Origin of the sequence: Peribacillus sp. Bi134 (assembly GCF_918698065.1) — a bacterium.
GTDB lineage: Bacteria > Bacillota > Bacilli > Bacillales > DSM-1321 > Peribacillus.
On record NZ_CAKKLN010000007.1, the window covers coordinates 230,687 to 288,357 of the forward strand.

At 40.6% G+C, this 57,671-nt stretch carries 61 protein-coding genes, 1 pseudogene and 2 other annotated features (2 of these 64 running past the window's edge); of the genes and pseudogenes, 18 read left to right on the top strand and 44 right to left on the bottom strand.

Annotated elements, in window-relative coordinates; translation table 11 throughout:
* Positions 1-186 carry the 3' portion of a hypothetical protein gene (locus LQ188_RS17290; RefSeq protein ID WP_101224564.1) on the top strand. Its footprint begins 138 nt before the window's first position, so only the last 186 of its 324 coding nucleotides appear in the window; the start codon falls outside the window, past its left edge; the stop codon is at positions 184-186.
* A 180-nt stretch (positions 187-366) separates the two neighbouring features.
* On the opposite strand, the gene LQ188_RS17295 is transcribed toward LQ188_RS17290, so the two are convergent.
* The 4 genes from LQ188_RS17295 to LQ188_RS17310 are packed head-to-tail and all read right to left on the bottom strand — an operon-like array spanning position 367 to position 2,049.
* The gene (locus LQ188_RS17295) at positions 367-816 is read right to left on the bottom strand and encodes a YlbF family regulator (RefSeq protein WP_063232132.1); all 450 of its coding nucleotides are present in this window, start codon (positions 814-816) and stop codon (positions 367-369) included.
* 60 nt (positions 817-876) lie between these two features.
* Complete coding sequence (locus LQ188_RS17300; RefSeq protein WP_101224563.1) at positions 877-1,302, bottom strand: hypothetical protein; 426 nt, start codon at positions 1,300-1,302, stop codon at positions 877-879.
* Between the two features lie 60 nt (positions 1,303-1,362).
* Positions 1,363-1,605, bottom strand: a complete 243-nt coding sequence (locus tag LQ188_RS17305) for a YlbE-like family protein (RefSeq protein WP_101224562.1) — start codon at positions 1,603-1,605, stop codon at positions 1,363-1,365.
* 12 nt (positions 1,606-1,617) lie between these two features.
* On the bottom strand, positions 1,618-2,049 hold the full coding sequence (locus LQ188_RS17310; protein WP_230177569.1) for a YlbD family protein: 432 nt from the start codon (positions 2,047-2,049) through the stop codon (positions 1,618-1,620).
* 110 nt (positions 2,050-2,159) lie between these two features.
* Between LQ188_RS17310 and LQ188_RS17315 the strand changes: the two genes are divergently transcribed.
* A complete protein-coding gene (locus LQ188_RS17315; RefSeq protein WP_230177571.1) occupies positions 2,160-2,387 on the top strand; it encodes a hypothetical protein in 228 nt (75 codons plus the stop codon).
* Between the two features lie 205 nt (positions 2,388-2,592).
* Here LQ188_RS17315 and LQ188_RS17320 read toward each other — a convergent pair whose 3' ends face one another.
* Positions 2,593-3,627 carry a CAP domain-containing protein gene (locus tag LQ188_RS17320; RefSeq protein WP_230177573.1) on the bottom strand — a complete coding sequence of 345 codons (1,035 nt, stop codon included), beginning with the start codon at positions 3,625-3,627 and terminating at the stop codon, positions 2,593-2,595.
* A gap of 346 nt (positions 3,628-3,973) precedes the next feature.
* Between LQ188_RS17320 and LQ188_RS17325 the strand changes: the two genes are divergently transcribed.
* On the top strand, positions 3,974-4,336 hold the full coding sequence (locus LQ188_RS17325; RefSeq protein ID WP_101224559.1) for a YugN family protein: 363 nt from the start codon (positions 3,974-3,976) through the stop codon (positions 4,334-4,336).
* Positions 4,337-4,449: 113 nt separating this feature from the next.
* On the opposite strand, the gene LQ188_RS17330 is transcribed toward LQ188_RS17325, so the two are convergent.
* The 7 genes from LQ188_RS17330 to cyoE all read right to left on the bottom strand — a co-directional run bounded on the left by LQ188_RS17330 (position 4,450) and on the right by cyoE (position 11,309).
* The gene (locus LQ188_RS17330) at positions 4,450-4,911 is read right to left on the bottom strand and encodes a DUF420 domain-containing protein (RefSeq protein WP_057278459.1); all 462 of its coding nucleotides are present in this window, start codon (positions 4,909-4,911) and stop codon (positions 4,450-4,452) included.
* Between the two features lie 206 nt (positions 4,912-5,117).
* Positions 5,118-6,029, bottom strand: a complete 912-nt coding sequence (ctaG, locus tag LQ188_RS17335) for a cytochrome c oxidase assembly factor CtaG (RefSeq protein WP_353616236.1) — start codon at positions 6,027-6,029, stop codon at positions 5,118-5,120.
* A 141-nt stretch (positions 6,030-6,170) separates the two neighbouring features.
* Entirely contained in the window at positions 6,171-6,506 is a 336-nt protein-coding gene (gene ctaF, locus LQ188_RS17340) for a cytochrome c oxidase subunit IVB (RefSeq protein WP_048684534.1), read from the bottom strand.
* Between the two features lie 3 nt (positions 6,507-6,509).
* Positions 6,510-7,139 carry a cytochrome (ubi)quinol oxidase subunit III gene (locus LQ188_RS17345; protein ID WP_101224556.1) on the bottom strand — a complete coding sequence of 210 codons (630 nt, stop codon included), beginning with the start codon at positions 7,137-7,139 and terminating at the stop codon, positions 6,510-6,512.
* Complete coding sequence (gene ctaD, locus LQ188_RS17350; protein ID WP_101224555.1) at positions 7,139-9,010, bottom strand: cytochrome c oxidase subunit I; 1,872 nt, start codon at positions 9,008-9,010, stop codon at positions 7,139-7,141. Before ctaD ends, LQ188_RS17345 begins: the two co-directional genes overlap by 1 nt.
* Positions 9,011-9,034: 24 nt before the next feature.
* Positions 9,035-10,117, bottom strand: coding sequence for a cytochrome c oxidase subunit II (gene coxB / locus LQ188_RS17355; protein WP_101224554.1), 1,083 nt, complete (start codon positions 10,115-10,117; stop codon positions 9,035-9,037).
* Positions 10,118-10,370: 253 nt separating this feature from the next.
* Positions 10,371-11,309, bottom strand: coding sequence for a heme o synthase (gene cyoE, locus LQ188_RS17360; protein WP_101224553.1), 939 nt, complete (start codon positions 11,307-11,309; stop codon positions 10,371-10,373).
* A 600-nt stretch (positions 11,310-11,909) separates the two neighbouring features.
* Here cyoE and LQ188_RS17365 point away from each other — a divergent pair.
* Positions 11,910-12,896, top strand: a complete 987-nt coding sequence (locus tag LQ188_RS17365; protein ID WP_101224733.1) for a heme A synthase — start codon at positions 11,910-11,912, stop codon at positions 12,894-12,896.
* A 178-nt stretch (positions 12,897-13,074) separates the two neighbouring features.
* Here the strand turns inward: LQ188_RS17365 and pyc are convergent, their stop codons facing one another.
* Positions 13,075-16,512 carry a pyruvate carboxylase gene (gene pyc / locus LQ188_RS17370; RefSeq protein ID WP_101224552.1) on the bottom strand — a complete coding sequence of 1,146 codons (3,438 nt, stop codon included), beginning with the start codon at positions 16,510-16,512 and terminating at the stop codon, positions 13,075-13,077.
* A gap of 571 nt (positions 16,513-17,083) precedes the next feature.
* Positions 17,084-17,365 (bottom strand): YlaN family protein, encoded by a 282-nt coding sequence (locus LQ188_RS17375; RefSeq protein WP_034313996.1) that lies wholly within the window; start codon positions 17,363-17,365, stop codon positions 17,084-17,086.
* A gap of 221 nt (positions 17,366-17,586) precedes the next feature.
* On the opposite strand from LQ188_RS17375, the gene LQ188_RS17380 reads away from it, so the two are divergent.
* Entirely contained in the window at positions 17,587-18,090 is a 504-nt protein-coding gene (locus LQ188_RS17380; protein ID WP_101224551.1) for a hypothetical protein, read from the top strand.
* Positions 18,091-18,154: 64 nt separating this feature from the next.
* Here LQ188_RS17380 and LQ188_RS17385 read toward each other — a convergent pair whose 3' ends face one another.
* On the bottom strand, positions 18,155-19,486 hold the full coding sequence (locus LQ188_RS17385; RefSeq protein ID WP_230177575.1) for a PhoH family protein: 1,332 nt from the start codon (positions 19,484-19,486) through the stop codon (positions 18,155-18,157).
* Positions 19,487-19,752: 266 nt separating this feature from the next.
* Between LQ188_RS17385 and LQ188_RS17390 the strand changes: the two genes are divergently transcribed.
* The 3 genes from LQ188_RS17390 to LQ188_RS17400 all read left to right on the top strand — a co-directional run bounded on the left by LQ188_RS17390 (position 19,753) and on the right by LQ188_RS17400 (position 21,128).
* A complete protein-coding gene (locus LQ188_RS17390) occupies positions 19,753-20,352 on the top strand; it encodes a YhcN/YlaJ family sporulation lipoprotein (protein ID WP_230177577.1) in 600 nt (199 codons plus the stop codon).
* Between the two features lie 160 nt (positions 20,353-20,512).
* The gene (locus tag LQ188_RS17395) at positions 20,513-20,713 is read left to right on the top strand and encodes a YlaI family protein (RefSeq protein ID WP_072272690.1); all 201 of its coding nucleotides are present in this window, start codon (positions 20,513-20,515) and stop codon (positions 20,711-20,713) included.
* The gene (locus tag LQ188_RS17400) at positions 20,697-21,128 is read left to right on the top strand and encodes a hypothetical protein (protein WP_230177578.1); all 432 of its coding nucleotides are present in this window, start codon (positions 20,697-20,699) and stop codon (positions 21,126-21,128) included. Before LQ188_RS17395 ends, LQ188_RS17400 begins: the two co-directional genes overlap by 17 nt.
* A gap of 39 nt (positions 21,129-21,167) precedes the next feature.
* Here LQ188_RS17400 and LQ188_RS17405 read toward each other — a convergent pair whose 3' ends face one another.
* From LQ188_RS17405 to typA, 3 genes are read right to left on the bottom strand one after another with little or no spacing between them, the layout of a single operon-like run.
* On the bottom strand, positions 21,168-21,452 hold the full coding sequence (locus LQ188_RS17405) for a hypothetical protein (protein ID WP_101224732.1): 285 nt from the start codon (positions 21,450-21,452) through the stop codon (positions 21,168-21,170).
* Positions 21,453-21,456: 4 nt separating this feature from the next.
* Entirely contained in the window at positions 21,457-21,765 is a 309-nt protein-coding gene (locus LQ188_RS17410) for a YlaH-like family protein (RefSeq protein ID WP_034314008.1), read from the bottom strand.
* 22 nt (positions 21,766-21,787) lie between these two features.
* A complete protein-coding gene (typA, locus tag LQ188_RS17415; protein WP_048684521.1) occupies positions 21,788-23,635 on the bottom strand; it encodes a translational GTPase TypA in 1,848 nt (615 codons plus the stop codon).
* A 124-nt stretch (positions 23,636-23,759) separates the two neighbouring features.
* On the opposite strand from typA, the gene LQ188_RS17420 reads away from it, so the two are divergent.
* On the top strand, positions 23,760-23,942 hold the full coding sequence (locus tag LQ188_RS17420; protein WP_034314013.1) for a YlaF family protein: 183 nt from the start codon (positions 23,760-23,762) through the stop codon (positions 23,940-23,942).
* Between the two features lie 112 nt (positions 23,943-24,054).
* Here LQ188_RS17420 and LQ188_RS17425 read toward each other — a convergent pair whose 3' ends face one another.
* Complete coding sequence (locus tag LQ188_RS17425) at positions 24,055-24,858, bottom strand: inositol monophosphatase family protein (protein ID WP_230177579.1); 804 nt, start codon at positions 24,856-24,858, stop codon at positions 24,055-24,057.
* A 410-nt stretch (positions 24,859-25,268) separates the two neighbouring features.
* Entirely contained in the window at positions 25,269-25,466 is a 198-nt protein-coding gene (locus LQ188_RS17430) for a hypothetical protein (protein WP_034314018.1), read from the bottom strand.
* Between the two features lie 194 nt (positions 25,467-25,660).
* Between LQ188_RS17430 and LQ188_RS17435 the strand changes: the two genes are divergently transcribed.
* Entirely contained in the window at positions 25,661-26,281 is a 621-nt protein-coding gene (locus LQ188_RS17435) for a DUF1054 domain-containing protein (protein ID WP_230177580.1), read from the top strand.
* Between the two features lie 191 nt (positions 26,282-26,472).
* On the opposite strand, the gene trpA is transcribed toward LQ188_RS17435, so the two are convergent.
* The 9 genes from trpA to LQ188_RS17480 form a co-directional block, all read right to left on the bottom strand.
* Complete coding sequence (gene trpA, locus LQ188_RS17440) at positions 26,473-27,252, bottom strand: tryptophan synthase subunit alpha (RefSeq protein WP_230177581.1); 780 nt, start codon at positions 27,250-27,252, stop codon at positions 26,473-26,475.
* Positions 27,245-28,450 (bottom strand): tryptophan synthase subunit beta, encoded by a 1,206-nt coding sequence (trpB, locus tag LQ188_RS17445; protein ID WP_230177582.1) that lies wholly within the window; start codon positions 28,448-28,450, stop codon positions 27,245-27,247. Before trpB ends, trpA begins: the two co-directional genes overlap by 8 nt.
* 4 nt (positions 28,451-28,454) lie before the next feature.
* Positions 28,455-29,069 (bottom strand): phosphoribosylanthranilate isomerase, encoded by a 615-nt coding sequence (locus LQ188_RS17450; RefSeq protein ID WP_202190636.1) that lies wholly within the window; start codon positions 29,067-29,069, stop codon positions 28,455-28,457.
* A gap of 10 nt (positions 29,070-29,079) precedes the next feature.
* Entirely contained in the window at positions 29,080-29,856 is a 777-nt protein-coding gene (gene trpC / locus LQ188_RS17455) for an indole-3-glycerol phosphate synthase TrpC (RefSeq protein WP_230177583.1), read from the bottom strand.
* Positions 29,856-30,878, bottom strand: a complete 1,023-nt coding sequence (trpD, locus tag LQ188_RS17460) for an anthranilate phosphoribosyltransferase (protein ID WP_230177585.1) — start codon at positions 30,876-30,878, stop codon at positions 29,856-29,858. Before trpD ends, trpC begins: the two co-directional genes overlap by 1 nt.
* 27 nt (positions 30,879-30,905) lie before the next feature.
* Positions 30,906-31,511 (bottom strand): aminodeoxychorismate/anthranilate synthase component II, encoded by a 606-nt coding sequence (locus tag LQ188_RS17465; protein ID WP_230177587.1) that lies wholly within the window; start codon positions 31,509-31,511, stop codon positions 30,906-30,908.
* Positions 31,508-32,902 carry an anthranilate synthase component I gene (trpE, locus tag LQ188_RS17470; protein ID WP_101224541.1) on the bottom strand — a complete coding sequence of 465 codons (1,395 nt, stop codon included), beginning with the start codon at positions 32,900-32,902 and terminating at the stop codon, positions 31,508-31,510. The genes LQ188_RS17465 and trpE overlap by 4 nt, the downstream gene beginning before the upstream one ends.
* A gap of 170 nt (positions 32,903-33,072) precedes the next feature.
* Positions 33,073-33,309 (bottom strand) — a binding site (T-box leader).
* A 35-nt stretch (positions 33,310-33,344) separates the two neighbouring features.
* Positions 33,345-33,575, bottom strand: a binding site (T-box leader).
* A 69-nt stretch (positions 33,576-33,644) separates the two neighbouring features.
* Positions 33,645-33,920, bottom strand: coding sequence for a UPF0223 family protein (locus tag LQ188_RS17475; RefSeq protein ID WP_063596342.1), 276 nt, complete (start codon positions 33,918-33,920; stop codon positions 33,645-33,647).
* Positions 33,921-33,976: 56 nt separating this feature from the next.
* A complete protein-coding gene (locus tag LQ188_RS17480; RefSeq protein ID WP_101224540.1) occupies positions 33,977-34,936 on the bottom strand; it encodes a nitronate monooxygenase family protein in 960 nt (319 codons plus the stop codon).
* 412 nt (positions 34,937-35,348) lie between these two features.
* On the opposite strand from LQ188_RS17480, the gene LQ188_RS17485 reads away from it, so the two are divergent.
* Positions 35,349-36,806: an aminotransferase class I/II-fold pyridoxal phosphate-dependent enzyme gene (locus tag LQ188_RS17485; RefSeq protein ID WP_101224539.1), complete on the top strand. Its 1,458-nt coding sequence runs from the start codon at positions 35,349-35,351 to the stop codon at positions 36,804-36,806.
* Positions 36,807-36,951: 145 nt separating this feature from the next.
* Here the strand turns inward: LQ188_RS17485 and LQ188_RS17490 are convergent, their stop codons facing one another.
* A complete protein-coding gene (locus LQ188_RS17490; protein WP_072272684.1) occupies positions 36,952-37,077 on the bottom strand; it encodes a GapA-binding peptide SR1P in 126 nt (41 codons plus the stop codon).
* 376 nt (positions 37,078-37,453) lie between these two features.
* Between LQ188_RS17490 and LQ188_RS17495 the strand changes: the two genes are divergently transcribed.
* Positions 37,454-37,888 (top strand): DUF1885 family protein, encoded by a 435-nt coding sequence (locus LQ188_RS17495; RefSeq protein WP_230177589.1) that lies wholly within the window; start codon positions 37,454-37,456, stop codon positions 37,886-37,888.
* Positions 37,889-37,915: 27 nt separating this feature from the next.
* On the opposite strand, the gene LQ188_RS17500 is transcribed toward LQ188_RS17495, so the two are convergent.
* From LQ188_RS17500 to LQ188_RS17530, 7 genes are all read right to left on the bottom strand, one after another.
* Positions 37,916-38,743 carry a polysaccharide deacetylase family protein gene (locus LQ188_RS17500; RefSeq protein WP_101224537.1) on the bottom strand — a complete coding sequence of 276 codons (828 nt, stop codon included), beginning with the start codon at positions 38,741-38,743 and terminating at the stop codon, positions 37,916-37,918.
* Positions 38,744-38,787: 44 nt separating this feature from the next.
* Positions 38,788-39,045 (bottom strand): hypothetical protein, encoded by a 258-nt coding sequence (locus LQ188_RS17505; RefSeq protein WP_363320596.1) that lies wholly within the window; start codon positions 39,043-39,045, stop codon positions 38,788-38,790.
* Between the two features lie 274 nt (positions 39,046-39,319).
* Positions 39,320-40,732 carry a dihydrolipoyl dehydrogenase gene (gene lpdA / locus LQ188_RS17510; protein WP_101224536.1) on the bottom strand — a complete coding sequence of 471 codons (1,413 nt, stop codon included), beginning with the start codon at positions 40,730-40,732 and terminating at the stop codon, positions 39,320-39,322.
* A gap of 3 nt (positions 40,733-40,735) precedes the next feature.
* Positions 40,736-42,094 carry a dihydrolipoamide acetyltransferase family protein gene (locus tag LQ188_RS17515; RefSeq protein WP_101224535.1) on the bottom strand — a complete coding sequence of 453 codons (1,359 nt, stop codon included), beginning with the start codon at positions 42,092-42,094 and terminating at the stop codon, positions 40,736-40,738.
* 120 nt (positions 42,095-42,214) lie between these two features.
* Complete coding sequence (locus LQ188_RS17520) at positions 42,215-43,192, bottom strand: alpha-ketoacid dehydrogenase subunit beta (RefSeq protein ID WP_034314063.1); 978 nt, start codon at positions 43,190-43,192, stop codon at positions 42,215-42,217.
* A gap of 3 nt (positions 43,193-43,195) precedes the next feature.
* A complete protein-coding gene (pdhA, locus tag LQ188_RS17525) occupies positions 43,196-44,311 on the bottom strand; it encodes a pyruvate dehydrogenase (acetyl-transferring) E1 component subunit alpha (protein WP_101224534.1) in 1,116 nt (371 codons plus the stop codon).
* A 644-nt stretch (positions 44,312-44,955) separates the two neighbouring features.
* Entirely contained in the window at positions 44,956-45,615 is a 660-nt protein-coding gene (locus tag LQ188_RS17530) for a YkyA family protein (protein ID WP_157831113.1), read from the bottom strand.
* 214 nt (positions 45,616-45,829) lie between these two features.
* Here LQ188_RS17530 and LQ188_RS17535 point away from each other — a divergent pair, with 214 nt between their 5' ends.
* Positions 45,830-45,985: a YjcZ family sporulation protein gene (locus LQ188_RS17535; protein ID WP_063231991.1), complete on the top strand. Its 156-nt coding sequence runs from the start codon at positions 45,830-45,832 to the stop codon at positions 45,983-45,985.
* A 239-nt stretch (positions 45,986-46,224) separates the two neighbouring features.
* Entirely contained in the window at positions 46,225-46,779 is a 555-nt protein-coding gene (gene def / locus LQ188_RS17540; protein ID WP_101224532.1) for a peptide deformylase, read from the top strand.
* Positions 46,780-46,828: 49 nt separating this feature from the next.
* Here def and LQ188_RS17545 read toward each other — a convergent pair whose 3' ends face one another.
* Positions 46,829-47,596, bottom strand: a complete 768-nt coding sequence (locus tag LQ188_RS17545; protein ID WP_230177593.1) for a Cof-type HAD-IIB family hydrolase — start codon at positions 47,594-47,596, stop codon at positions 46,829-46,831.
* Between the two features lie 883 nt (positions 47,597-48,479).
* Between LQ188_RS17545 and LQ188_RS17550 the strand changes: the two genes are divergently transcribed.
* The 3 genes and pseudogenes from LQ188_RS17550 to LQ188_RS17560 form a co-directional block, all read left to right on the top strand.
* A complete protein-coding gene (locus LQ188_RS17550) occupies positions 48,480-48,689 on the top strand; it encodes an RNA polymerase epsilon subunit (RefSeq protein ID WP_034314070.1) in 210 nt (69 codons plus the stop codon).
* A 3-nt stretch (positions 48,690-48,692) separates the two neighbouring features.
* Positions 48,693-50,363, top strand: coding sequence for a ribonuclease J1 (gene rnjA, locus LQ188_RS17555; RefSeq protein ID WP_034314071.1), 1,671 nt, complete (start codon positions 48,693-48,695; stop codon positions 50,361-50,363).
* A gap of 424 nt (positions 50,364-50,787) precedes the next feature.
* Positions 50,788-50,958: pseudogene (locus LQ188_RS17560) on the top strand (IS5/IS1182 family transposase); the annotation flags it as partial.
* Between the two features lie 152 nt (positions 50,959-51,110).
* On the opposite strand, the gene LQ188_RS17565 reads toward LQ188_RS17560, so the two are convergent.
* From LQ188_RS17565 to LQ188_RS17580, 4 genes are all read right to left on the bottom strand, one after another.
* The gene (locus tag LQ188_RS17565) at positions 51,111-51,773 is read right to left on the bottom strand and encodes a TrkA family potassium uptake protein (RefSeq protein WP_284702805.1); all 663 of its coding nucleotides are present in this window, start codon (positions 51,771-51,773) and stop codon (positions 51,111-51,113) included.
* Between the two features lie 58 nt (positions 51,774-51,831).
* Positions 51,832-52,956: an N-acetyldiaminopimelate deacetylase gene (locus LQ188_RS17570; RefSeq protein ID WP_101224731.1), complete on the bottom strand. Its 1,125-nt coding sequence runs from the start codon at positions 52,954-52,956 to the stop codon at positions 51,832-51,834.
* A 75-nt stretch (positions 52,957-53,031) separates the two neighbouring features.
* On the bottom strand, positions 53,032-53,742 hold the full coding sequence (dapD, locus tag LQ188_RS17575; RefSeq protein ID WP_230177595.1) for a 2,3,4,5-tetrahydropyridine-2,6-dicarboxylate N-acetyltransferase: 711 nt from the start codon (positions 53,740-53,742) through the stop codon (positions 53,032-53,034).
* Between the two features lie 124 nt (positions 53,743-53,866).
* A complete protein-coding gene (locus LQ188_RS17580; RefSeq protein ID WP_063231999.1) occupies positions 53,867-54,751 on the bottom strand; it encodes a LysR family transcriptional regulator in 885 nt (294 codons plus the stop codon).
* Positions 54,752-54,864: 113 nt separating this feature from the next.
* On the opposite strand from LQ188_RS17580, the gene LQ188_RS17585 reads away from it, so the two are divergent.
* On the top strand, positions 54,865-55,602 hold the full coding sequence (locus LQ188_RS17585; protein WP_230177596.1) for a sulfite exporter TauE/SafE family protein: 738 nt from the start codon (positions 54,865-54,867) through the stop codon (positions 55,600-55,602).
* A 40-nt stretch (positions 55,603-55,642) separates the two neighbouring features.
* Here LQ188_RS17585 and LQ188_RS17590 read toward each other — a convergent pair whose 3' ends face one another.
* Together LQ188_RS17590 and cbpB are read right to left on the bottom strand one after the other, a co-directional pair.
* Positions 55,643-57,157: an MDR family MFS transporter gene (locus LQ188_RS17590; RefSeq protein ID WP_230177598.1), complete on the bottom strand. Its 1,515-nt coding sequence runs from the start codon at positions 57,155-57,157 to the stop codon at positions 55,643-55,645.
* A 120-nt stretch (positions 57,158-57,277) separates the two neighbouring features.
* Positions 57,278-57,671, bottom strand: partial view of a cyclic-di-AMP-binding protein CbpB gene (gene cbpB / locus LQ188_RS17595; protein WP_101224526.1) — the 3' portion only. The gene runs 47 nt beyond the window's last position; only the last 394 of its 441 coding nucleotides appear in the window; the start codon falls outside the window, past its right edge; the stop codon is at positions 57,278-57,280.

Consider the following 57,671-nt stretch of genomic DNA (forward strand, 5'->3'; position numbering starts at 1 on the left):
AAGCTTTCTTTTTTAATAAAAAAAGCCGCAAGCCTTTCAATGCGTGGCAAGCAGCTTCATTGTGAAACCATTTTCGTACGGCAGGAAGAACATTTATATGTATTCCGGCACCGTTTTTATGTGCCGCAGCAAAAGATGTTTTGCTGCGGCAACCTATGTCCGGATTGTATTTTATATCGCAGTTAATCCCTTTGTCACGTATCCGGAATATAAATAACAAGAAAATCTTTATACATTCATCGGTTCATTGAACAATGTCTCGACGAAGGTTCCTTACATGACACAGCCACCGAACTCCGTAGTAATTTCGAATTTCGATGGCTGCATTCAATATACCGGCCTATTGTTCACAATATGGCAATTACCTTAAGCAGAGCATCCGCAGCTTCCGCCGGTTCCGCAGCTTCCCGTTGAACATCCACCGGATGAAACAAAAAATGGATTCCCCGCTGGAGTTTTGACCTGTTCAGAAACAGCTCGGCCAATCCTTCCGCTTATTTCATCAAGAACGGATTGCAATTCGGTCTCAGCCCGCTTAAACTCAGCAACGGCAGGATGCATATCCATGTCTCGTTTAGCTTGCCTGGTTTCTAAATTGATGCGTTTATAATCCGGATGATATTTACCGAACCTTTGAACATCTTCAAATAGATCCTTTAGCGAAGTAAACTTGGAAATTTTCCGCTGAGCCTCTTTGTCGCTTTGTAATTTATATAAACTAAGGAGGTATTCTTCCCCTATTTCAGAATGAAGGATCATTTCAGCTAATCCATCAGCCTGTTGTAAAATGTCGATGATTTCCATAGTAGCAAGCATTAACAAGCTCACCTCCACAACCATTTTACCATTTCTCCCTGTTAGATGCTAATGGTTTGATTAAATCGAGGAAGTGATATGTACCTCAATCTCTTTTTGCAGCCCTGTTTTTTCACCTGAACCATTCAAAATCTCCAGCTTGATTTTATGCTTGCCATTCGGGACTTCCTTTAAGATAAATGCTGCCGTTTTCATATCGACTTTCTTTTGATTATCAATAAATACGGACACAGTTGCCAACTGTTCTGGATTTGATTCAGAAAAACCATAGTTTTTCAAGTAGCACTCTACATAGACAGAGTTGCCTTTTACAAAAGTTTTTACCCGAAAGTCCTCATCTGAATTTCGGATGCCCGATACAGTGGTGGCAGCTTTAAGTGTAGAAACACTTTGTATGGCTACTCCTGAATTCTCAGGTTCCGGTATTTTCTTCCCACAACCCGACGCTGCCATCAACACTGTTAGAGCCAATATCAACTTTCTCATTCCATCGTCCCCCTTTTGCCTTTATTGTTCGCCAAAAGGAGTAATTTACTCTTTTTTTCTTCATTCACCTGAAACATTCATCGCTTGAAACATATGAAGCATCATGGAGGCGACCTGAACGCTTTCCGAAAATTTAGAGACCCGATGCGGAATCGACTTTTCAAAATAATATTTCGCCTCGGTTTCAAACACATCCACTTCATGGGGATTACGCATTAACCTTCTGTACCATCCAGGCTGAACCCTCAAGTAATTTCGCATATCTTCGTTTGTTTGGATGAATTCATATATATTCTGACGCATGAAAAACCCTCCTTAATCTTTTGTGAATAAAAAAGGGTTAGCTCTCTGCTCTTTTTCTTTTGGGGGAGGACTTGTATCACCTGATTTATTCCCTTGGAAAGCAGATAGCACTCCTTGGATTGCACCGATGGCCTGATTGGCATTCGTAATATATTGTTGAATCTGCCCCATATCCATATTTTTAACTGCACTCATTAACGAACCGATCAACTCAGTGCTTTGGTCCCCCTTTTCGTCCGGCGGTGATGGGGATTCTGTATTCACTTTGGTCTCACCCACACTGCCTTCAGCCTGCCAGCGTGGATGATCATCCCCGAGTAAATACCACTCTTCAAAAAGTTCCTGCCATGTTGCTTGTTTGCTTCTCACTTCATTCACTAAATGAGGATGCTCCTTTACAAACTCCCGAAATCGATCCACGGAGGGCCGTTTTCTTTTTGCCATTACTCTCACCTCACACTTAGACATCGCCTATTGCACCATATGCTAAAGGTAAATAAAAAGTGCATCACATTCCATTTTAAATCCAATTGGATGTTCCAAAGCAAAAAAGGATGTATTTTCATGCGCGTGAATGTGACTTAATCAATGACATCCAGAACCTGGCTGTAGCTGCAGATGAAATAGAGTTATCTGATTCATCGGGAATTGTTTCAGGGTTAAAAGCCAAAGTAGAGCAAGGGAACCGCTCTTATTTTTCAATCCCGCTGCAATTAAATAAGGATGTAAGCGAACAGGTGACGACACTCACGATGGCCATGCCTGACACACCTCTTGATTGAACAAGACTCATGAAGGCATGGTGGCAACCTTCCGTTACTGCGGATATCCAAGTTCGTTACGTAATACCTTCCATTGCCGTTTGCGTGCAAATGCAAATTGACGTAGGCAAACTTATCATAGAGGGGAAGGTCCAGCGCGAGGATGGATGGGGAACTTTGCGCTATTTCCAGAACAAGAAAACGGACCCAAACGGATCCGTTTTTTTTATCTCTTTATGAAATTCTGAGTGTAATACTTTTTATATACCCCGACGCCCAGACCTGTAAATTCCTCGTTCAGCATCGCATCCCGATGACCTTTGCTATTTAGCCAGCCTTCCATGACTGCAGCTGCGTCCACATAATTAGCCGCTATATTTTCACCTGCTGCCCTGTATTTTACATGACCTGCATCGAGACGCTTTTCCAAATCCCCATTTGTTTCAGAAACATGGGTTCCTTCAGGTGTGTCCGTCATTTCACGGCTATGAAGGTAGGCAACCCTTGCTGTTGGAGCATCCCATTCTAAAGGCTCCAAATCAAACCGGCTGCGCATTATATTCGTAATATCGAATATTTGCTGCTCATTGCCATCTTCCACTTTCGCCATGTCTTCCTCAGAAAGATCCTTAATTGTCACAAGCTCACCATGATAGGTCAACTCATACGGCTGTTGTTTCAATAGGGCCGAATCATTCAAAAATCGGATGCTTGAAACAGTCCCTGTGAATTTATCCAAATAAAGCTGAACATTGATATTCCCTAAATCAATCAACGGTCTCATGTTCATGTCTTCCTCCGACAATTCGAAACGATAGGAACTGTCACCCACTTCAATATCAACAGTAGGTTCCACATATAAGCTGGAATAGATGGCATCAATCGATTGTCCAATTTTAAAAGGAGCGACATTGACCTCATCACCGATCCCATAAGCAGATACCACTTTTCCATTTTCAACGGCTAATTGAAAATAATTATTATAATTCTTTTTATATACCCACCATTCATATCCATATGCGGACATATCAATTCGATCTGGCTTACCGTATTCCTTTTCTATCTCTTTTGCATTTTTCCCGATTGTTACTGCCAGACCTTCTGTCACTTTAGTAACCCCTTCCTTTTCAGAGGAAGGGCTTTTTTCATTTATATGTCCATTGGGGTTAACACCTTTGTTACCATCAATAAGAGGGTTCCCTTCATCTTCATCGCCGATATTAAGATAAATACCGATTACGAAAAAAATAACGATCAACACCAACACCTTACCTAAATTGCGCAGAGGAACACTCCCTCTCTCTATCTAATTTATGTATCCAATGCAAAAAACCTTTCTTTCCTGATTATATCACTGTTCAATCATAATTTTCTAATTTACGATAGACTGCCCCTTCATTAAATTTATTTTAAAAATGGAACTTTTGTGAATGATTGAAATACCATGGTTGAGTTCATTGCAACTTCCACCATTTCGTACTATTATAAAATATAGGATAAAATGGTATATTATAAACATACTTGGAGATTTTTAATATATTCATGTACATAATATTTTCCCGGTATGTCATTTTAATTCCCAATAGTAAACATAGGAGGTACTACTCGTGAAATTTGAAAGCTTTGGAATCGAAAACATCACAGCCGACTTAAACCGATTAGATGACCTAATGCCGCAATATGGTTTAATACGTGCAGAACAATGGGATTACGAAAGAGTCAGTTACGATCGTAAGTTCGAATTAAAAGAAGGCACGTTTTACCTGAGAATACTTGGCTATGCTACAGAGGGCGATGTAGGCTCTCACAGGGCCGTCATTAAACTTATGGTCCCTCTATTAGGAAAACACTATTATCCACACGGAGTTGAATATGGAGAAGGAGAGGATTTCCCTGCATCACTAGTTAAACAAAGTGAAAAAATCCTCTCTCAAATCAAAGAAGAACTTACACAATTCAACGGCCTGTAAAAGCCGTAAGTTAAAAGTGAGGTACAAAGAGAGAGGATCATGTGTGATGCTCTCTTTTTTTCGTATCCATTACAAAAGCCTGATGCTTTTTTGCACCAGGCTTTTTCGTTATTTTAAAATCCTAGGATCGCCTTTATTAAAGATGTTGTTTCGCCGCCATGATAAATGACATAAAGCAGGATGTAAACAGCTACACCTGTAATCCCAGTGAAAAACCAAATGATGCTGGTAGCAGGTCCGATTTTTTTATGAATGGCGAATTTACCTTTAAAACCAGTGGTAAGCATGATGATCCCCAAAACTGCTCCAGTTGTCGCAAGCGTTATATGGAAGATCAAAAAAATTGTATAATAAATTTTAATGTCATCAGGTCCGCCAAATGACGTACTGCCAATGAAGACCGTCCGGGAAAGATATATAGTGAAAAAGATTACCGCAAAAACCGCAGCTGCCATCATGGTTTTTTTATGAGTCTCGATTTTGCGTTGTTTAATTTGATACCAGCCTATTGCAACAGTGATTGCACTTAATACAATGAAAGCTGTACTTATCGTTGGAAGGATTGGTAAAGACATATGTATTGTAGTCCTCTCTATATTTATTAATCAACTACCATTTTATAAGAGGCAATCATAAAATTCAATAAAATCAAGGATTATTAACAGAATGCTCACTTTTATAGAATAGCCAAGTCGAATCACTGGCTATTTGCTTTAAATCAAAAAACAGGCAAGGCAGATAAAAGACTTGTCCGTCCCAAGACAAGTCTTTTATCGTACAATTATTCTACAGTCTGAAAATCCGAAGGTATCGGATCGATATCATTTTGGCCGCCATTCTCCTTTTTGAACCAAGCAAAGAAAATGACACCTAATACATAGCCTAAAACAATTTCTTGGATCACCTTCATCAGAACCCCACCAAGCTGTTGATCCTCAAGCAATGGCAGTCCATTGAACATTTCCGGGCCACTGAGCGTTAAGCCGGACAGTGCTGAAGCCGGAACGCAAAGCTCCATGGCACTCGCCCAAGATTCCGCATTGGTGAATGTATCATACATCGGATCATTAGCAAAAATGATCAAAGCGCAAGCAGGGGTCATTAGAATGCCACTGCCGAAAATATAAGCTACTTTTTTCACACCTGATAGACTTTCACGTTCCGGAAGTTGATTGACAAGCGGGAACCACATCAAAACAGCAGTGGTAAATAAAAGGACCGTGTATCCGGCATGAAACCACATCCCCGTTTTGATAAAGTCGAACACTAACGGGATATGGTACAACGAGAAAAGAACATTAAACAGTAAAAGGGCGACAAGAGGTTTCGTGAAAAATTGAAATAACGGCTTCACTCCCCTTGAGTTTATGAAAGTTCTCATAAGCCAATCTGGAATCGCTATGATAAATAAAGGCGGAATCACGAGATAGAGCAGTGCCATTTGAAACATGTGCGCACTGAACATGATATGGCTCAATAAATCCAGTGGTGATCCTTTTACTGCATATAGAAGGAACATGGCTATCAAAAAATAAGTTGCCTGTTTAACGGATAGGACTGAACTGCCCGAAAACTTCTCCCTTTTTTTTGTAACCAGCCAAAAATAGCCAACGGTTATAAGTACGAGGACGGCAAAATAATAAGGACTCCACAAAGCGCGAAATCCGAAAATATCAATAGACAAAAAAATCACCTCGTTCATAAACTTTTTCTTACTTTCATTATACCTAAAATGAAACATGGTAACAAATATAGATAAACTTGGATTCTTTTTCTAGCTAATCAACACATAAAGAAAACCGGCTATCATTCAATAGCCGATTTCTTTTATGGTTTATAACCAAACAATCGTTGTGAACACAAGGACAGTTATCAAGCCGACTGCAAGGCCCGAAAATAAGAACAATGCAATGGTGCCATGCCCTTTATGCTTCATATGCATGAAATAATACAATTGGAAAATCACCTGTACAACTGCCAGCAGCAAAATGACTGGTTTAATGAACCAATGTGAAAAACCCTCGATTCCTACAGCAGCAAAAGCAAGTAATGTAAAGAAAATCATAAGTGTAAATGATATCACTTGGTGTTTCATCTCTTCAGCATTTTTCTTACGGCGATATTTTAAATCGACATTCGGGTTCGCTGAATTTGATTGTTCATTCGCCATCAGTTATCCCACCATTCCCATTAAGTATACGACAGTAAAGATAAACACCCAGACTACGTCAATGAAATGCCAATAAAGACTCGCGACATAAAATTTAGGAGCGTTATATAAATTCAAGCCCCTTCTTGCATTACGAACCATAAGAGATATGATCCAAACCAGACCGAAAGCAACGTGTCCTCCATGAAAACCAACTAACGTATAAAATGCGGAGCCGAATGCACTGCTCGTAAATGTATGATGGAATTCATGAACATAGTGATTAAATTCATAAATCTCGAGACCTAGAAAAGCAAAGCCAAGTGCAACTGTAATCACAAGCCATGCTTGCATTTGTTTAAAATGGTTATTCTTCATATGGTACATCGCATATACACTGGTTAATGAACTGGTCAATAAAAGCATGGTTGCTACAAAAGTCAGCGGTAATTCGAATAAGTCTTTAGCTAGGGCTGCATCACCATTTGGAACTTTATCCTTCAATGCAAGATAAGTTGCAAAAAGTGAGGCGAATAGTACCGTCTCTCCACCAAGAAACAACCAGAATCCCAAATACTTATTTTTACCTTCTAAAGTCGCTTTCTCGGGAGAAGCAGGCCAAGTGGCATCCGTGAATCTTTCATCTGCTTGCATTATGCCTTACCTCCCTTGTCTTTATTGTCCATAAGGTCTTCTTTATGAATGTGGTAACCATGATCGTCTTTAACGGAACGGATAAGCATTGAACCGAATGTGATCAAAAGTCCAACAATAATTATAGGCAGGGTCCATGTCTTATCATCCATATTATATAAAGCACCGAATGCGGCAACAAATAAACCCAAGGCAATCGTTAAAGGTAGTATGGATGAATTCGGCATATGGATATCCCCCAGTGGTTCTGCAGGAGTCATTTCCTTTTTCCCTTCCATTTTCTCAACCCAGTAAGGATCTAATCCGCGGACAAGCGGAAGTTGTTTGAAATTATAAAACGGCGGTGGTGATGGGATGGCCCATTCCAGCGTACGGCCGTCTCCCCATGGATCATTGCCGACCTTCTCATTCTTCACGGATGTAATGATTATATTGATGACCATAACCAAGACCCCAAATGCCATTAAGAAGGCTCCAACTGTACTAATCATATTACCTGTATTAAGACCTTGATCGTCCAAGAATGTAAATACGCGACGAGGCATCCCCATCAAACCTAAGAAATGTTGAATGAAGAATGTTAAATGGAAACCGATCAAGAACGTCCAAAATGTGATTTGTCCCAATTTTTCACTTAACATCGTTCCAAACATTTTCGGCCAATAAAAATTGATTCCAGCCAGTAAGCCCAATACAACCCCACCAACGATTACATAGTGGAAATGGGCAACAACGAAATAACTATCATGGTATTGATAATCAGCTGGTGCTGATGCGAGCATGATACCTGTCACGCCACCCATGGTAAATGTAGGGATAAAGGCAACTGCATAAAGCATCGGTACCGTGAACTTGACGCTTCCGCCCCACATCGTAAAAATCCAGTTGAATATCTTAATACCTGTCGGCACCGCAATAGCCATGGTAGCCACGGCAAAAATCGCATTCGCGATAGGTCCCAAACCAGTCGTAAACATGTGATGCGCCCAAACCATGAAACCTAAGAAACCGATTAAAACGGTTGCAAATACCATCGATGAATATCCGAATAATCTTTTTCTTGAGAATGTAGCGAAAATTTCGGAAAAAATACCGAAAGCTGGAAGAATCAGGATATATACTTCCGGGTGACCGAATATCCAGAATAAATGCTCCCAAATGATCGTATTCCCGCCCGCTGCTACATCAAAGAAATTCGAGCCGAACATCCTGTCGAACATCATTAACACCAATCCTACGGTAAGCGGAGGAAAAGCGAATAATATCAATGCGGAAACAACGAAAGTTGACCATGTGAACAGCGGCATACGCATATATGTCATACCAGGCGTACGCATATTAATAATGGTTACAAGGAAATTGATCCCCGCAATTAATGTTCCCAATCCTGATATCTGTAATCCCAGGACGTAAAAATCAATACCATGGCCTTCGGAATGCAGGGAAAGTGATGCATATGATGTCCAGCCTGCATCAGGAGCCCCCCCTAAAAACCAAGAAAGATTCAGAAAGACTCCTCCAAAGAAAAACAACCAAAAACCTAACGAGTTCAAAAATGGGAACGCGACATCACGTGCCCCTATCTGTAAGGGTACAACCGCATTCATTACAGCAAACACCAATGGCATGGCTGCCAGAAATATCATAGTTGTACCGTGCATGGTCAATATTTCATTATAAAATCCGGCACTTACGAAATCATTATTTGGGATTGCAAGCTGGATACGGATAAACATCGCTTCCAAACCGCCGATTACAAAGAATAATCCGCCAGAGATAAGATATAAAATGGCGATTTTCTTATGGTCCACCGTCGTCAGATAATCCCAAAGCGTAGCGCCAAATCCTTTTTTATTAGCGTACGTACTCACGATTTAACCTCCTTAATCAATGTTCTATTTGTCTTCCACCTTAAGCTCTAATAGATAAGCTGCCAGTGCATTAATATCTGAATCCGAAAGTTCGCCGTAAGTACCGGTCATCGTGTTGCCCGGTTTATACTTCTCAGGATCCTTGATCCATTTTTTCACATTCTCTTCCGTATGATCCAATACGCCAGCCACTTTTTGGCGTTCACCGAATGTAGCGAGATTCGGAGCCTGACGAGCAGCTTCAGGCCTGCTGTCATTTGGTGTCACCGCATGGCAGCCTATACAACTTTGATTAAAGACATCTTCACCCTGTTTGGCTAGATCACCTTCAACGACAGGTTCCTTCGCGGCTTTCATATCTTTAGTCCAAGCTTCAAAATCGCTTTTGGACTTCGGTACGACCTTAAAATCCATCAAAGCATGTGAAGGACCGCAAAGTTCAGCACATTTTCCGTAAAACAAGTTGTTTGAATCTTCAGCCTTTTTACTATCGAATTCTAAGAAAAACTGATTGACCCCTTCTGTATTGGTATCCATCTTTCCTCCGGCAGACGGTACCCAGAATGAATGCTTAACATCTGAAGCAGTTAGATTGAAATACACTTTTTGATCGGTTGGCACAACCAAATCCTGACTTGTTACAACGCCAAGGTCCGGATATTCAAACTCCCACCAATAAAGGTTCGCCCTGACATTCACGACAAGTGCATCCTTTGTTTTTCCATCCTTATCTTTCTTATCCATTGCCTTTGTGTCGGCTAAGTCGAAAGTCGTGACGACGGTTGGAACAGCCAGAACAATTAAAAGAAGGATAGGAATAACAGTCCAGATAATTTCGAGTTTATGACTTCCTTCAATTTGTTTCGGTATTGTTTCGTCGCCTTCCTTCCGACGGAAGCGTAGTAAAACTACAACGAACAAAATAATCACAACAATAATAACCAGTACCATGATTAGTGTACTCAATATCAGTAAGTCATACTGAGATTGCGCAACATCGCCAGCTGGCTTCAGCGCGGATAGAAATGGTTCGCCGCAGCCCGAAAGGACAAGTCCTACAATACCCAGCAGAGCAATTAGGCGCCATTTGTGCAGCCTTTTTTTCATAGCTTCAGAAACCCCTCTTTCGTCAAAATTTTCTCACAAAAATAAAAATGGGCGCAATTGCGAATATTCTCTCTATGTCAATTTCTAAAAAGAAAGAATCCCTAAACTAAGGAATTATTAAGATGATCCATGTAACCGCTCTTATGTATGACCCCGTTGGTTCCGTTAATATGTATGAGTCGCGGTCAGTGCAATATATATCAGTAAGCTGGAGCCTGTAAAAGAACAGGCCGCCAGCTTATTTTAACCAAAACTAGATGAGAGTGACAATAACCATCGCTACAAATAAAATGGTCATATAATTTAAAGAATATACAAACATGGATGTTGCCCATTTAACATCATCTTTCTTTTTATACCCCTTAATTCCCAAAATAAGCCACCCCGTACTCAATAATGCAGCAAGAATAACTAGCGGTGTTCCTAATGGAGTTAAAAAGAAAGGTACAAACATTAAACAGACGATCCATAGCATGATCGACCTTTTTGCGGCCTTGAAGCCTTTTACGACCGGAAGCATAGGTACCCCGGCTGCACGATATTCTTCGACACGCCTCATTGCTAGTGCATAAAAATGAGGCGGCTGCCACAAGAACATGATCGCGAACAGGACCCAGGCGATCTTATCAAGGCCCGGGTCGACTGCAGCCCACCCGATAAGTGGAGGCACAGCTCCGGATATACTGCCTATAATCGTATTCGATACAAATCTACGCTTGAAAACCATGGTATATAAAACAACATAGGCGAAGACGCCGAATGCACCTAGTATGGCAGTTGTCATATTAGTCAATGCAAGTAAAATCAGCCCTGCAGCAATTAAGCCGAAACTTAACGCCAATACCTTTGAAGGCTGTACTTTTCCAGTTACCGTTGGACGGTTTTTCGTTCTTTCCATTAAATGATCGATATCTCGGTCATAATAATTATTGAAACTGCAAGATCCAGCCATAATGAGCGCCGAACCTGCAAGTGTATAAAACACTACATCTAGATTGTTTAAGAAGCTAAGCCCCGAAAAATGAAGAGCTAACCACACGCCGGTAAAAGCTGTAATTATATTTGAATTGACAATCCCCACTTTTATAAGTGCGAGAAAATCCTTCCAAGCTGTTGTTTCAGGTATATCCGATTGAAGGGCGGCTTTACTGTCCTCCATGACAGCTTCTGACAAACCCCTTGTTTCTGACATTTGTTTTCCTCCTTTAAATCATTCAGCACAGACGCAAATGCAAAAAAATACTTACATATGCTATAGAACATTATTTCATACTTTTCGATATTTGTAACCAAGGAAGCGTAAACAAAAAGTAAATTATTTACCAATGACCGTTGTCAATGGAATCCATCGAGAGCTATCATTCTTAATATCATGCTTAATAACAGTAAAATTTAGTAAAATCATTTCTTCAATATATTAAAACACATTTTTGGAAGCTTTTGTGAAAATTTTTCGGATAATTTTTGACCAATTTGTGTCTCAATAATTTACTGCTGTTAATTAGATGTTCATCAAGAACATGAATAGTATGCTGTTATCATCATCCCCTAGGCTCTATCCCTATTTTGCTCCTACTTGAAGGTTTACACTCCCTTTATTTCTATCAAAGTCTTTTGCAACTTTCAACTATTTCAGGCATTTTAATTAATAGCTATAATATAAACTGAACTTGTAAAATCATTCTATTTTGTGTAATATCGAGGAAGTTCGACAAATATTATGAAAAACCTTATGCTATTATTAATTTTAAGAACAATCCTATTTGCTACAGAGAAAAAGGTGGGACTACTAGTGAAATCGTCTCTTAAATGGTTTGCTGTTTTAACAACGATTGTAATGCTTTTCATCTTACTTGGTGGAGCTTTAGTCACGAAGACGGATTCCGGCATGGGTTGCGGCAGGTCCTGGCCATTGTGCAATGGCCAATTGATCCCGGACAAAATCACGATTGAATTGGTCATTGAACTTTCCCATCGGCTCGTTTCAGGTGCTGGAGGATTCTTGGTTTTAATTTTATCGTATATGTCTTGGAAAAAAATCGGTCATATTCGTGAAGCGCGTTTCTTATCCGTCCTTTCTTTTGGTTTTCTGTTACTGCAAGGGTTGATTGGAGCCGCTGCCGTCATTTGGTCACAATCCGATTTCGTCCTTGCCCTTCATTTTGGCATATCGCTCATTTCCTTTGCTTCCGTCTTTTTACTGACATTGTTGATTTTTGAAGTAGACAAGAAGTTCGAAGCCGAAAAACTTATAGTTGACAAACGTATGAAATTCCATATTATTGGCGTATTGATTTTTTGTCTGGCAGTCGTCTATACGGGTGCTCTTGTAAGGCATACAGAATCCAGTCTTATCTGTAAGGATTGGCCTTTATGTGTAAATGACAGCGCTGCACTCCCCTCCAACCTTTATGAATGGATTCAGATGGGGCACCGTGCAATGGCAGGCGCTATTTTCATTTGGGTATCATATGTGGCTTATATCGCCAAAAAACATTACAAAAATCAAAAAGTTTTATATGGCGGTTGGATTGCTGCATTCATTCTCGTATTTTTACAGGTCACCGCTGGAGCCTTTATCATTTTCTCAAGGCAAAACTTATATATCGCATTGACGCACGCATTGTTCATTGCCTGCTTTTTTGGTGTAATGAGCTATTTGATGCTATTGACATCAAGAAGTAAAAAAAATTCCCTAGCTCAGCAAAAAGGGAACTCCACGCACGCAGTCAAAGGACAGGATGAACAGGATATAACACCAACGGTACCCGCCCGTTAATGTCTGATTGTTCAATCAAATTCAAATAGACAAAACAAAAACCACCATTCCCGGGAATGGTGGTTTTTGTTTTGTCTCAAGATGACCGTACATTGCCTAAAAAGAGGGTACAGAGCAGCTTGAAATCTCAAGCATACCCCATATACCCCAAATCATTACAAGGTCACAGTCAGCTAGATTACTTAGTTATTTCAATCAATAAGTCTCCAGTACTGATCGCTTCTCCATCTTTAACATAAATATCTTTAATGGTCCCGGAGAATGGTGCTTGCACGGTAGTTTCCATTTTCATCGCTTCCGTAATGATTAGGTGATCACCCTGCTTGACCTGATCGCCTTTCTCGACAACTACGCGAATAACCGTACCTGGCATTGTCGCACCGAGTTGTTCTTTATTTTTTGGGTCTGCTTTCATTTTTGATACAACGGAAGATTTAATGTTTTCATCCTTGATGATCACTTCACGTGATTGACCATTCAACTCAAAATAAACGACCCTTGTTCCATCAGCCAATGGCTGACCGATTGAAACCAATTTTACGATGAGCGTTTTACCCTTTTCAATTTCAACTTCGATTTCTTCCCCTAGCCTCATGCCATATAAGAAAGTAGCGGTATCGAGGTTGGAAACATCTCCAAACAGCTCAATCGTTTTATTGTACTCCAGGAATACTTTTGGATATAGGGCATATGCAAGCACATCGAAATCAGTGACTGCCCGTCCCAATTCCTTGAATAATTCTTCTTTAAGTGCTGCAAAGTCCACTTCTTCCAATAATTCACCCGGTCTTACTGTTATAGGTTTCTTCCCTTTCAGGATAACTTCCTGAAGCTCTTTAGGGAATCCCCCAACTGGCTGACCTAGATAGCCTTCGAATAACTCTATGACTGAATCAGGGAAATCGATGGAATTTCCTTTTGTCAGAACATCTTCTTCAGACAGGTTATTTTGTACCATGAATAAAGCCATATCCCCAACAACTTTGGATGAAGGAGTTACTTTAACGATATCGCCGAACATTACATTGACGCGCTGGTACATCTCTTTCACTTCATGCCAGCGGTCTCCCAGCCCCACTGCTTTGGCTTGCTGCTGCAGATTACTATATTGACCGCCTGGCATCTCGTGCTTGTAAACCTCGGTATGAGGTGCATTCATGCCGCTTTCGAAGTCATGATAGAATTTCCTGACCTCTCCCCAGTATTCTCCTAAACGCTCTAGAGAATCGACTTCCAATTTAGGCTGTCTGCTTGACCCCTCCAATGCATAATGAAGTGTTTGTACACTTGGCTGCGAAGTCAGTCCAGCCAAAGAACCTATCGCCGTATCAACGATATCCACACCAGCTTCGATCGCTTTAGAATACATGTAAATGCCATTTCCGCTTGTATCATGAGTATGCAGATGGATCGGAAGGGATGTCGATTCTTTCAGTTCCGATACAAGGCGGTAAGCAGCTTCAGGTTTCAAGAGGCCGGCCATATCCTTGATCGCTAAAATATGGGCACCGGCTTGTTCTAATTCCACCGCCATATTTTTATAGTATTCGATATTATACTTGCTCCGTGATGGGTCATTCAAATCCCCTGTATAACAAATGGCAGCTTCCGCAATTTTGCCTGATTGACGAACTGCATCAATAGCCAATTCCATTCCTTTAACCCAGTTTAAACTATCGAAGATACGGAAAACGTCAATGCCTGCATCCGCTGATTTCTCTACGAATTCACGAATGACATTATCAGGGTAATTTTTGTAACCAACTGCATTTGAAGCCCTTAATAGCATTTGCAAAAGGACATTCGGAGCTTTTTTCCTGAAACTTAACAGCCTGTCCCATGGATCTTCTTTCAAGAAGCGATATGCGACATCAAAAGTTGCCCCGCCCCACATTTCCATTGAAAATAAATCAGGAAGGAGTTTTGCTGTAGGCTCAGCGATATCAAGGATATCTTTCGACCTGATTCTCGTCGCCAGTAAAGATTGATGTGCATCACGGAAAGTCGTATCGGTGATCAATACCTCTTTCTGTTCTTTAATCCATTTGACCAGTCCCTCTGCACCTTGCTCTTCAAGTATATTTTTTGTACCAGAGATAAGCGGCAGACCACCAACATTCGGAATCGGAGCTGGATCAAAAACCGGCTTTTTCTTTTTCTCGACTCCCGGGAATCCATTCACGGTCACATTTCCGATATATGAAAGCATTTTTGTCCCACGGTCTTTCCTGATTGGGAAGCTAAATAATTCCGGTGTTGTATCAATGAATGATGTATCATATTCCCCATTTATGAATTTTTCATGTTTAACAACATTTTCAAGGAAGGGGATATTAGTTTTAATTCCACGAATCCTGAATTCCTTAAGGTTACGAACCATTTTGGAAGCTGCCTGCTCAAATGAAAGCGCATGAGTCGAAAGTTTAACGAGAAGGGAATCATAATATGGTGTGATGACCGCACCTTGGAACCCATTCCCTGCGTCCAGACGAACACCGAATCCCCCACCGGAACGGTAAACCATCATTTTCCCGGTATCGGGCATGAAATTATTCAATGGGTCCTCAGTCGTCACCCTTGATTGAATCGCATATCCATGAGTTTTAATTCCCGCTTGTTCGGGAATCCCGATCTTTTTGCCATGGAGTTCATGCCCTTCAGCTACCATGATTTGAGATTGAACGATGTCAATGCCCGTAATCATTTCAGTAATGGTATGCTCAACCTGTACCCGTGGATTGACTTCAATAAAGTAAAATTCGCCATTTGCGACAAGGAACTCGACCGTACCAGCGTTCACATAATCAATATTTTTCGCCAACTTGACGGCTGCCTCACAAATCCTTTCCCTTAAATCTTCGGAAAGGGAAACGGAAGGTGCCACTTCCACAACTTTTTGATGCCGTCTCTGAACGGAACAGTCACGTTCATATAAATGGACGATATTCCCATGAGTATCAGCCAAAATCTGAACTTCGATATGCTTCGGATTTTGTATGAATCTCTCTACATAGACTTCATCATTACCAAAAGCTGCTTTAGCTTCTGATTTTGCGCGATCATAAGCCTCTTCAACTTCTTCGATTTTTTCGACAATCCGCATTCCGCGTCCGCCGCCGCCTAAAGAGGCTTTTATAATAATTGGAAAACCATATTGTTCACCAAATTCCTTGACTTCTTCAACACTGGTCACCGGTCCATCGCTACCAGGGATAACCGGAATATCAGCCAGTTCAGCTTGTGTTCTGGCTTTCACTTTGTCACCAAACATATCTAGGTGTCTTGATTCTGGTCCGATGAAGATTATGCCCTCTTCCTCACAACGTTTCGCAAATTCAATATTTTCTGAAAGAAAACCATAACCTGGATGAATCGCATCGACTCCGCTCATTTTGGCAATCGCAATTATGCCTTCAATATCCAGATATGCATCAATCGGCTTTTTGCCTTCCCCGACCAAATATGCCTCATCCGCTTTATATCTGTGATAAGAACCATAATCTTCCTTTGAATAGATTGCAACTGTGTGAATGTCTAATTCCGTACATGCACGAAAAATCCTTATCGCTATTTCCCCACGATTTGCCGCAAGTACTTTTTCTATACGTTTCGCCATTGCTACCACCCTAATCAATATGTATTTTTATTGAATATATAGAAAAAAAGCGTGAAAGATTTCCACCACTTTTTATTCATGAATTGATTTCCCAAATAAGGAGTCCAATCTGATTAAGCTCATTTTATCGCTGATGTAATTATTTCGATATATTTTATATTTTCGATTTTTACATTCGATAAAGTTTAAAAAGAGCCCTATACCATTAACAAATGAAAATTTAGCTATAATAATATATTATCAATTTAATTTAACATTCAATTAATATAACAATAATACTAAAATTAACTGAATACAATAAAAAAATAAAAAATTGCATATATTCGTATATAAAAACAAGGAATTAAATCTGATTTCCCACCAAGACTCCAATGCCGCAGCAAAGGAACAGGACTATAAATTGCCAATATCAAAATAAAAATTCAAAATAATTAAAAAACTCAAATTGAGCTTCCAAGGACCAATTAGTATGTCACTATTGGATATAGTATAACACTATTGATTAATTATGTACATAAATAAAAAACTCAAACAATCATCGAGATTTGTTTGAGTTAGTATGTTTTATCTATTATTTTTTTAATGATGCTTCATGCAAAACTGACAATTCCTGTTCAAGGGTTTCCAAAAGGGATTTACCCTCGGTTTCCTCTACCAAACCTAAGCGTACGGCAAAATCAATTTCTCTTGATAGACCGAACATTTGTGTATCAAGGACCTCTTCATATAAAGGACATTGAGGCATAGTGAGATTTTCCATTTGAACTTTTATCAGTTTTAGAATCTTGTCAGCATCTGCTTTTAATAAAGCATAAGCTTTTTCTCGATGATTGACAAGCATATCAGATGCCATGTTAAATCCCCCCGCTCAGAGCGATTAAATCTTATCTTTAAATTCTACCTTTAGTTTTGTGAAAAAGCAAGGACATTGACAAACAATTTGCCATTGAGATAACACAATCACCTCTCAAATGAATATACCCAGCCATGAAAATTGTTCACCATCGTGAAGATGTGACAATTCAATTATAATTGATTATAATCATTAAAGAGCAACAGAAAGGAATGAGATATTTGGAACCCATCGTATTTATAAATGGAAAAGTGAAATATCCAATTACACTAGATCCCGGAGTATGGATTTTTGATGACCGTAAAGTTGAAATAAATACATATTTCCACGCAGAAAGAGTCCAAGTCAATGAATTAGAAGAATATACGATTGCTGCCTCCAAACATTGGCAAAAAGAAATACAGGAAGGCGCAATAATGCCACCCACATTAAAAACGGAACGAAAGTTCGAGAAGCAAAGATTGCTGGAAGGGACTTTCGGCATCCCTTTTGAACCTTTTTTAAAAAATGCCGAACCTGAAAATGGGGTAACTGAAGTCATCGTTACAACCGATGATGAGGAGCTTACATTCCCATTGGAAACGGCACTTGAATTTTTCCTGGGCTTTTCCAAGGAAGGAAAGCCGCTTAAAATATCCGAGGGCGGTCCTTTGGAAATTTATTTCGGAGACGCTTCCAACATCAATGATCCGATAAAAAATGTTCGGTCTTTCACTGTTAAATAAGAATTAGTCCATTCTCGCCAAAAACTTTAGAGCAATCGGCAAGGGATATCCCTTGCCGATTGCATTATAAAAGCGTAGCTGCCAGCTGGGCCAATCCAGATCTTTCCCCTTTTATCAATTTAACGTGGCCTGCAATACGCTCGGTCTTGAATTTTTCCACCACATATGTCAAACCATTATTATATTCATCTAAATACGGATGATCTATTTGTTCCGGATCTCCCATTAACACAATTTTGCTTCGCTCCCCGACCCTCGTCAAAATGGTCTTGACCTCATGTTTCGTTAAGTTCTGCGCTTCATCGATGATGATGAACTGATCCGGGATGCTCCTTCCCCTGATATAGGTTAGGGCTTCCACTTCGATCGAACTCATGCCTGCTAAAATGGCATCCAATTCCCCAGGTTTTTTCGTATTGAACAAAAATTCGAGATTATCAAAAATAGGCTGCATCCATGGTCTTAATTTTTCTTCTTTTTCCCCTGGCAGATAACCAATATCTTTACCAACCGGAACAATGGGCCTGGCAACCAAAAGTTTCTTATATTGTGACAAATCTTCAGTTTGCATCAATCCTGTCGCCAATGCCAATAAAGTCTTACCTGTCCCAGCCTTACCAATGAGCGTCACAAGCTTGATGTCCGAACGGAGCAACAAATCTAGGGCCATCGTCTGCTGGACATTTCTCGGTTTAATTCCCCAGATATGTTCCCCTTCATACATCAATTTCTTAACGAACCTGCAATTCTCATCCACAATCCCTATCGCAGAAGCTGAACTGCCCAGCGTGTCCTTCATCAACAGGAATTGATTTGGATAATATGAATCTTTTGTCAGTTCTTCCAGTGCCAGAAAACTTTTTTCATAAAACTTATTCAGATTATCAATCGGTACAAACACTTCTTTGTGCCCAGCGTAAATATGGTCCAGTTCTACGACACGGTCATTTAAAAAATCTTCTGCCTCAAGACCGATCGCATCAGCCTTGACCCTGACGAGTGTATCTTTACTAACCAAAATGACCGTTTTTCCAGCTTCCTTCGTCTCTTCTTCCAATGATAAATTTTTCGCGACTGCCAATATCCTGTTATCATTCGTTTTCTCCACAAAAATTTCCTGAAGCTTATGAAATGAACGATGGTTGAGTTCAATCCTTATGCTGCCTCCATTATGAAGCTGAATGCTCTGATGAAGCTTCCCTTTTTCCCGAAAGCCATCGATCAATTTCGATACTTGCCTGGCATTCCTTCCGATTTCATCCATGTACCTTTTTTTCGAATCCAATTCTTCTAATACGACTGCTGGAATGACAACTTCATTATCTTCGAATGAATAAATCGAATACGGATCCTGCAACAGGACATTCGTATCTAAAACATAGATTTTTTTCCCCAATATGACGCCTCCTGCCTGCTCTATAGGATATGCCTTACCATTTACTACACTCAGCATTTATGTAGCGGACGAGACTGTTGATAAAATATATGTTCCTTTGCATAAAGATAGAAGAACATTTACAGACTATAAAGAAAACTTCCAGCAAAGAATGCAATCCCCAACATTGATAACACCATGTTTCACTGCATTTTATACTTATATGCATCAGACTTGGTAGTGATGGACAGGCTGGAACAAAAAAAGAGCATTAAGGAGGCTTTACATTGCGAAAAATCATATTGCCGCTCGCTGCGGTTCTGTTGATGTCAGGTTGCACAATGGATAATAATAACGAAGTGTCTGAAAATAACTCGAAAAACAATATAACGAAAGTCAATAATACGACCATTAAGGAGGCAGACAGAAATACCGGCCAGCAAACAGCGGAAAGACTCACCGGTTTGGCTAAATCCATTCCGGAGGTGAACGATGCCACCGCAGTCGTACTTGGCAAATATGCCATCGTCGGAATAGATATTGACCAAGATATTGAGCGTTCACAGGTCGGAACGATAAAGTACTCTGTTGGAGAAACTTTAAAACATGATCCTGAAGGTGCAAATGCCCTCATCGTCGCTGACCCGGATATAAATGAGCGGATCAGGGAGGTGGCCAGAGACATTAAAGACGGTAAACCGGTAACCGGGATACTAAATGAACTGGCTGACATCACAAGTCGAGTCATTCCTGAGGTTCCTGGTGATATTTTAACCCCAACGCCGTCCAAGAACATTGAAAATGAAAAAAATAAACTTGATGATGAAACGGAAAGAAAAGAACTCGATAAAGAGCAAAATGATCAATCCAATCACTTTAAAGAATGAATTTTCCTGACCCGAAGTGAATCTTCGGGTTTTTTGTCTATACCCGCCATGCACCAAGTAACATTAACTTTCAAATGTCAGTTTCACTTTATCCTCGTTTTACCATAAAAATATTGGTATACTTAAAAGCATATTCGAATTGAAGTGAGGTTCAACTAATATGAAGGTTAAATGTGTAATATGCGATCAAATTGAATCTATACCTGACGATAGCCCAGAAGCAAAGAAACTTCGAAACCGTCCTATACATACCTATATGTGCAATACATGCAACCAACGCATAGAAGAGCGTACGAACGAACGGATTGCAACCGGAAACTTCCGTCTGTACCGGACGATCAAAAATGAAGATGAATGGTAGAATATTTTATAAAGTTTGCCTGATTGGTCTCATCAATGGAGTTCTGCTTGGATTGATAATGAAGTGGGTAGAAATGTTTTCCGGCAAGCAAGTGTATAAGCTTTTATTGAATGTGGATTTCCTTCCTCTAATTGGAGCTATTTCCTGGAGTGAGACATCATTGTTCTTTTTCCATCTCCTTTTTTCACTTGCCATTACGTTTATTTACGCTTATATTCTTCATCCTTTAAAAATTTTCAGGAGATGGAACGAATACGCACTTGCTTTTATCACGATCATTCCCGCCATCATGCTTTACTTCCCACTATCGGCGCTGTCGAAAACAGAAGTTGTCCTTCCTTCTGATTTGACAGCTTTCTTTTTGTGGACAATCTTACATCTTTTTTACGGACTTTTCCTCCCTAAAGCCATATAAAAAAAGAACCGTGCGTAAATCGCACGGTTCTTTTTATCATTACTCAATATTTTTATACTTTTCTGGCTCTAACTGAATTTGGTCTAACATGATATCAATCAATTCAATCGGATAACGTTGCTTTTTCATTTCGTCTCCCAAAAGGTACTCGACGAAATAAAAAGGTTCTGTCTTTGTAACCGAATCGATTATCACCTGATGATCGTCTTTCAGCATCTGCATGAAAAACATTTCTGTATCGCGTGCAGCTGTATCATCAGGCCTTGCATCACAGACAACTTTGATCGTCAACCAATTGTATAAAGCATCCTGTAATGATTTCATCATCTTAAGCCTGTTCTTCTTTTCTCGAATTATGAAGACGGATCCTATAAATTCCCAGAACAAGCGAAGCGATGACTAATGCTTCCCCCATAGGAAGAAACACCGCAAAGAAAGAAAGAAGGGTACATCCAAGTGCCATTACCACATAAATGACCACATTTTTTAGCAATGGTAACTTTTTGGCAAAACCTAACTGATAGACAAGGATGCATAATCCAAAGACCGTCAAATATAAATACCACATTCCTGCTTCAGGATTTTCATCCACTCTGTACAATGCTGCAAAAAATGATAATCGCTCTTGGATATCCAATCTTTTCTCCTCCTCTTGCTATTTATTTTTCTTCAACAGCAACTTTTTTTCTTTTAGCTGCTCTTTCACGCTCGTTTTTATCTAGAATTTTTTTACGAAGACGGATTGAATCCGGAGTTACTTCACAGTACTCGTCATCGTTCAAATATTCCAGAGCTTCTTCAAGGGACATGATTCTTGGTTTTTTCATGGAAGAAGTTTGGTCTTTATTTGCTGAACGCATATTTGTCATTTGTTTCGCTTTAACGATATTAACTGTCAAATCGCTATCACGGTTATGTTCCCCGACGATCATGCCTTCGTAAATATCCGTACCTGGCTCAACGAAAATAACACCGCGGTCTTCTACTTGCATAATACCATATTGTGTAGTTTTTCCTGATTCCATAGATACAAGTACACCTTGACGTCTTCCGCCGACTTGACCTTGGGCCATTGGTTGGTAGCTGTCAAATGAATGGTTCATGATACCATATCCGCGTGTAATCGTTAAGAACTCAGTTGAATAGCCAATAAGTCCGCGAGCTGGGATCGTGAACAGTAAACGAACTTGACCGCTTCCGCTGTTGATCATATCCAATAATTCACCTTTACGGGCTCCCATTGATTCCATGATCGAACCAGTGTGCTCCTCAGGTACGTCGATTTGTACACGTTCAACCGGCTCACAACGGACACCATCAATCAAACGAACGATAACTTCCGGTTTAGAAACTTGCAGTTCATAACCTTCACGTCTCATGTTTTCGATCAGGATGGAAAGGTGAAGCTCCCCACGACCTGAAACAATCCAGACATCCGGAGAATCAGTATTTTCGACTCTTAAGCTGACATCAGTCTGCAATTGGTTTCTCAAACGCTCTTCAATTTTACGAGCTGTAACGAATTTACCTTCACGGCCTGCGAATGGGCTGTTATTTACAAGGAAAGTCATTTGTAATGTTGGCTCGTCAATACGCAGGATAGGTAGAGCTTCAGGGTGTTCAGTCGGACAAACTGTTTCCCCTACGTTAATATCCTCCATACCAGAAACGGCAATTAAATCACCGGCAACGGCTTCTTGGATTTCAACTTTCTTCAAGCCGATATAACCAAAGATTTTCGTTACACGGAATTGTTTAACCTTCCCATCAAGTTTCATTAATGAAACTTGTTGACCTACATGCATTTTACCGCGGAATACACGGCCAACGCCAATACGTCCTACATAATCATTATAGTCAAGTAAAGCCACTTGGAATTGAAGCGGTTCATCTGAGTTATCGATTGGTGCAGGGATCGTTTCAACGATTGTTTCGAAAAGTGGGGTCATGTCTTCTTCTTGTTTAGCAGGATCTGAATCCAAGCTTGCAGTACCAGCAATACCTGAAGTGAAGACAACTGGGAAGTCTAATTGTTCTTCTTCAGCTCCTAGCTCGATGAATAAGTCAATTACTTCATCGACCACTTCATTTGGACGAGCAGAATCTTTATCGATTTTGTTCACGACAACGATTGGCGTGATCTTTTGTTCCAATGCTTTTTTCAACACGAAGCGAGTTTGCGGCATACAGCCTTCATATGCATCAACAACAAGAAGAACGCCATCAACCATTTTCATGATCCGTTCCACTTCACCACCAAAGTCGGCATGACCAGGTGTATCCAAAATATTGATCCTTGTATCTTGGTATTGAACTGCTGTATTTTTCGCAAGAATCGTAATTCCGCGTTCTTTTTCAATCGCATTAGAATCCATCGCACGTTCTTCCACATGTTCATTTTCACGGAAAGTACCAGATTGCTTAAGCAACTGATCCACTAACGTTGTTTTACCATGGTCAACGTGGGCAATGATGGCTATATTACGAATATTTTCTCTTAATTTCAAAAAATTCACTCCTAAAAAAGTTTGTGTATAACGTATCACTAGTATTAACTTACATATTATATCACAAACATACTAGAAACAAATACAGAAATTATGTACAATAGATATATTAGGGGTGATATTAATGAACATTAAATGGAATTTCTTAATATTAGCGGTATTGGCAACATCCAGCATTGGCTCCATTGGCATCTTCATTGCTGAAAAAAGCTTGATTGGAATATTGGCTGCAATCGTTATTCTTTGCGGAATAATGGGGTTCGGTTTCACTCAGAAGAAGAAATTACGCGAAGCCGGGAAATTATAATATAAAAAAAACTCGCTGACATACAGCGAGTTTTTTTGTTAATTATTTCAAAATGAGTATTTGATTCCATCCGTGCAAGATATTTATCCTGTATGCAATAAGGCCCTTGATGCTAACGGCTGGAGTTTCCTGACAAGTATTTATCGAATACTTCTTTGTGAAGCCCGGGTTTAGATACGAAAAGTGAGTCGCCTTCTAAATAATTCAATTTGTCACCTTTAATATTACTAACTTCCCCGCCCACTTCCTCAACCAGCAAAACTCCCCCGGCAAAGTCCCAAGGCATGAGTCTCATGGTAATGTATGCATCAATCCTTCCAGCTGCCACGAATGCCAGCTCCAATGCTGCCGAGCCATAAGAACGTGTCCCTCTTGCATCCCGAACCAGCGGTGCCAAAAGACTCGGGTCAATCCTCCGGTTTTCCGTTACCCAGCTAGCATTAATGGAAATGATCGCTTTGCTTACTGATGCCTCTTCAAGTGATGGGAGCCTTTGATCATTCAGATATGCTCCCTGCCCCTTGACCGCATGATATAATTCATCACTGAAGACATCATAAACCATGCCAATCTTTCCAATGCCATCCACATAAACCCCTAGAGAAATTGCAAAATTCCGCTGTTGATGAATGAAATTCAAAGTTCCATCAATTGGATCGATGATCCACACCGTACCTTTTAGGTCTTTAATATCATGGCCCATTCCCTCTTCGCCAAAAATGCGGTGTTCAGGAAAGACTTCGCCGATTTTTTCGCAAAAAAACTTTTCTATCCCCTTATCCATATTAGTGACCAAATCATTCGGATTCGTTTTCATTTCAATATTCAACTTGGTTTTAAAGGACGCCCTAAGCCTAGTACCCGCTTCTTTCATCCATAACTTCGCATATGTATCCATTTCCTTGACCGATGCCATTATAATATCCCCGTCCTTTATGATCAGAAACTACATTAAAATGATCCACTTCTAAAGATTAAAGCAAATATAGCTTGCCTTCAAGTTTTTAACATCTTAAATTTTCCATTTTTTAAAAACATATGTGGAAAGAAGGTTCCTTGACCATCCATCCATTAATCGGTTTCGCAATCAAGAGTTAGCCCGTGGAAATACTTTTCAAACCACTTTACCTAAACGTCTCCCTTCCTTATTAAATGGGACCGAACCAAAATAAAATACCCACCTTATATATTTTGGACATTTAATGAAAAACGGACACAATATTTTTTATAAAATAAAGTGTCCGTTCATCTATAATAAAATTCCTTGTATTGAAATTGATTCATTTCCTTTATTCATTCTCCTTCAAGATCTCTGCAGCCAATCATTTACAAGGCTTTCAGTTTTAACAATTCCAAGCGGATGCGTTCAAGCCTTTGCTTGCATTGTGACCTCTTTTGGTCATTCTCTTCACCAATTGCTTCAAAAAGGGTTGCTAATTCATAGTCCATTTCCATTCTTAACACTGCAGCTCTATGTCTTTCAACTTCTTTAGCTTTTAATGCTTGGTTCATGACTTGTTTCATAATTAACATTCTCCCTTCATCAATTAACGTAATTTTCTGAATTTATATTATCATATGATTTCCTACCACAAATAGCAACTAATTTGTGCTTTAACCTATAAGTAATTTTACATCGCCAACCCAAATCGTATTTTTTAAATTTTACTTTTACTTATGCTACAATATGTGCAGATATTACGGTAGGAGAGATGAAAATGAATATAGCAAGTTTTACAGCAAGTGATTTTGATGTTTTTAAAATTGATGGATTGGAATCCCGCATGGATGCTTTAAAAGAACGGATCCAACCCAAATTACAAGCCCTAGGAGAGCACTTTTCTCAAAAACTGTCAGTTATGACCGGCGATGAAATGTACCCTCACGTTGCAAAGCATGCTAGACGGACAGTGAATCCACCTAATGATACATGGGTTGCCTTCGCTGCCAACAGCAGAGGATATAAAATGATGCCGCATTTCCAAATCGGGTTATGGGAAACGCATATGTTCATCTGGTATGCCGTCATTTATGAAGCCCCTAATAAAACGGAAATCGGAAAGCATCTGGCGCAGCAGGCAGACCGATTGGTGAATAGCATTCCCTCCCATTATGTTTGGTCAATGGACCATACAAAACCTGATGTCATCCATCATGAAGGTCTTGGAGTAGATGATTTGAATTCAATGTTCACTCGTTTGCAAACGGTAAAGAAAGCCGAAATTCTATGCGGTATAAAAATTTCCCGTGATGACGCCATAAAGTTAAAAGATGATGATTTCATTAAAACCATTCAAGATGCGTTTGAACATCTTTTACCCTTATATCAATTAAATTAAACACATTTGATTTGTATTCGGATCCAACAAAAAACCGGTTAAGATAAAAGGAGAGCCTTAAGGCTCTCCTCAGACTGTAGACAAACTCGATCATTATAGAGTTTGTCTACAGTTTTTTAGGTTTTTAAAATATGACCGTTGCCTCCAGACACTCTCTTTCCGCAGCTGGCAGCCTGGGAGTCTCTCCATTCCTATTTTTGCACTACACCTTTACTTGCTTGTATCAAGTCACTAATTTGATCTTCCTTACCTGTTTCGAAGCAATCAATGATCTTGCTGCCGACTATGACACCATCGCAGTATTGTATAGCATCACGTACATGATTTGGCGTTGATATGCCGAACCCAGCAAGAACGGGAACCGGACTTATCTCTTTTACCTTCTTTAAATAGCCTCCAAGTTCTTCCCCAAAGGCGTCACGGGCACCTGTAATCCCTTTGACTGTAACTGCGTAGATAAAACCCTCCGCCCCTGCGGTAATCTCAGTGATACGCTCTTTCGATGACGTGAGTGTCACAAGGCGGATAAGAACGATTCCTGCAGTTTTGATTGATGAAAAGATAGCTTCTTCTTCAATCGGTAAATCGGGGATGATGCACCCGGAAATCCCTGCTTGTAGACAATCATTGGTAAACTCTTTAAGTCCATATGCAAGGATTGAATTCGTATATCCCATTAAAATAATTGGGATGGTCACATCATTTTTGATTTCCATTACTTTTTTCAGGACATCTTTTAAAGTTGTTCCATTTTCCAAAGAACGGATGCCAGCTTGTTGGATAACAGGTCCATCTGCGACAGGGTCAGAGAATGGGATACCTAGTTCAACAGCAGTCGCCCCGCTGTTTTCAAGGAAAAGAAGCTGGCTCTTTAACCGTTCAAGACCTCCATCTCCTGCCATAATATATGGGATGAATGCTTTTTCCTGTTTTGTTTGACATTCTTGAAGCGCGTTTGTTAATTTATTCATGTTTACTACCTCCCATCAACGATTGGACCGTTTCAACATCCTTATCACCACGGCCGGACAGGCAAATCACCAGTCCTGTTCCTTTCTCCATTTCTTTAGCAAGCTTTAAACCGTAGGAAATCGCATGTGAACTTTCTAAAGCAGGGATGATCCCTTCCTCCCTTGAAAGCAACGTTAGAGCTTCTAAGGCTTCCGCATCGGTTACCGAAGTATATTCCACCCGATTTGTATCTTTTAAGTAACTATGTTCAGGCCCTACCCCTGGATAATCCAGCCCTGCTGAAATTGAATGCGCCTCTTGGATCTGACCGTCCTCGTTCTGCAAAACATACATGAATGCCCCGTGGAGCACCCCAGGTTTCCCCTTCGTCAAACTTGAAGCATGCAATGGCGTTTCAAGTCCATGCCCTGCCGCTTCCACTCCGTATAATTTTACCGTTTCATCCTCAATGAAGGGATAAAACATTCCCATTGCATTACTTCCTCCGCCTATGCAAGCGACTACTGCATCCGGCAGGGAATGTACCGCCTCCGAATATTGACGCTTTGTTTCATTTCCTATCACGCTTTGAAAATCACGAACTATAACGGGGAATGGATGCGGTCCAAGAACCGATCCCATTATATAATGGGTGTCATCCACATTCGCCACCCAATACCGTAACGCCTCATTCACAGCATCCTTCAGTGTCCCGCTTCCTTGTGATACAGATATGACCTTGGCTCCCAAAAGCTCCATCCTGAATACATTTAATTTCTGTCTCCTGATATCTTCTTCTCCCATAAAGATGATGCATTCCAACTTCAGCAATGCACACACAGTCGCCGTTGCTACCCCATGCTGTCCTGCACCCGTTTCGGCAATCACCTTTTTCTTGCCCATTTTCTGAGTCAGCAAAGCTTGACCGATCGTATTATTTATTTTGTGGGCCCCAGTATGATTCAGGTCTTCGCGCTTCAGGTAAATATTTGCACCACCAGCCAGTCTCGTTAAGTTCTCCGCAAAATAAAGTGGTGTTTCCCGACCGATATATTGTTTCAGGTAATAGCTTAGCTGACTTTGGAATTCAGGATCATTTTTAGATTGTTCATATACTTCTTCAAGCTCCGTAATCGCCGCCATTAAAGTTTCCGGAACGAAACGGCCTCCATATGCTCCAAAATGTCCAGTTTTATCAGGCTGTGTATAAGTGTTCATCTATTCATTCCTCTTTTCCGGCTGTATATTTTGCCTCATTAATAAATGCTTTTATTTTTGCAGCATCTTTTAATCCGTTTGTTTCAACACCACTGGCTACGTCAACTGCGAACGGTGATACGGCATCAATCGCTTTTCCGACATTTTCCGGAGTCAGCCCACCCGCTAGAATCACCTTCCCCAGTGGCAGTTCCGCTTTTCGTATCATTTCCCAATCCAAAGTCAATCCCTTTCCAGATGAACTCTTAGGAAGATCAACTAATAGATAATCTGCTGGGTATTCATGAAGGTTTTCAAGGTCTTTCTCTGAATTGACGGCAAAGGCCTTGATCACCGGTAAGGGCATTCTGCGGGCGAAGCTGGCAGACTCGTTACCGTGAAGCTGAATATAATCCAATCCTGCAATTTCGGCATTTTTTATCACTTCTTGTTCAGTTTGATTGGCAAACACTCCGACTTTTTTAACATGTCCAGCTAGTTTGGCTCCGAATTCTCCCACTATCTCTGGCTCAACCTTCCTGCTGCTCTCGGCAAAAATGAAACCAATGAAGTCTGCCCCTGATTCAACAGCAGTCTGAGCGGCAGCCAATGTCTTTATCCCACAGATTTTCACTAACATATTAATCTCCTTATATACTCATTTGCAGTTCAGCCATCGTGTGCGGAAGATTTGATGCAGTCATCAGCGTCTCCCCGACTAAAATCGCTTTTGCACCAGCTTCCTTCACACGCATCACGTCTTCTTTTGTCTTGATCCCACTTTCACTGATAATGATATGGCGTGTTGGATCAAGTAACTTTGCCAGTCGTTCAGTTACAGCCAAATCCACTTTGAAAGTCTTTAAATTCCGATTATTGATCCCTATGAGCTCTGCATTCAGCTCGAGAGCCTGTTTTAGTTCGGCTTCATCATGGACTTCCGTCAATACTTCAAGCCCACTCTTTTTTGCATATTGATATAATTCATGAAGTCGTTCTTTAGAAAGTGCTGCCACAATCAATAGAATGATAGTTGCACCAGCTTGATGGGCACGATCGATTTGGATTTCATCGATGATGAAATCTTTGCACAGCCTGGGAATCCGTATAGCCCCGCTTACGTTTCTCAAATCTGCAATTGATCCTTTAAAGAAAACCTCATCCGTCAATACGGATATCGCTGCCGCTCCGCCGCTTTCATATGAAAGAGCCTGTTCGATCGGATTAACATTGATTTTAATGTCCCCTTTTGAAGGGGAAGCCCGTTTTATTTCCGCGATAACAGCCATCGATTTCGCCGTTTTCAAATGATCCACCAAAGATGGTCTGACTATGTTGACCATGACCGAATCACCTAAGCCCCTTTCTTTTAAACTTGCGACTTCCACCTTTTTCTGTTCGATGATTTTCGTTAAAATATTTTCCATTACATGACCACCTTATTTCTATTGCCATAAGCAATCAGATTTTCTAACTTTGCAAGAGCCGATCCGCTATCAAGGCTTTCCTTGGCCATGGAGATTCCTGTTTTGATCGTTGCTGCCGTTCCATGTGCGAATAATCCCAATCCAGCATTCAATAAAACGGTATCACGATAGGCCCCTTTTTCCCCCTTGAGAAGCCTGAGCATGATATCGGCATTTTGTTTGGCGTCACCGCCGCGAATGGCATCATTTCCATAAACCGGAAGATCCACTTCTTCAGGATGCAGCGTAAATGGGATAATATCCCCCTGCTCCAATAGCACGAGTGAATTTTCACCCTGCAGGCTCGCTTCATCCATGAATCCGGCACCATTTATCACTACCGCGCGTTTCCTGCCTAATTTATGCAGGACTTCCGCAAAAAGCTCGAGCATATCGCGTCGATTGATTCCCATTAATTGCGTATCGAGTTGGACTGGATTCGTTAAAGGTCCGATGAGATTAAATATCGTCGGGATTTTCAGTTCTTTTCTCACTTTCATTATCCGTGCAATATTAGGGTGGACCGATGGGGCAAATAAGAATGCGATCCCATTTACCTCCAACAGTTCTTTTAACATGTCTGGCTCCAAGTACAAATTAACACCTAGCTCTTCCAATACATCCGCACTGCCCGTTTTGCTTGAAATGCTACGGTTTCCATGTTTTGCAACCTTGACACCGGCACCTGCCAGCACGAAGGCCGATGCTGTACTTATATTGAAGCTTTGTGATCCATCTCCTCCCGTTCCGCAATTATCCATTACATTAAGGGAGCTTGTTTGAACACTTCTTGCTTCTTTTCTCATGACCCTGACAAGGCTCGCTATTTCACCTGCCGTTTCCCCTTTGGATTTTAGGGCAATGATGAATGCTGCCATTTCGCTTTCGGTGATATCTTTAGAAAATAACGATTGGGCTGCTCTGCTCATCTCTTCTTCCGTCAATGTTTGACGCTCTGCTAACTTCGCTAAATATTCCTTCACCGCTAACTCCCCCAGTCGTTTTTTGTTTTATAAAATGGATTGTTGCTTCTCTGATTGAAAGGTTCCGGCAATCTCATAAAATTGATGTAATAATTCCTTGCCGATTTTCGTCCCTATAGATTCAGGGTGGAACTGTAAACCGTAGAGCGGGAATTCCTGATGTTTCAGGGCCATGATTTCCCCATCATCCAGTGCTACTGCCGTCACAGTCAGTTCGTCTGGTAAACTCGCCCTTTCAACAACAAGGGAATGGTAACGCATTACCGGGAATTGTAAGTCCTGTTTAGCAAATACACCTGTTCCATCATGTTCGATTACCGATGTTTTCCCATGCATGATTTGTTTCGCTCCAACCACATTCGCACCAAAAACTGCACCAATGGCCTGATGCCCCAGACAAATGCCTAAAAGCGGAACCTTCTCATAGAAATTGCGGATGATCTCCATACTGATACCAGCATCTTCCGGCCTGCCGGGTCCCGGGGAAATGACGATTGCCATTGGATTCAGTTCCTCAATTTCCGCAAGGGTGATTTCGTCATTCCTTTTCACTACGATTTCTTTTTCCACTTCCCCTAAATATTGATAAAGGTTGTAAGTGAACGAGTCATAATTATCAATTAATAAAATCATTTAGTGTGAACCTCCATTAAAGCGCGTGCTTTATTTTGTGTTTCTTCATATTCCGTTTTGGGATCTGAATCATATACAATTCCAGCCCCTGCCTGTACATAGGCCTTGCCATCTTTAATGATCATCGTCCGAATGGCTAAAGCCATATCAAGATCCCCTCCAAAACCTATGTAGCCTATCGAGCCCGAATACATCCCCCGTTTACAATTTTCAAGTTCATTGATCAGCTCCATTGCCCTGATTTTAGGAGCACCTGAAACTGTTCCGGCAGGGAGGCAGACCGTAAGGGCATCTAAACTCGTGTACCCTTCCCTAAGCTTTCCGCTAACCTTCGAAGCAATATGCATGACGTGCTGATATCTTTGAATTTCCATTTCCTCAGTAAGGTGGATTGAACCGATTTCGCAAACCCTGCCAAGATCATTTCTACCTAAATCAACAAGCATCTTATGCTCGGCAAGTTCCTTTTCATCCATCAGCAGGCTTTTTTCGAAGCCCTTATCTTCTTCATCCGTTTTCCCTCTCGGCCGTGTGCCGGCGATGGGATTAACATGAACCATTCCTGATGAAACACTGATTAAACTTTCTGGAGACGACCCAATGATTGTATAATCGCCAAATTCTATATAAAACATATACGGAGACGGGTTGGCTAATCGCAAACGTCGGTAAGCATCGAAGGGCTCCCCATCGAAGTCCGCTTTAAACCTTTGTGATAAAACGACTTGGAACACTTCACCAGCTACAATCGCCGCTTTGACTTCAAGGACCATTTTCTCGAATTCATCCTGACTGAAATTCGAATCGAATTCCAAATATTCCGACGATATTTCCTTTGACGGCTTGCTTGCCTGATTGATTTTTCCCTTCATCTCCAATAAACTTTTTTCACTATCTTCTTCCGCAGTCAATAGATGGATTTTCTGCAGAACATGATCGAATATATACAATTCTTTATAAAAAAGAAAATGAGCATCAGGCATTTGCAGAGAATCAGGAGGTACCGGACCTATATTTTCATATAGACGAATGATATCATAGCCCATATATCCGATTGCGCCGCCGTTAAAAGGAGGAAGATTTATGGGAGCCTCTCCTATTTCGACTAATAATTCGTTTTTTAGAAACTCGATGATATTGATGTTCTTTACGATTTGGTCACCTGTTTCGGTGTCTTTCACATATACTTGGTCAGCAAGTGACGTCACCTCCAAGTACGGTTTTGAACCTAGATAAGAGTAGCGGCCGTTGTCATGATGCGAATTTGAACTTTCCAATAAAAACTTTTGGTCACCATCCAATTTCTGAAATATGGCAATGGGTGTGTGGATATCCCCTTCAATTGTGTCCATTTTAAAACGGAGTATTTTTTTTTCATCCAAATTATTCATCTCAATTCCCTCCCGATTCTTATACGTTTTTTGTAAACCTCCGAAGGGAAAACCCTTTTGGCCAAGTGCCGGAGTTTTCAGTTCCTCTGGATATTTTTTGATGCTTCTCTAAAAGGTATATATATTGAAATTCCAATAAAAAAATCCCCCGCAAACACAAATATGTGTCTGCAGAGGACGGTATACCGCGGTGCCACCTCAAGTTGGAAAAATGCATCATTTTTCCCTCTCAAGCAAGAATGAAAAATTCTTGCGATTACCCTTTAACGGTGGCAGCCGAGTTTCCCTACTTATTTCAAGAAACCACTCATAAGTCCATTCATCTTCTTATATCGTACCGGTTTCCACCTTTTCCGGCTCTCTGTGACGCATCTAAAAAGATTACTACTCTCATTCATAGATTTAATTATCATTTCCAAAAAAACGCAAAAAGGGCCCTCATCCAAAGGACGAGGAACCCGTGGTACCACCTTAATTAGCTAAATTAGCTCACTTTACGGCATTAACATGCCTATCTCCATTAACGATGAGATAATCGCCAAAGCCTACTCCGTTCATCCGTTTCGGTTTGGGGCTCGGAAGTCCATTCGCTTAAATTCGTTCACCAGTTTTCAGCAACCACTGGCTCTCTGCAGAACATCATTAAGGTACTCTTCTTCGTCACTGCCTTTATCTTTTTCTTGTTTATTATGTTAAAACAATCTTTTCAGTAAGTCAATGGAGTTTTCTAAAAATTATATTTTTAATTTTTCATTTTTATCCATTCTCCGTCATCGATTCCTTTTGCCTTCTTTATAACAAGATAGGCTGAATAGGTGCTGACTGACTCGAACTCATCCGTATACTTTTTTTCATCCGCCTTACCGGGGACTATTTCCTTGAACCTTCGGTAAGCCTTCATGAATTCTTCCTTTTGTATTTTATTTTCATAAGCCTTTTCTACCGCTTCAAAGAATTTAATCACATCTACGATTTCGTCGGTAGACCAATCAAGATCCATTGGATATTGATAATCCATACCCTAAACACGCTCCTTCTGGATAGTTTTTCATGTTGTCCGGCAGACCATTAATATCAGTCTGCCCATTTTGAACGAATTGCTTCCGCCTGGTCGATAATCCGACTGAATAGTTCAGCAGTCGATGGTACATCATGTATCAGCCCCATCACTTGTCCAGCCCAGGCAAAGCCTTCAGCCTCAATACCGTCATGGATATAACGCTGGTTCGCTTTTCCACTTATGTAATCCTTCAATTGTTCATATCCGCCGTTTTCTTTTTCTATATCAAGGATCTTATCGGTCCAGCTGTTAGCAATTACCCTTGCTGGTGCACCAATGGACCGCTTGATGATAACGGTATCATTTTCCGTGCCGGAAACCAAGGCATTTTTATATAATTCATGTGCATGAACACATTCCTTGACTGCTATGAATCTTGTCCCCATCTCGATTCCTTCTGCACCAAGTGCCATTGCTGCCATCAAACCGCGTCCATCTCCAAAACCACCCGAGGCGATGACTGGAATTTTAACGGAGTCCACAACTTGAGGAATTAACACAGAAGTTCCAATATCATCACGGCCTAAATGTCCTCCTCCCTCCTGACCAACCACCATCACTGCATCTGCCCCAAGCTGTTCAGCCTTCATTGCCTGCCTTCTTGCAGCAACAAGCACGAGTTTTTTAACCTGGGTGCCATTGACGTAATCAAGAAATGGGCCAGGATTGCCGCCGGTTACGGAAACAGCTGCTATATCCTCTTTCAAGGCTGCTTCCAGCATGTGTTCATAAGGCCTTCCATGCTGACCGATTGCAAAGTTCACACCAAATGGTTTATCCGTCAATGATTTCGTTTTTCTAATTTCATCTACCAATTGCTCCGGGTTGTCCAAGGACATGGCCGTTACCTGCCCTAGCCCCCCTGCATTCGATACTGCCGCAGCCAGGTCTGCATATGCCAAATGAGCCAATCCCCCTTGTACGATTGGGTATTGAATGCCTAATAAATCAGTCACACGCGTTTTCCACTTCAAACTCCTCATCTCCCTTTTCATTCTGGTCGTTTGTTTATTTAGCTGAATGATCATTAGCTTCATTATGGCAAATATTGTTTACCCGTTCAATTTTTAAACTCACACATACAAATTAATAAAAGAAGAATTCTTGAGTAAATCCAGTAAATACTAGGAAAATGGACATTTATAAACTGCAGATAATTTTATTGAGCCCTTAACAACAAAGTCATATATAAATTGATTAAGTCAGGACATTAAAGTCACTCTAGGCATTTATTATAAGACGTGCTATAATTCATATGTTTTATGTCTATCCACAAGCTTACAAACCATTTGAATGGAATCGGAGAAACATACGATCGTTCATAGAAAGGGAGTATATGCTCCCAAATATTTCGTACCTATTTTATTGAAAAGGGGCCACAAAGAATTGTCACAGAATGAAACACCCTTATACACTGCCTTATTGCAGCATGCAAAAAGAAATCCCGTTCAATTTCATATTCCAGGTCATAAAAAAGGAAAAGGAATGGACGCTGATTTCCGTAATTTCATTGGAGAAAATGCATTGTCCATAGATTTAATCAATATCGCTCCACTCGATGATCTCCATCAGCCAAAAGGGATCATTAAACAAGCTCAGGATCTTGCCGCTGAAGCTTTTGGGGCAGATCACACCTTCTTTTCCGTTCAAGGAACAAGTGGAGCAATCATGACGATGGTCATGACAGTATGCGGACCTGGGGACAAAATCATCGTTCCAAGGAATGTACATAAATCCGTAATGTCTGCCATTGTATTTTCTGGAGCCGTTCCCATTTTCATCACTCCTGAAATAGACAAAGATTTGGGCATATCACACGGTATCACCGTCGAGGCCGTTGAAAAAACTTTAAGCGAACATAGCGATGCAAAAGGATTGCTTGTCATCAACCCCACTTATTTCGGCATTTCGGCTGATTTGCAGAAAATAGTGGAAGTGGCTCATTCCCACCAAATCCCAGTACTCGTAGATGAAGCGCATGGTGTCCATATTCACTTCCACGAAGACTTGCCGATGTCAGCCATGCAAGCTGGAGCAGATATGGCTGCAACCAGTGTTCATAAACTGGGAGGTTCACTGACGGGAAGTTCCATATTAAATGTTAAGACTGGATTGGTTTCCGCAAATCGTGTTCAAGCCATATTGAGCATGCTCACAACCACCTCAACCTCCTATATCCTTCTGGCTTCACTGGATACGGCTAGAAGACAACTTGCGACGGTAGGAAGGAAAATGGTCGATGAAGCGATCAATCTCGCAGGGTATATCCGTGAGGCCGTTAATGAGATTCCTTATCTATACTGTGTTGGCAGCGAAATTCTCGAGAGTAAGGCAGCATATAGTTATGATCCGACTAAATTGATCATATCCATTAAGGAATTGAATATCACCGGATACGACGTTGAGAAATGGCTTCGTGAAAAGCATAATATCGAAGTGGAACTTTCTGACTTGTACAATATCCTTTGCCTGATAACACCTGGAGACTCAAAAACAGAAGCGGACCTGCTGATCGCTGCACTTAGAGACTTATCGGATGAGTTTAAGGAAATGGCTGCTGAACATGAAAAAATTGAAGTCCTGCTTCCTGATACACCACCACTGGCTTTATCACCCAGGGAGGCATTCTATGCAGAAACCGAAGTGGTGCCCATTGAGGAATCGGTCGGCAAAATCAGCGCTGAATTCATCATGGTTTACCCGCCTGGAATCCCGATCTTCATTCCAGGTGAATTGATTACTGAAGATAATATCAATTACATCCGGAAAAACATTGAGGCCGGCCTTCCTGTTCAAGGCCCAGAAGACCCAGAAATAAAATATTTACGCATTATTAAGAATTGATCGATTCCATCAAACCAGGGCAGAGTACTGCTCTGGTTTTTTTGAACCTTTTATTATTAAGCACTGGCTTCTATAAAAAGGGTGCTCCAGGTTACAATCCTGAAACACCCTTAAATTCTATTAATCTTGAAAACCTTTTTTCGATTTATTTTTCAGAGGCAGCTGTATCACAGCTTTGGCAGTTGTGATTATGTGTATATAGTACACTTACTTTTTCATCTTCAAAATGTTCAATCGTGCTATTGCAAGTTTGACATACGATAGTTCCCATTTTTACAACCCCTTCCCCTATATTGTATGCATCAATGACGTAATGTAACCGCTTTACATGAATTATAATATAACACATTTATTATTTCAAGCTAAAAAGTATAACATATATACTTTTTCCCATTTAATGAAACCTCATGTTGGATTAAATCGATTTCAATCGTTCGTTAGACATATTCTTTTTTATTAATACACGAGATTTTTTTATAAACGAAGGGCCCCCTGTAGCTGCTTTTACATATTTCATCACACGCCTTGCTTCAGCATAGCAAGGTGAAAAAGGAATTTCGCCTTTTCATTTACATATAGATAAGTATATAATACATCCATAAAATGTTAATATATTCTTACATTCTATCTATTTAAGGGGGATCCACATGACTGAAAATGCCTATATCAAACTTGTTCCTGAGTCCGCGAAAGGGACTGTAACCATCGAAGACGTGAAAGAATTACTGAACTATTATCGAATGATCACAGCGAAAACCGGCAAGCAGCTGGATTGGGACTACGATAAGAAGGCATTTCCTTATGAAATGAAAGAACCGGAAAGAATGAAAGATAAGGCAATATACCTCCAATCCAAAGAAGATCGATATCACATGATATTGATAGGCGTCGACCAAGAGGTCGTTAAGGATGAAGATGGATCTGAGCGGATTCAATCCTATATCCAATTCACCCTCCCTGAAACAGCCACTTTCGGTGATAAGGGAAAAGCAAATGAATTGTGCAAGTTCCTTGCAAAGAAATTACGGGCACAGCTTCACCTCTTCAATAAACGGGTGATGTATTATTATCCAAGGAAATAAAAAAAACCTGCAGATGCCGAAATTGGCTCATGCAGGCGTTTCAATTAATTTTGGATCAAGGATCTCATAACCTTTCTTTTGAAAACCTTTCACGATATCCTCTATCGCTTCACTCGTCCATTTCCGGTCATGCATCAGTAAGTTCGCGCCATTTCCTAAATAAGGGCTGTTCAACATGATTTCCGGTAAAGCTTTTTTATCCTGATACTCTTTTTCCCAGTCATATCCGTATGTCCAGTTCATGACCAACATTTTTTCTTTCTCAGCGACTTTTTTTGAATGCTCGGTATTCGATCCAAATGGCGCCCTGAAGTACTTAGGGCGTACCCCTGTAATGCCCTCAACCAAATTGTTCAATTTTATGATTTCCCGCTCCTGTTCCTTTTCGGTCAACTCTTTTAAATTCACATGGGAATAAGTATGATTGCCGATAGAAAAACCCATTTCATGAATTTCTTTTAACATCGCTTTATTTTTATCATTTTCAAGAAAGTGACCGTTCACGAAAAATATTGCAGGTATTTTAAGTCGCTTCAGGGTTTGGGCGATTGCCAGGGAATATTTATCAGGTGCATCATCAAATGTTAACAACACAACTTTCGGATTTGCATCCCCAATGGGTTTAAATGACCAATTCTCTTTATCCACCCGATATTTTGCCTTTACATTCCTTTCGCCAATTGTTTTTGACGTTTCTTTTTTCAAATCTTTCTCTTGATGGCTTTCATCTTGGATCGTTGTTGCCGTTTCAACACTTTTTTGATTCTCATTTTCAGTTTGACCGGAACTCGGATCATTACAAGCCATCAACAAAAATGATACAAATGTAAATATTGCTACTACTTTGTTAATCATGACTCCTCCGTGGTTGCTTGTGTCATTGCGGCTTACTTAAAAATTCAATAAACGGGTACCAGCGTTTCTAAAAGGATTTGTAAAATCCCGTAACATAATAGACTTATCACGGTAACAAGCATGGTTCGTCTATTGGATTTTAAAATCATCTTTCCAATATAGATGGCTAAATAGGAAAAGACCAGAAACATGAATGCTTTAAAAACGAATCGATCGTTAACAGACAGCCATTCAACTAATGTATACCCGCTCCAAACGATTAGTTGAAAGAGGATTACCAGATAGTTTTTCAAGTGATCCACCTCATTTTAATATGAATATATCAGCCATGATCTTTTTATTGGCAAAAAATATTCGTATAGCAAATCGCTCATCTTATTTTTTATCCTCTATTAACTTTTTCAAACCCTTTCAAGGAAAAAAGTAAGAAGTCCTTTTTATAGCTTATGCCCTTTTTGTCCTTTTCATTTAACAAGTGTGAAGAAAATCATGAATGGCCAGTAAACCTTCATTTTTGTATATCAAATCAATACAAAAAAAAGCGTACTGCATTAGCAGTACGCTTTTATAAAACAATTATTTAATGATGTGAATAGGAGTTCCAAGGGCAACTTCAGCAGCTTCCATTGTGATTTCCCCTAAAGTTGGATGTGCATGGATTGTCATTGCAATATCTTCGGCAGTCATTCCTGCTTCGATAGCCAAACCAAGTTCTGCAATCATATCAGAAGCGTTTGGTCCTGCAATTTGTGCTCCAATAACCAATCCGTCTTCTTTGCGAGTGATAAGCTTCACAAATCCGTCCGTATTATTTAAGGAAAGAGCACGTCCATTTGCAGCGAATGGGAATTTGGAAGCAAGCGCTTCGATTCCAGCTTCCTTCGCTTCTTTTTCATTGTAACCGACAGAAGCAAGTTCCGGTTCAGAGAATACAACAGCCGGAATAGCAAGATAGTCGATTTCAGATGAATGTCCTGCAATGGCTTCAGCTGCAATTTTACCTTCATAAGAAGCTTTATGAGCCAACTGAGGTCCAGAAACGATATCACCGATTGCGTAAATGTTTTTCACGCTTGTACGGCATTGTTTATCCGTTTCGATCAAACCGCGGTCAGTCATTTTGATTCCGACTTGTTCCAGGCCGATTTCTGCAGTATTTGGACGACGTCCAACAGTTACTAAAACGTAATCGGCTTCAACTTTTTTCTCTTCGCCTTTTACTTCATAAGTAACTGTAACGCCTGTTTCAGTTTCTTCCACGCCTTTAGCATTAGCTTTAGTTACAATTTCAGCACCTTTGTTTTTAAGGTTACGCTTAACAAGTGCTGCCATTTGTTTTTCAAAGCCTGCAGAAAGGATTTCTTCCGTACCTTCAAGGATGGTCACTTTAGTGCCAAAGCTAGCGAATGCTCCGCCTAGCTCAGTTCCAATGTAACCTCCGCCGATTACAACGATCGAACTTGGAACTTCTTCCAAAGCAAGAGCGCCAGTTGAATTAAGTACACGTTTCGTATATTTAAATGACGGAATCTCGATTGGCGATGAACCAGTGGCGATGATTGCGTTTTTAAATGTATATGTTTGGGCTGAGTCTTCATTCATAACACGGATGCTGTTTTCATCAACGAAATAAGCTTCGCCAGTTACAACATCAACATTATTACCTTTTAACAGGCTGCTTACACCGCCTGTTAATTTTTTTACAACAGAACCTTTCCAAGCTTGTACTTTAGAAAAATCAACAGTAACCTTTTCTGCAAAGATACCCATATCTTCTGAATGCTGAGCTTCATGGAAACGGTGTCCAGCCGAAATCAAAGCTTTCGATGGGATACAGCCTACATTCAAACAAACTCCGCCGATTGTTCCTTTTTCAACGACCGTTACTTTCTGTCCAAGCTGCGCTGCGCGAATTGCGGCAACATATCCCCCTGGGCCTGAACCGATTACTAAAGTATCTGTTTCGATTGGAAAATCTCCTACTACCATTGTTTACGCCTCCATTAACAATAATTCTGGGTCGTTCAATAACTTTTTGATATGATTCAATGCATGTTGAGCTGTTGCTCCATCAATCATGCGGTGATCAAAGCTCAGTGATAATGCCAGAACTGGAGCGGCGATAATTTCCCCGTCGCGTACAATTGCTTTTTCGGCAATGCGTCCAATCCCTAGAATGGCAACTTCTGGATGATTGATTACAGGTGTGAACCATTGACCGCCTGCGGAACCGATATTCGTAATGGAGCAAGAAGCACCTTTCATTTCGTTAGGAGCCAATTTGCCGTCACGGGCTTTTGTCGCTAATTCGTTAATTTCTTGTGAAATAGCAAAAGTTGATTTACGATCTGCATCTTTTACAACTGGAACGAGCAGTCCTTTATCTGTGTCTGCCGCAATTCCGATATTGTAATAGTGTTTATGGATAATCTCACTAGCTTCATCATCAAATGATGTGTTAAGCATAGGGAATTCACGTAATGCACTTGTTAACGCTTTAACAACATAAGGTAGGAATGTAAGCTTGATTCCTTTTTCTGCAGCAATTTCCTTGAATTTCTTACGGTGAGCAACCAATAGCGTCACATCGACTTCATCCATTAATGTTACATGCGGAGCTGTCTGCTTGGATTTAACCATTGCTTTTGCGATCGCTTTTCTCATACCGCTCATTTTCTCGCGAGTTTCAGGATATTGCCCTTCTGGAATTGAAACTTTTTGTTTTTCGGTTGTTTCCGTATCATTTTGTTGTGAAGCTTCACTTTGAGCTGCTGGTTGCTGTGGAGCTGTTTTGCCGTTTTTGAAAGCATCTATGTCTTCTTTCATGATGCGGCCGTTATCCCCAGAACCAGAGATCTCGCGAATGTTTACCCCTTGTTCGCGTGCATATTTCCTGACAGAAGGCATGGCGATAATACGTCGTGAAGGATCTGCCTCAACCTGTGGTTGTGCTCCTGCGCCCGTTACTCCGCTATTTTCTTGAACCGGAGCAGCCTCTTTCTTGACTTCCTGTCCAGCTTCAGCAGTTGCTTGAACCTGGGCCTCCGTATTCTTCTCGCCTTCTGCCTTCGCTTCTTCTCCATGATCCCCTTTAAACTGAAGATTTTCATAACCTGGAGCATCGAATGTTACAAGTACATCGCCAACAACGGCAACCGTTCCTTCTTGTACAAGGATTTCTTCAACGGTACCTTCCACCGGTGATGGGATTTCAACGACGGCCTTATCGTTTTGAACCTCGCAAAGCACGTCATCCTCTTGAATCTTATCTCCTGGTTTTACAAACCATTTCACTATTTCACCTTCGTGTATACCTTCTCCGATATCAGGGAGTCTAAATTGGAATGCCACTGAGTTCAACCTCCTATATTAAATCATACTTAGTGCTTTGAATAAAGTCCTTTATCTTGCATTACCGTTAATGCAAAACTACTTTCCCAAGCAGGACATTCATTCCATTACTTAAGATTGTTAAAACTTCAAGACTTTAGTCGCCGTTTCAATAATGTCTTTATAATTAGGGAGCCATACTGTTTCAGCTTGTGAAAACGGGAATACCGTATCAGCTGCCGCCACTCGCAGTACTGGAGCATCCAAGCTCAAAATGGCACGTTCGTTAATTTCCGCTACAACATTCGCTGCTATACCAGCTTGCTTTTGTGCTTCTTGAACAACGATAGCGCGTCCTGTTTTTTCTACAGAAGCAATGATTGTATCGATATCCAATGGAGATACAGTACGTAAGTCGACCACTTCGACGGAATGACCATCCTTAGCCAATTCCTCAGCTGCCTTGATGGATTCCTGCACCATCGCACCATACGTAATAATGGATAAATCCGTTCCTTCTCTTTTCACATCCGCTTTTCCTAATGGAATTGTATATTCTTCTTCAGGAACTTCCTGACGGAAAGAGCGGTACAATTTCATGTGCTCAAGGAAAATGACAGGGTCATTATCACGAATCGCAGAAATCAATAAGCCTTTTGCATCGTAAGGAGTGGAAGGGATAACTACTTTTAACCCTGGTTGCTGAGCCATTAAACCTTCTAAGCTATCAGCATGCATTTCCGGTGTATGCACTCCTCCTCCAAAAGGTGAGCGAATTGTAACAGGTGCACTGTAACGTCCGCCTGAACGGTAGCGCATACGAGCAAGCTGACCGCTTACGGAATCCATTACTTCATATACAAATCCGAAGAATTGAATTTCAGGAACAGGACGGAAACCTTGTAAAGAAAGACCGACCGCTAATCCACCGATTCCAGATTCAGCAAGAGGTGTATCGAATACACGATCTTCACCGAATTCTTTTTGAAGATTTTCCGTTGCACGGAAAACCCCTCCATTAAGACCAACATCTTCCCCAAAAACGAGTACATTCTCGTCATTTTTAAGTTCTGTACGTAATGCTTCTGTAATTGCTTGAATCATCGTCAATTGAGCCATGGCTTACTTCGACTCCTTCTCTTTATAAATTTCATATTGTTCTTTTAAGTTATAAGGCATTTCTTCATACATGTTTTCAATTAGGTCTGTAACCTTTTGTTTAGGTTCTGCATCAGCCAATTTGATTGCTTCTTTAATATCGTCTTTTGCTTTTTCTATCGTTTCGTTTTCTAATTCTTCATTCCAAAGCTTTTTGTTTTCCAAGAACTTGCGGAAACGAACCAATGGATCTTTCAGTTCCCACTCGTTATCCATTTCGGAAGTACGGTAACGTGTCGGGTCATCCCCAGCCATCGTATGCGGACCATAACGGTAAGTTAATGTTTCAATCAATGTAGGGCCTTCACCATTGATTGCACGTTCACGTGCTTCTTTAACGGCTGTATAAACGGCCAACGCATCCATACCATCAACCTGGATTCCAGGAATACCTGCAGCCACACCCTTTTGAGCCAATGTTTTAGCTGCTGATTGCAAATCAACCGGTGTCGAGATCGCGAAACGGTTATTTTGCACGATGAAGATAGCTGGCGCTTTAAATGCACCTGCAAAGTTAATTCCCTCATAGAAGTCACCTTGTGAGGTTCCACCGTCACCCGTATATGTAACGGCAACAGCTTTTTTCCCGCGTTTCTTCAACCCAAGAGCCACTCCGGCAGCTTGGATATATTGAGCGCCGATAATGATTTGAGGGGAAATGACATTGACGTCTTCAGGAATTTGATTTCCTTTAAAGTGTCCCCGGGAGAATAAGAATGCTTGCCAAAGCGGCAGACCATGCCAAACGATTTGCGGAACATCACGGTAACCAGGCAGAATGAAATCTTCTTTTTCCAAAGCATACTGGGAAGCGATTTGAGACGCTTCTTGACCGGCAGTCGGTGCATAGAAACCTAATCTGCCTTGGCGGTTCAGTGATATGGAACGTTGATCCAAGATACGTGTATAAACCATACGACGCATTAATTCTTGCAATTGTTCATCACTTAATTCAGGCATAGCCGCTTCATTAACGACTTCTCCCTCTTCATTTAAAATTTGAAAAGTTTCAAATTGTTCTTCTACTTTTTTAAGCTGATCTTGAACATTAATTTTAGCTTGCTTAGTTTTTTGAGCCATTTGGCACCTCATCCTTTCATTAAAAAGGTTTGCTATTATTATTCTATAAAGCAAAAAAAGTTTGCTTTTTAGTTTCTTCCACAATGCATTCTTTTATTTTCCCCTTAAGACCAATCCCTCAAACGTGGATATGCTTAATATGTCTCAATCTTATTCTGTACCATAAAAAAAATCAAGGAAAATGATACAAGAATTTTTATAGATTAAGTTTACAAGATGAATTAACATCAAGTCAATCACTTGGAGTTCCTTATAATTTTGATTTAATACAATTTCCAGCACTCATACTTCTTCTCTGTATTAGTTTTCACTTTACAACTGTACTATTAAAATTCACGTCTTTATCGATTTAAGGTTGGCGAAGGATAACATTTCAATTCCCCCGCATATCCCATCGATTCCAAAACCGCTTTAACTAAAGGCATTAGAGGCATCGGAATAATATTCCAAAAAAATGTTCAAACGCTTTCATATAACGCTGCTGTTAGATTTTTAATTATCGATTTTTTTTAGTACAGGTATAAAAGCTCACATCAATCCGGTTACACAAAAAAAGATCATTCTAGAAATTTTCAGTCCATAATCGGACTGGATGGAATAAAATATGGGCTGTGATTGAGGATCACAGCCCATCATTATTTATATTATTTTGTTGAATCAGCCATTTCTATGCCGGAACTATCATAAAAACTTTCTTTTTTTTGATTTGATTTTTCCGTTAATGCATTAAATTCCTCATTCGCTTTCAAAACTTTTGTATAAGAAGTATTGATTTTCTCGATTTGCACTTGTAATTCATCCATTTTCAAATCCTCTTTTTTAAACAGTTCATATAATTCACGATCATAAGCCAGACTTTGTTGATAGGCATCATATAAATTATCGTAGGTGCTATAGCGCTCACTCATGACCTTTTTCATTTCAGTCGCTTCTTTTTTTATCTTTTCATCATCTATTTTCCCGATTTGTTCGTCAATCTGATTGAATTGTTCTTTTGAGGATTGCATACTGCTTTGTTCCTTTTCAATTATTTCTTCCCTTTGGTCGATATTCTTGGTTGCTTCATCTGATAGCTCGACGATCTGTTCATAATCATCCAATCCAAGTTTAATGATTTTCTCATATTTTTCTTTTTCTTTTTTCTCCAAATCATTAAGAGGCTCTTGATTCTCGGTGAAATCACTTTCCTTTTCTGCAGTTTTCTCTAGGATTTTGTGGATTCTTTCTTCCGGCGAACCATTGAAACAACCAGTCAAAACCACTAAAGCAAGAAGTAAAATAACATATGGGCCAAAACGATTCAAAATAGACAGCTCCTTCTGATAATTCTTCGAAGATTCATATTTCCCTAAATTCCCTTATAAGCCGCTGACACTTGTTACAATAATATTCCGAACAGGTTTTTTTCATTACTGGGCGCTAGCCTACACCCTTTAAACCATACTGCATAGGCTGTAGGGACCGTTTCAAATCAGAGTGGTCAGCATTTTAATAATACAAAAACGGAGGTATGAAATTATGTATGGAGGTTCCAACCAGGAATGTTGTTATCCGGTTTCCGTTGCACCCAGCTATGGTTATGGTGATGGTGGAGGCTGCGGCTTTGGAAGCGGCTTCGCAATAATCATTGTCCTGTTCATTCTGCTAATCATTGTCGGCGCGTGTTTATGCTAAGCAGGTAATTACTATTACCTTTACCCGAAAATGTTAACTATTTACCCTGATTCACAAAAAATGATTTATTTTTTTAAATAGACCTCAACAGGCAATAAAATAATGGTTGGAATAGGAATTAATCGATTTGATTCCATTCCTTCCATTTTTCTTTAATTAGGCCATCCATTAACTTTCAGCATTTTTTTTGTTAAAATAACCCTATACATATTATTAGAATTTTTATGGGGTGAGAGATTATGCTAACCATGGATGATTTTGTTAATGAAGACGACCCAATCTTAAGGCAAGTCGCGGTAGAGGTTCCGCTTCCGGCATCATTTGAAGATAAACAACTTTTAGCCAGCCTGATGGAATATGTCCAAAACAGCCAGAAGCCCGATATTGCTGCTATATATGGGTTAAGGGCAGGAATTGGCCTGGCTGCACCTCAAGTGAATGTTTCAAAAAGGATGATTGCAGTACATTTGAAAGAAAAAGATGATCAACTGTATAGCTATGCACTTTTCAACCCTAAACTCATTAGCCATTCAGTGGAAAAAGCATACTTGACATCCGGAGAAGGCTGCCTTTCCGTAAATCGTCCCGTTTCTGGCTACGTGCCACGTTATGCTCGAATAACTGTTGTGGGTACGGACCTGGAAGGAAAATCGGTTCAACTCCGCCTGAAAGGCATCGCAGCAATTTGTTTTCAACATGAAATCGACCACCTTAATGGAATCATGTTCTATGATCATATCAACCCGGAAGACCCTTATGCCATTCCGGAAAATTCCATTGCGGTGGAAAGGTAACGTAATAAGCAAAACCCCCGCCTGTTGGTGGACGGGGGTTTTGTTTTTTTTATATCAATTCAAGCTCCTTCAAACCAAAAAGTATGCCATCATCATCGACATCCTTCGTTACAAAGTCGGCCTCTTGCTTCACAAGTTGACCGGCATTCCCCATTGCCACGCCATATCCCGCTACTTTTAACATCTCTATATCATTTAAGCCATCTCCAAAAGCGTAAACATCCTCCAGAGCAAACCCGACTTTTTCCATTAATATTTTAATGCCTTCAGCTTTCGAACCCCCGAATGGAAGTACATCCGTCGAATACTCATGCCATCTAATGAAGTGAAAGTCATCATAATTCCCAACAAAGTTCCCTTCTTCATCTTCCGAGCAGAATAATAACGCTTGGTATATATCATGGTCCTCATAAAAATCTGCCACATGTTCAGGATGGGGAAACTTCAGGCTGCTTAATGCCTCTTCAATTCGGCTATGATGAGGAACACTCGATTTCATTGTCTCCTCATTCATGAAAACGATCGGGATTTCATTTTTTTCAGCATGTTCGTGGAGCCGTTTTATTTCAGGTATGCTCAAAGGGTTTTTATAAACGACTTTCCCTTCAAAAACAACATATTGTCCATTGAAACTTACGAATGTATCGATGCCAAGCTCTTCCCTTAAGGACTCGAACATGAAGGGAGCCCTTCCTGTGGCAATCGCTACAAAAACCCCGCTATCCTGCAGTTGCTTTACGGCTTTTTTTGTTGAAGCAGGTAACTTTTTTTCATGATCAAGCAATGTTCCGTCAATATCAAAGAATACGATTTTCACTAACGATTCACTTCCAATTCATTCATTTTTTCCTTTTTTAATATGTACCCATTTAATAATTGTCATCAAGATAAGTCAAGTAACTCTACCGTATCCAACTCAAAGTTACGTTTTTTATTCAGGAATGGGCATATACTATTCTTAATTAGAAACCAGCTAAGGCTTTCCAGATTACACTTCTCCCACCCTTCTTGCCTCTAAAATCCCAGTTGCTTGTTTGAATGAGCCTTTTTTTTCAAAAATGGGCCAAGTACCTGTAAAGACGTATTTACATTATTGAATAATCCTATACAATAATAACTAAGGGAGCGTGATCGCCATGTTAAAAAAGCTTCGTAAAAAGCTTGTTAAACAGTGGAATGATCTTTTAAGAAAAAAATCTATCGCATGATTTGCCACTCATTCCTGCCTTGGCCGTCATCCATATGCGAATTTTTTTCGGACAGCCCTTCAAAAACTTGCGGAGGGCTTCTTCCTTGTTGTAAAGTTCTTGTTAAGCATTCTTTCTTGGCTTTTATATGGTCAGGTGAATACATATTTCAATCAAAATATGAGTCGTTGTCTTTTCATGAAACGCTGTACACAGTGATACTATATTAATTTAGAAAGAAATCGTTTGCGAAAAAAAGATCAGATGATTTAAGTTTTACACATGGCAAAAACGGATAGGATATAAGATAGAGGAAGCTACAATCGGGTTGATACCAAATCTGCCATCTATTTTTTTATATACTTTTAAACATTGGTATATTTAATTCATCAAACCCCTTCCGTTTTTATGGCGGAGCTGGGTTTATTTTTACATGATGTTGAAAAACATGAAAAAATTGTTGTTTTTATATATAATGAAAAAAGCAATGCAAACAAGTGAGGAGAGATTAAAATGGTTTTTAAGGTATACTATCAAGTAACCATATCAGAGGTTCCCATCAGGGAGAATACTAAAACAATGTTTGTCGAAGGTGAATCCGTTCGTGACGTCCGTTTAAAACTAAAAAAAGAACCTTATAACGTAGAAATCGTACTACCCGTAACCGGAGCATATTTAGAATATGAAAAACAAAATGAAGATTACAAAGTATTGGAGCTATAATTTATGAAATTTGTAAAAAACGATCAAACAGCTGTATTCGCCCTGGGCGGTTTAGGCGAAATCGGTAAGAACACATATGCTGTTCAGTTTCAAGATGAAATCATCATCATTGATGCTGGAATTAAATTTCCTGAAGATGAACTTCTCGGTATTGACTATGTGATTCCAGATTACAGCTATTTAGAGAAAAATGTAGATAAAATTAAAGGTGTTTTCATTACCCATGGTCATGAAGACCATATTGGCGGGATTCCTTATTTACTTAGAAAAGTGAATGTCCCTGTATACGGCGGGAAGCTGGCACTTGGACTGCTTCGTAATAAATTGGAGGAACACGGCCTTTTACGTCAGACAACCATGATTGAAATCAGTGAAGATGAAGTGATCAAGTTCCGGAAGACGTCCGTTTCTTTCTTCCGCACAACTCACAGTATCCCTGATTCTTATGGGATCGTCGTTAAAACGCCACCTGGACAAATTGTCCATACTGGTGATTTTAAATTTGACTTCACACCAGTGGGCGAGCCTGCTAACCTGACCAAGATGGCGGAAATCGGTAAAGAAGGCGTATTGTGCTTACTCTCGGATAGCACAAATAGTGAAGTGCAGAACTTTACTATGTCCGAAAGCCGTGTCGGCGATACCATTCAAGACATTTTCCGTAAGGTTGACGGCCGGATCATTTTTGCAACGTTTGCATCGAACATCCATCGCCTTCAGCAAGTTGTGGAAGCAGCCGTGGCTAATGGACGTAAAATAGCCGTTTTTGGCCGGAGCATGGATTCAGCCATATCAATTGGACAAGATCTTGGTTATATCGTAGCGCCTAAAGATACATTTATTGATGTACAGCAATTGAATCGCATGCCTGCGAATAAAGTAACCATCCTTTGTACAGGCAGCCAAGGTGAACCAATGGCAGCGCTGTCGCGCATAGCGAATGGCACTCACCGCCAAATTCAAATCATCCCTGGTGATACTGTCGTATTTTCTTCTTCACCTATCCCAGGTAACACAATCAGTGTTTCCAGAACGATCAATCAATTATATCGTGCAGGAGCAGACGTCATTTCAGGTCCTTTGAATGACATTCATACATCGGGGCATGGAGGACAGCAGGAACAAAAGCTAATGCTTCGCCTGATAAAACCAAAATTCTTCATGCCAATCCATGGTGAATACCGTATGCAAAAACTTCATGCCCGCCATGCAGTCGATTGCGGAGTTCCGGAAGAAAATTGCTTTATCATGGATAATGGTGAAGTTCTTTCCTTAAGTGAAAACACAGCACAAATCGCTGGTAAAATCCCTTCAGGTTCGGTTTATATCGATGGAAGCGGCATCGGGGATATCGGTAATATCGTTCTCCGAGATCGTCGGATTCTTTCCGAGGAAGGTCTTGTCGTCGTCGTTGTCAGCATCAATATGAAGGAATTCAAAATCGCATCGGGTCCTGACATCATTTCACGCGGATTTGTTTATATGAGAGAATCAGGAGACCTGATCAGCGATGCTCAATCCTTGATCACCAAGCATCTAAATAAGGTGATGGATCGCAAAACTACACAATGGTCTGAAATCAAAAATGAAATTACAGACACTCTATCTCCATTCCTATATGAAAAAACTAAACGCCGTCCGATGATCCTACCAATCATCATGGAAGTGCAATAAATAATAGAAGCCCAGCCATCATTTGGCTGGGCTTTTTTTGTTTAGCTGTGTAAATATCGAACGTTGAATTTCACTACAGGCACTCGTTTTCCGCGGGCGGTCCGGGAGCCTTCTCGGCGTCTTAGCGCCTGTGGGGTCTCCCTTTGGCCGCGTATTCTCGCAGGAGTCTCGAACCCCCGCACCAATCAACTTTGTTTTAACAGTTAGATAGAACTCTTTTTGCCTACAGTCTTTTTTATTTTAAAAAAACAGTATTAAAACTTGAGGTGATAAGGATGCTTGAATAGATTTTCTATCGCATCTTAATGGAAAGCTTCCGAAAGTAAACTGATAAGAAGCATGTATTTGTTGATTCCACACTGTGGAAAGCAGTGCCGGAAACACGAGCCTATCAGTACGCCTTCAAGAAGAAATAAACCAAAATAGAGAGTATAAATCATCCAAACCCATTTGTACGACTTGTTCACTTTTATCACAGTGTACAGAAAGTAAAGATCATTATGTCGATGTAAAATCTATATATGCGAAACGCAAAGAAACAATATTGCGTGTAATTGCAGATGTAAAAGAAAAGAATGGTTTTCGTAGGACTACTTAAGGGAATTAAAAAATGTCGATGCAGGCTATTTCTCTATAACTACTTCAAATCCAATTTAAAAAACAAAAAAGGTTTCGGAATGAGACCATTCCGAAACCTTTTTGTTTTCCTTTGATAAAAGCGCTGCTCGATTTTAGCAGGACGCTTGCTTATTCCACAATTTTTTTTTCAAAGCGATTGATGTCCGAATCCGCGCCGATGACGATCAATATATCACCCTTATGAATTAAATCGCTCGCCTGCGGGGAGACATTTATTTCGTTCCCTCTTTTGATCGCGACGATATTCAGCCCATAGTGAGCACGGATATCAAGGTCAAATATCGAGTTTCCATTCATCTTTTGGCTGGCAACAATTTCGACGATGGAGTGTTCATCAGAAAGCTCCAAATAATCGAGAATATTATTGGAGACGATATTATGGGCAATCCTTCTTCCCATATCTCGTTCGGGATGCACGACAAAATCGGCCCCGATTTTCCGGAGAACCTTCTCATGATAATCATTTTGCGCTTTAACCGTTACATTTCCGACACCCAATTCCTTAAGCATGAGGGTCGTCAATATACTAGCTTGAATATTCTCGCCAATCGCTACAATGACGTGATCAAAATTACGAATACCTATGTTTCTCAGCACATTTTCATCCGTAGTATCCCCTACAACGGCATGTGAAGCTATCCTGGCAAATTCATTCACTCGATCTTCGTCAGCATCGATGGCCAGAACCCCTAATCCTTCTTCAGCTAATGTCCTGACTATGCTGCCTCCAAAACGGCCAAGTCCAATCACCGCAAATTCTTTTTTCACAATAAGCCCTCCAACGTGATTCGTTCTCTCTTTAGAGCATGTTCTGTACTGAAAAGCATTTTTACGCTTCGCTTCCTTTAAACGTTATATATTCCGTCAAGTGATTGATCGCGAGTTCAATCGCTTTTTCATCAGGACTTAACTTGGCGTGGTGCAATCCGTATTCCGATGAAACCCCCAGCCAGAACATGAATCCTGGAATCTCCTTTAACATATATCCAAAATCTTCACCGGTCATCGCTTCAGTACAACAATGCAAATGGACAGCGTTTGACTTCTCTGTAAATTCCATGAATTCCCTGGTCAACCGTTCTTCATTATATACCTGGTGATACATCGCTCCATAGTCGATATCAGCCAAGCACTCATATCCCACTTGTATACCATCCACAAGCGCTTTTATTCTTGACTTGACCTTTACCATCGATTCGGGGTTAAGGGTGCGTATTGTGCCTTCTAACCGTGCTGTCTCCGCAATAATGTTTTGAACGGTGCCTCCAGTAATCTTCCCAACTGTAATGACAGCTGAATCAAGTGGATTGACATTCCTTGAAACGATTGTTTGCAGCTGCCCTACAAGCGAGCAGGCCGCAATGACCATGTCATTTGTTTCATGCGGATAGGCTGCATGCCCCCCTTTCCCCCTCAAATCGATGAATAATTCAGATGTATTGGCAAATAGAAGCCCTTCTTTTACGGCAATCGTACCAACTGGATACTCTGGAGCAATATGTAAAGCAAGGATCATGTCCGGCTTCCATTTTTTCATGGTTTCCGATTTAAGCATTGGTTCAGCTCCTCCAGGCCCCTCTTCTGCAGGCTGGAAAATGAATAGCAAGTCATCATCAATCGGATTTTCAGTGAAATATGTCAATAACCCCAAACCTATGCTCATATGAAAATCATGACCGCAGGCATGCATATATTCCTCGTGGTTGGATGTGAACGGCAATCCGGTTTCCTCTTTTATCGGCAGACCGTCAATATCAGCCCGGTAGCCAATAGTTTTTCGCGGATTCCTTCCCTTCACTTTCACGAATATCCCAGTCCGCCAAGTTTCGATTTCCATTCGCTCCTGGGCAAGGTTCGTTATGTAATTCAGTAGGTATTGCTGCGTCTTGAATTCCTTGAATCCTATCTCCGGTATTTGATGCAAATCACGCCGGATCTCGGCAAAAGGATTTATTTTCACGTTATTCCCTCCCTATACAGAAAGCGTGGATATAGTTATCCACGCTTCAGGCAATATTCACTAAAGAAATTAAAGTTGACGAAGTTCTTGCATGATTTCTGTTTTTGATTTTGTTTTTTCGTCAATTTGTTTAATGACCCTCGCCGGGATACCAGCAGCCACGGAATATGGAGGAACGTCTTTCGTTACAACTGCACCAGCAGCCACAACGGAACCTTCACCGATTTTGACACCTTCCAGTACGACCGCATTGGCTCCGATTAACACATCATCTTCCAAAATGACCGGTTGTGCGGAAGGCGGCTCGATCACACCTGCTAAAACGGCACCTGCACCTACGTGACAGTTTTTGCCCACTGTTGCACGTCCGCCCAGTATTGCGTTCATGTCGATCATTGTACCTTCACCGATAACAGAACCAATATTGATTGATGCACCCATCATGATGACTGCGTTGTCTCCAATGGATACTTGGTCACGGATTATTGCACCAGGCTCGATACGGGCTTTGATGCCTTTTAGGTCCAATAAAGGAATGGCAGAGTTACGACGATCATTTTCAACTACATAATCCTCGATTTTTGTTCCTGCTGCCTTGATTGCTTCTTCGACTTCAGACCACTCACCGAATACAACCCCTGTATTTCCTGTAATGAAAGTTTTAGAAGCTGGACCAAAATCCATGCCTTCTAAATCGCCTTTCACATATACCTTTACAGGTGTAGATTTTTTACTATTTGAGATAAAAGAAATAATTTCGTGTGCATCCATTTTATTCATTCCGGGTAAACCTCCTAAATATGTATCATTACTCGTTTTAAATTTACCAGACAACAGCCGGCAAGACAAGTTGAATGTCACTCTTATATATTATTCTGCCCTATTGACATTTTCGTAGGCGGACCTATAACATTCCTTGGTCACGAATATGCTCTTTCACCACTTCCGTGAATGCCTGGACTTGCTTTAACTGAAAGGCAGATTCATAGCCGCAAAGCCATGTATCACGTTCGATTGAGTGGTTATGCCCATCCAGTAGAGGGATTTTAAAAACATTCGTATCTTTATCATGTAAAGTGATGGCTGGCAGGATCGCATATCCTATACCATTAAACACCATTTGTTTGCATGTTTCGATTTGATCCACGACTATGGTGTTTTTTGGTGTCGTTTTAAATTGCCGATGCCACCAGTCCTGGATTTCCTGGTAATAATTCGAATCGCTTTTAAACTGAATGAATGGCCGGTCCGTTTCGAACACTTGATTCAGTTCCTTCATTTCAGTATCCACCAAATAAAGCATATCCGTGAATAAATGCTGTTTTACCCCTTTCCAATCCGGGGCTCCCCTTATGATGCCAATATGCACTTGCCCTTCATACAAAGACTTTAAAATCTCACTGCTCCAGCCAGTGATCAAGGAAATTTTGGCATACGGGTATTTTTGGACGAACTTTTTCAATACTTGCGGCAGCCAATTTTGACCGACAATCGAGGCGCAGGCTATCTTCAAGGTCCCATATACTTCATGGTCCATAGCTTGGATACTTTCCCTGACCTTTTCTTCTTTTTCTATGACTTCATTGGCCAAACGAATTACCGCTTCGCCTGCTGGCGTCAGTGACAGCCCTTTTTGTGAACGCAAAAACAGTTTCGAGCCCCAATCCTTTTCTATTGATTGTAAACGCTGAGATAAAGCAGGCTGGGAAACGAACAGCCGCTCAGCCGCTTTTCTCATATTCATTTCCTGAGCAAGCACGGATAATAAATGAAATTCTGAAAATGACATACACACCAACCTCTTGATAATCAAATCTTATCATGATGAATTAATTTATTTAAATTTTATTATCAACAAAGTCGGCTTATAATACAAGTGAAAAGAAACGGAGTGGATATCCTTTGACGATCATTTTATTGCTTGTCATCAGTTTTGCAGCATCCTTTGTCGGCACATTGGCCGGGAGCGGCGGTCTTATCGGCATGCCATCCCTTTTGTTGATAGGTTTACCCATCCACCAGGTTATTGGTTCAGTCAAGTTTTCCAATATGTTTTCTTCTTTTTCCAGTTTTTATATTTTATTCAAGAAGAAACAGTTAAAACTGAAGGATGGCCTCCAGTTAATCCCATTTGCCCTTTTCGGTGGCTTCTGTGGCGGGCTGCTTGCTAATTCATTCTCTGAAAAGGCGATGAATCTATTGGCCATCTGTCTTTTGACTGTCGCTTTGATCATGAATTTCATAAAAAAACCGAAACCTTCCGGTGAAGCGGATTGGCATCTCCCAAAAAAGGTTTACCCATCCCTATTCGGAATCAGTGTTTATGACGGTATGTTCGGACCGGGACAGGCAACCATGCTCATGTATACCTTTTTAAGAAATGGGGCCACCTACCTTCAATCCCTGGCTTTTACTAGATTCCAAACTTTCATTAGCTGTACAGCTGCATTCATCACCTATTTCCTTGCCGGTAACATTGCCTGGGAGATCGCCATTTATTACACGATAGGTTCCCTGATCGGATCACAGCTGGCCCTGCGGGTGGCTCAAAAAATCTCCACTCGACAATTGAAATTCATTTTACATTCGGTCACGATCGCATTATTGATTCAATTGATCATCAGAGTCGCGTTTCCTTAAAAAAAGGCAAACTCCATTTAAAGAGTCTGCCTTTTTTTTCCTATGCCTTCTTATTTTTTCTTAATCTCGTAAGTAACAGGAAGCTGATTATAGAGAAGACTAGAACAATGAGATAAATCGTCTGCAGTGACAATGTAAGTCCTTCCTGTAAAACCTTCACCACATTTTCAGGAAGCGACATGCGTTCTTCACTGTTCAACAGTTGGTTAGCCGTATTTATCGTCACTCCCGAGCCGGAAGGCGCATGCTCGTTCAAATAAGCTTGAAGTCTCATATTCATGATTCCTCCAAGCAATGCGGCACCTACCGTATTACCTAAATTACGCATAAACATATTGGAAGCTGTCGCAATGCCCCTGCGTTCCCAGCTAACTGTTTTTTGAATGACGACAATGAATGAGGTAGAAGTCAACCCCATGCCTACACCGACAAAGAATGATCCCATGGCAGCAATCAGTGGCCCGGCCTCCGGCTTCATCCATACTAGGATCAAACTCCCTAGGACCAATGAGCACCCTCCAAGGAGGGAGGTTGATTTGAATCCTATTTTCATCAATAACCTGCCTGAGATCATTGATGCGATCGGCCAGCCAATCGACATGGCTGTCAATGTAAAACCAGCTACCGTGGGTGAGCGCTCCATCACGCCCTGAACGAATGTCGGGAGGAAACTTGATAATCCAATCATCATCACCCCTGTCGTCAGGGATACAAGGTTCGCAATCAGAATCGAACGCTCCTGCCAAATTTCAAATGGCATCATCGGTTCGGCCGCTTTCTTTTCCTGAAGGATGAATAAGATGAAGGTGATGATGGCCACTAATGCCAAGGAAATGACCGGAGCTGAAGCCCATGACCATTTCACTCCTCCTTCTACGAGTATCACCATGAGAGTGGATATGGATAACGTCAATAGCGCTGCACCCAGGTAATCGATATCACGTTTTTTCTTTTCGATTTTTTCATGAAGGAAAAGCCAAATCCCAATAAAAGATAATAAGCCCAAAGGAACATTAACCCAAAAGACAAGCTTCCATGTCAGGGATTCAACGAGCACGCCGCCCAAAGCGGGTCCCATGACCGCTGAAATGCCCCAAACGCTCGATAGATACCCTTGAACGCGGGCCCTCTCTTCATTTTTATAAATATCACCAACAATCGTCGAAGCTACAGGAGCTACAGCTCCCGCCCCGAATCCTTGTACAAAGCGATAAATGATGAGTTCCGTCATGGAATCGGCAAAGCCGCAAAGAATGGAGCCAATTAAAAAGACAACGATTCCAAACAATAAGACAGGTTTTCTTCCGAGAATATCCGATAGCTTACCATAAATCAAGACTGTTACGGCGTTCATTAGCAAATAACTTGAAAACACCCAGCTGTAAAGTGAAAAACCACCTAAATCACTTACAATGGCTGGCATTGCCGTCGAAACGATCGTTCCTTCAATAGCATTCATAAACATAGCCAACATGATGGCAGCTAGTATGAAGGGACGTTTCAATTTTTTATTCTGCACTTTTGCACTATCCACTGCTTGGCCCAATTCCCGCATCCTCCCCTTAGACCTTAATTGTTTTTATAGACTTTACCACTAGCTGGGTAGAATATGTAAAAAAACAAGAAAACTCGCCAACTGGCGAGTCTTGAGGTTAACCATCATTTTATGCCTTGCTTATTTATCAGGTGTATTTTGTTTAAATACCTTTTTCAAGATTGCCCTTCTCGTTAAGATACCTTCAAATACATGTTCGTCATTCTCTACACAGACAAACGGATGATCAATCAACAATTCCACACCCTTGGTCAATGTATCTTCAATATGCAGGCGAGGTATTTCTATATTCATTATTTCGGAAACTTTTTTATTCTCAAGATTATCAAATTCAATTCGCTCCAGTCCCAAGATTGAATCAAGAATGACTGGTGTGCTAATTAAACCATGCAGTTTATACATCGGATCTAACACAGGAATGGCCGTATAACCGCTCTTTGTTAATACCAATAGTGCATGTTCTAAATTATTGGTTACCTGCACGTGGGCCACGCGTTCAGAAGAAATCATTAAG

Bases quoted from the DNA above. Each gene is read 5' to 3' on its own strand.
- def (WP_101224532.1), top strand. From the start codon at position 46,225: ATGCTAACCATGGATGATTTTGTTAATGAAGACGACCCAATCTTAAGG.
- LQ188_RS17490 (WP_072272684.1), bottom strand. From the start codon at position 37,077: ATGGGAACTATCGTATGTCAAACTTGCAATAGCACGATTGAACATTTT.
- pdhA (WP_101224534.1), bottom strand. From the start codon at position 44,311: ATGGCTCAAAAAACTAAGCAAGCTAAAATTAATGTTCAAGATCAGCTT.
- LQ188_RS17465 (WP_230177587.1), bottom strand. From the start codon at position 31,511: ATGATTTTATTAATTGATAATTATGACTCGTTCACTTACAACCTTTAT.
- trpC (WP_230177583.1), bottom strand. From the start codon at position 29,856: ATGGAAAATATTTTAACGAAAATCATCGAACAGAAAAAGGTGGAAGTC.
- LQ188_RS17300 (WP_101224563.1), bottom strand. From the start codon at position 1,302: ATGAGAAAGTTGATATTGGCTCTAACAGTGTTGATGGCAGCGTCGGGT.
- LQ188_RS17400 (WP_230177578.1), top strand. From the start codon at position 20,697: ATGAAGATGAATGGTAGAATATTTTATAAAGTTTGCCTGATTGGTCTC.
- LQ188_RS17535 (WP_063231991.1), top strand. From the start codon at position 45,830: ATGTATGGAGGTTCCAACCAGGAATGTTGTTATCCGGTTTCCGTTGCA.
- cyoE (WP_101224553.1), bottom strand. From the start codon at position 11,309: ATGTCAGAAACAAGGGGTTTGTCAGAAGCTGTCATGGAGGACAGTAAA.
- LQ188_RS17500 (WP_101224537.1), bottom strand. From the start codon at position 38,743: ATGATTAACAAAGTAGTAGCAATATTTACATTTGTATCATTTTTGTTG.
- trpB (WP_230177582.1), bottom strand. From the start codon at position 28,450: ATGAACACTTATACACAGCCTGATAAAACTGGACATTTTGGAGCATAT.
- ctaF (WP_048684534.1), bottom strand. From the start codon at position 6,506: ATGGCGAATGAACAATCAAATTCAGCGAACCCGAATGTCGATTTAAAA.
- LQ188_RS17345 (WP_101224556.1), bottom strand. From the start codon at position 7,139: ATGCAAGCAGATGAAAGATTCACGGATGCCACTTGGCCTGCTTCTCCC.
- LQ188_RS17315 (WP_230177571.1), top strand. From the start codon at position 2,160: ATGTATTTTCATGCGCGTGAATGTGACTTAATCAATGACATCCAGAAC.
- rnjA (WP_034314071.1), top strand. From the start codon at position 48,693: ATGAAATTTGTAAAAAACGATCAAACAGCTGTATTCGCCCTGGGCGGT.
- LQ188_RS17305 (WP_101224562.1), bottom strand. From the start codon at position 1,605: ATGCGTCAGAATATATATGAATTCATCCAAACAAACGAAGATATGCGA.
- LQ188_RS17375 (WP_034313996.1), bottom strand. From the start codon at position 17,365: ATGGCATCTGATATGCTTGTCAATCATCGAGAAAAAGCTTATGCTTTA.
- LQ188_RS17330 (WP_057278459.1), bottom strand. From the start codon at position 4,911: ATGTCTTTACCAATCCTTCCAACGATAAGTACAGCTTTCATTGTATTA.
- LQ188_RS17420 (WP_034314013.1), top strand. From the start codon at position 23,760: ATGAACATTAAATGGAATTTCTTAATATTAGCGGTATTGGCAACATCC.
- LQ188_RS17580 (WP_063231999.1), bottom strand. From the start codon at position 54,751: ATGTCATTTTCAGAATTTCATTTATTATCCGTGCTTGCTCAGGAAATG.
- lpdA (WP_101224536.1), bottom strand. From the start codon at position 40,732: ATGGTAGTAGGAGATTTTCCAATCGAAACAGATACTTTAGTAATCGGT.
- coxB (WP_101224554.1), bottom strand. From the start codon at position 10,117: ATGAAAAAAAGGCTGCACAAATGGCGCCTAATTGCTCTGCTGGGTATT.
- LQ188_RS17405 (WP_101224732.1), bottom strand. From the start codon at position 21,452: ATGAAATCATTACAGGATGCTTTATACAATTGGTTGACGATCAAAGTT.
- LQ188_RS17475 (WP_063596342.1), bottom strand. From the start codon at position 33,920: ATGGATTATCAATATCCAATGGATCTTGATTGGTCTACCGACGAAATC.
- LQ188_RS17590 (WP_230177598.1), bottom strand. From the start codon at position 57,157: ATGCGGGAATTGGGCCAAGCAGTGGATAGTGCAAAAGTGCAGAATAAA.
- LQ188_RS17295 (WP_063232132.1), bottom strand. From the start codon at position 816: ATGCTTGCTACTATGGAAATCATCGACATTTTACAACAGGCTGATGGA.
- trpE (WP_101224541.1), bottom strand. From the start codon at position 32,902: ATGAATAATTTGGATGAAAAAAAAATACTCCGTTTTAAAATGGACACA.
- LQ188_RS17430 (WP_034314018.1), bottom strand. From the start codon at position 25,466: ATGAAACAAGTCATGAACCAAGCATTAAAAGCTAAAGAAGTTGAAAGA.
- LQ188_RS17550 (WP_034314070.1), top strand. From the start codon at position 48,480: ATGGTTTTTAAGGTATACTATCAAGTAACCATATCAGAGGTTCCCATC.
- LQ188_RS17425 (WP_230177579.1), bottom strand. From the start codon at position 24,858: ATGGCATCGGTCAAGGAAATGGATACATATGCGAAGTTATGGATGAAA.
- LQ188_RS17495 (WP_230177589.1), top strand. From the start codon at position 37,454: ATGACTGAAAATGCCTATATCAAACTTGTTCCTGAGTCCGCGAAAGGG.
- dapD (WP_230177595.1), bottom strand. From the start codon at position 53,742: ATGAATAAAATGGATGCACACGAAATTATTTCTTTTATCTCAAATAGT.
- pyc (WP_101224552.1), bottom strand. From the start codon at position 16,512: ATGGCGAAACGTATAGAAAAAGTACTTGCGGCAAATCGTGGGGAAATA.
- trpA (WP_230177581.1), bottom strand. From the start codon at position 27,252: ATGAATAAATTAACAAACGCGCTTCAAGAATGTCAAACAAAACAGGAA.
- LQ188_RS17520 (WP_034314063.1), bottom strand. From the start codon at position 43,192: ATGGCTCAATTGACGATGATTCAAGCAATTACAGAAGCATTACGTACA.
- LQ188_RS17395 (WP_072272690.1), top strand. From the start codon at position 20,513: ATGAAGGTTAAATGTGTAATATGCGATCAAATTGAATCTATACCTGAC.
- LQ188_RS17450 (WP_202190636.1), bottom strand. From the start codon at position 29,069: ATGTTAGTGAAAATCTGTGGGATAAAGACATTGGCTGCCGCTCAGACT.
- LQ188_RS17310 (WP_230177569.1), bottom strand. From the start codon at position 2,049: ATGGCAAAAAGAAAACGGCCCTCCGTGGATCGATTTCGGGAGTTTGTA.
- LQ188_RS17435 (WP_230177580.1), top strand. From the start codon at position 25,661: ATGAATATAGCAAGTTTTACAGCAAGTGATTTTGATGTTTTTAAAATT.